This is a genomic window from Variovorax sp. 10N420 (genome assembly GCF_056394705.1).
The window spans coordinates 1-56,638 of the sequence record NZ_JBFTIJ010000017.1 but is presented as its reverse complement, the minus strand read 5'-3'; the positions used below and the strand labels follow the sequence as shown (position 1 = coordinate 56,638).

Below are 56,638 nucleotides of genomic sequence, written 5' to 3'. Positions count from 1 at the left end.
CAATGCGGGGCTGCACACGGGAACCACGTCCTCGTTGAGCAGCACGGTCGATTGCGTACCGGCCCAGTTGGCTGTCTGCGAAGCGGTGCCCGCATAGATCGCCGCATCGAAGGGCGTGTCGTTGAACAGAAAAGGCCGCGTGCGCGTTTCGATATGCACGGTGATGTCGGGATGCTTCGCCGCAAAGTCTGGCAGCCGCGGGATCAACCACCGTGTCGCGAAGGTCGGCACGGCTGCGAGCTGAAGCGAGCCGCCTTGCCCCTGCCGCGCCATGGCATCGAGCGTGTCGCGCTCCATGGTGTCGAGCTGGCGGGCGATCTGGCGCGCATAGTCGGCACCCGCCGGGGTGAGCGCGACGCCATGGCGCGTGCGGCGGAACAGCGCCATCCCGAGGAACTCTTCCAGTGCGGTGATCTGGCGAGACACGGCGCTCTGCGTCAGCGCCAACTCCTGCGCGGCGCGCGTATAGCTTTCGTGGCGGGCGGCGGCCTCGAAGCAGATCAAGGCTTGGGTCGAGGGGATCTTGCGGCGCATGGTATGCGAAGGCTACATAGTTCGAGAGGCGCCGCCGTCACGCGGTCAATGAATCGGCGGCGATGTATTGTGCTTTGAAGTGCGCAAAGCGCATAACTCGGTGTCAAAACGTCGTTTGCGCTCGCGTTGCCCCGCGCTTACGATGGCACCCAACTTCAGCACTTCATCTTCGGAGACACACATGGCCAAGCACGCCGCATTTCACTGGGACGATCCGCTCCTGCTCGATCAACAGCTCACGGACGAAGAGCGCATGGTGCGCGATGCCGCCAATGCTTACTGCCAGGAGCGCCTCGCACCGCGCGTGCTCGAAGGCTTCCGCAACGGGGAAACCGATCCGGCGATCTTCCGCGAGATGGGTGCGCTCGGGCTGCTGGGCCCGACCATTCCCGAGCAGTACGGCGGCCCCGGCCTGAACTATGTCTGCTATGGCCTGATCGCCCGCGAAGTCGAGCGCGTCGACTCTGGCTTCCGGTCGATGGCGAGCGTGCAGAGCTCGCTCGTGATGGTGCCCATCAACGAATTCGGCACCGAAGCGCAAAAGCAGAAATACCTGCCCAAGCTCGCGACCGGCGAGTGGATTGGCTGCTTCGGTCTCACCGAGCCCGACCATGGCTCCGATCCCGGCAGCATGGTCACGCGCGCCAAGAAGGTGCCGGGCGGCTATTCGCTCAGCGGCGCCAAGATGTGGATCAGCAACAGCCCGATCGCCGATGTTTTCGTGGTGTGGGCCAAGGAAGTCAGCGAAAGTGGCGCCGTCGGTCCGATCCGCGGCTTCGTGCTCGAGAAGGGCGCCAAGGGCCTCAGCGCTCCGGCCATCCACGGCAAGGTCGGCCTGCGCGCCTCCATCACCGGCGAAATCGTCATGGACAACGTGTTCTGCCCTGAAGAAAACGCCTTTCCCGAAGTGCAGGGACTGAAGGGGCCTTTCACCTGCCTCAATAGCGCCCGCTATGGCATCTCGTGGGGGGCTCTCGGCGCTGCCGAAGATTGCTGGCATCGCGCGCGCACCTACACGCTCGAACGCAAGCAATTCGGCCGTCCCCTCGCCGCCAACCAGCTCATCCAGAAGAAGCTGGCCGACATGCAGACCGAAATCACGCTGGGTCTGCAAGGCTGCCTGCGCCTCGGTCGCATGAAGGACGAGGGCACCGCGTCCGTGGAGGTCACCTCGCTCCTCAAACGCAATTCGTGCGGCAAGGCGCTCGACATCGCGCGGCTGGCGCGCGACATGATGGGCGGCAACGGCATCAGCGATGAGTTCGGCGTGGCGCGGCATCTGGTGAACCTCGAAGTGGTGAACACCTACGAAGGCACGCACGACATCCACGCGCTGATCCTCGGTCGCGCCCAGACGGGCATCGCAGCTTTCGCGAACTGATGTCAGCCGCCGCTGCCGCGCAAGGCGCCCTCGCGGGCCTCAAGGTCCTGGACCTCTCCCGCGTGCTCGCGGGTCCGTGGTGCACGCAGATCCTCGCGGACCTGGGTGCGGACGTCATCAAGATCGAACGCCCCGGTGTCGGCGACGACACGCGCGCCTGGGGGCCGCCGTTCCTGAAGGACGCTGAAGGCAGGGACACCAACCAGGCGACCTACTTCACCGCCTGCAACCGCAACAAGCGCTCCGTCACCATCGACATGGCGACGCCCGAAGGCCAGGCGCTGCTCAGGCAGATGGCGGCTCAGAGCGACATCGTGGTCGAGAACTTCAAGACCGGCGGGCTCAAGCAATACGGGCTCGACCATGAAAGCCTGCGCGCGGCCAATCCGAGGCTCATCTATTGCAGCGTGACGGGGTTCGGCCACGACGGTCCGCACGCCTCGCGCGCGGGCTACGACCTGATGATCCAGGCGACCAGCGGCATGATGAGCATCACCGGGCGTCCCGACGATGTGCCCGGCGGTGGCCCTTTGCGCGTGGGTGTGGCGCTCACCGATCTCTTCACGGGCGTCTATGCGAGCACGGCGATCCTGGCCGCGCTGGAAGTGCGGCATCGCACCGGCGAGGGCCAGCACATCGACATGGCGCTGCTGGACGTCGGCATGGCGATCCTCGCCAACCAGGCGAGCGCCTTCCTCAACACCGGCGTGGCGCCGCAGCGCCAGGGCAACAGCCATCCGAGCCTGGCGCCCTACCAGGACTTCCGCACCAAAGACGGCTCGATGCTGCTGGCGATCGGCAACAACGGCCAGTTCTCCCGCTTCTGCGAGGCCGCCGGGCACGCCGATTGGGCCAGCGATCCGCGCTTTGCCACCAACACGCTGCGCGTCAAGCATCGCGAAGTGCTGATCCCCCAGATGGAAGCCGTCACGCGCACGCGCACCACGGCCGAATGGATATCGCTGCTCGAAGACAAGGCCGTGCCCTGCGGGCCGATCAACGACATCGCACAGGCTTTCGAAGACGATCAAGTCAAGGCGCGCGGGCTTGCCGTGAGCCTGCCGCGCGATGCGGGCGATGGCATCGACCGCATCGTCGGCGTCGCGAGCCCGCTGCGTCTGCAGCGCACGCCGCCGGTGCTGCGCAATGCGCCGCCCGCATTGGGGCAACACACAGATGAGGTGCTGGCCGAAATGGGCCTCGACGAAGCACGCCGCGCCGCGTTGCGCGAGGCAGGCGTGGTGTGAGCCAGGCGGGCACGGCCGGCACGCAGCGCGCGACGCGCGCGGCTGCCGCGCCCGCACCGGACACGCTGACGCCGGCGGACCGCTATCAGGAGCTCTTCGTGGCGGTCCAGAAGGGCCATGTCTTCGCCGACAGCAAGACCTTCGTCGACTGTGCGCCACGCATGGAGCCGGCGGACATCCTTGCCGCATACCGGGCGCAGTCCCCAAAGGCGGGCTTCGACCTGGTGGCCTTCGTGCATGCGCATTTCGACGTCATCGAGCAGGCGCCGTCCAACTACACCTCCGTGCCGGGGCAGCCCATCGGCGCGCACATCGCAGATCTCTGGCCCGTCCTGACGCGGCACCCGAAGTCGCATCCACCGCGGTCTTCGCTCTTGCAGCTTCCGCATTCCTACATCGTTCCGGGCGGGCGCTTTCGGGAGCTCTACTACTGGGATTCGTATTTCACGCTGCTCGGGCTGAACTGCGAAGGCGACGAGGGCCACGCGCGGCTCATGCGCGACATGCTGGAGAACTTCGCCTATCTGATCGATACCTATGGCCATGTGCCGAACGGCAATCGCATCTACTACCTGAGCCGCTCGCAGCCGCCCGTGTTCGCACTCATGGTCGAACTGGCCCAGCAACGGGGCGCAGCGCGCGCAGTCGACTTCCTGCCGCAGCTTCGCCAGGAACATGCGTTTTGGATGAATGGGAGCGATGGCCTGGCGGGAGGGCAGGTCGCGCGCCGCGTCGTGCGCATGGCGGACGGCGCGATGCTCAACCGCTACTGGGACGAACGCGATACGCCGCGCGAGGAGTCGTGGCTCGAAGACATGACGACCGCGCAGTCGTGCAAGCGCAACCCGGCCGAGCTCTTTCGCGACATTCGCGCCGCCTGCGAGTCGGGTTGGGACTTCAGCACGCGCTGGCTGCGTTCACCGCCGCCAGCGCACGCGAACCCGCAGGGCCGCTTGAACGTGCGTGCGGGCACGTCCGCATCGCTTGCGACCATCTGCACGACCGAGATCCTGCCAGTGGACCTGAACGCCTTTCTCTACAAGCTCGAATCGATGATTGCCGCGTTGTCAGGCGAGGCGGGCGACGCCGCGGCGCAGCAGTCATTCGCCGAGCTTGCCGAAGCGCGCAAGGCGGCGATCAACCACTATTTCTGGGACCCGGCTCAAAAGGCTTATTTCGACTATGACTGGCGCCAGGACGAACGGCGCTCCTGTCTGACCGCAGCTTGCGTCACCCCGTTGTTCGTCGGCGCCGCAGAGCCTGCACAAGGGCAGGCGATGGGCGACACCGTCTCGCGCCGGCTGCTGGCGCGTGGAGGCTTTTCAACGACTGAATGCGCCAGCGACCAGCAATGGGACCAGCCCAATGGCTGGGCCGGGCTGCAATGGATCGCGGTGCAGGGCCTGGCCGCGTACGGCCATGAGGATCTTTCGCGCAGCATTGCCAAGCGCTGGCTTGCGACGGTCGCGGCGCTCTACGAGCGCGAGGGCAAGCTGGTCGAGAAATACGCGCTGCGCCGCGTCGAGCATGAAGACACCAAGGGCGGGCACGGCGGCGAATATCCGCTGCAAGACGGCTTCGGCTGGACCAATGGGGTTACCGCAGCATTGCTTGCCGCGCATCCGCAGCATACGGCGCATGCCTGCGTGTCCTGCTCCACGGCGCCGATGCATCGCTGAGCGGCGAGTGCTTCTGAAGCAGCGCCGGAATCTCGCTGCGGCCGACGCCCAGGTCATGCAACTCGCGCTCCGACATCGAGCGCAACAAACCTCGATCTTGCCTCTCCCGCCGGGCGTTGCGGAGCAGGTCAATGAAGGCGGCGAAGAGGGCGGGCTTTGACTGCGGCATGAGTGGCTCCTTGGATGGAAATGCCATCTTGCGAGTCCATGCAGAATTGTGGAAGTTGAGAATTCCAAGGCCTATGATCAGCTTTCCTGATGAGACAACTCAACCTCGACCAACTCCGCACGCTGGTGTCGATCACCGATCTGGGCACCTTTTCCGCCGCCGCAAAGGCGCTGCATCTGGCGCAGCCGACGGTAAGCCTCCATATCAGCGAGCTCGAAGCGCGCCTTGGTGCACGGCTGGTGGTGCGCGGCAACCGTCGTGTGACCCCCACGCCCGCGGGCGCAGCCCTGGTCGAGCGCGCACGGCGTTTGCTGCGTGACGCAGACGATGCCGTCGATGCGGTACGGCGCCAGGCCGAGGGGCGAACCGGGCGGGTGAGACTGGGCACGTCCACTGGCGTGGTGGTCGATCTGCTCCCGCAGGTACTGGAAGCATTGGAGGCAAGCAATGCCGGGATCGATGTCGAGGTGGTCATCCTCGGTTCGAACGACGCCATGGCGCGCCTTGCCATGGGCACGCTCGACATCGGCCTGGTGGCGGTGCCGCAGCCGCCGGTGCGCGAGCTCGTCGTCACGCGCTGGCGCAGTCAGCCGATGATGGCCTTCGTGCCGCGCAAGTGGGGTCCGCCGAAACGCGCAACGCCAGAGTGGCTTGCACAGCGGCCATTGATCTTCAACGATGCCACCACGCACATGTATCACCTCACGATGCAGTGGTTTGCCGCGGCGGGTGAATCGCCGCGCCCGCGCATCGAGCTGAACTATGACGCGGCCATGCACAGCCTCGTCGCGGCCGGCTACGGCGCTGCGGTGCTGCCGGCCAATCCGAGCGCCGAGGCGAATGCCGATCCGCGGGTGCAGGCGCTTGCATTGAGCCCGAAGCTCACGCGCCACCTGGGCATCGCGCATCGGCAGCGGCCGGCGCTCGATGGTGCAACGGCCACGGTGCTGAAAATCCTCATGCAATTCGCCCAGCGGTAGCTCGGAGCGTCAGACCGCCCGGCCCACCACCGCCAGCGCGATCACGACCACGCCGAGCAGCAGGTTGATACGTACCAGCTTGCGGATGAGGTCGAGCGAAGCCGCTGCCACGGGCCATTCGCGCCCCGCGACCGCGCGCTTCAGTCGAGGATAGGGGGCGAAGCGGATGTGCAGGTAGATCGCCATCATGAAAAGCCCCAGGCCGAACATGAGATGCACGTTCCAGCGGACGTTCGCGAAGCCGCCGGCCCGCCAGATGAGCCCGAGGCCGGACGCGAGCAACACGATGATGGCCGCCCAGACGCCCGCGAAGAAGCGAGCGAGCACGTCCGTCATGAAGGGCAGGCGCAGCGGCGGATCGAGCTTTGCAACAGCCGCTGGCCGCACTGCGAAGTGCATGAGCGCCATGCCGCCCACCCAGAAGGCCACGGCAAGAATGTGGATGAAGAGGAGGAGCGGGGCGAGAAGCGGCATGGACGTGAGCATGCGCCAAGCGTAGACGAGATCGCCCGTGTTGAATACTCAAGCCTTCACGCCGCGTCTGTTCACGAGCACGATCCCCAGCGCCACGCCGGTGAGCGCGAGCACCAGTTGCAGCGTGAGCGGCTCCGAAAGAATCACCACGCCGAAGACCAGCGCAAGCAGCGGCGTGAGAAAAGTGAAGGACGAAATCCGCGTCGCAGGGTAGTGCCGCAACATCCACATCCATGCGAGATAGCTGGCGAATGCGCCGATCACGGTCTGCAGACCGATTGAGAGCCATGCGTAGTTCGAATACGCGAACCCCCAATGTTCGCCCAGCAGCAGAGACAGCACCGGAGAGAGCGCCGCGGTGACGGTGATTTGATAGAAGAGCGTTTTTTCGGCGCTGGCCGTCGACAGCCGGGTTGTCCGGATCGCCAGGGTCGTGAGACCCCACAGGACGCCGGCCAGGAGGGCGAGTGCGTCACCGCGCAACTGACCCGAGGTGCTATGGCCGAAGCTCTCGCTGAAAGCGAACACCACGCCGGCGAATGCAATGGCGAGTCCGATCCACTGCGCGCCGCGCAGCCGCTCGGCGGGCACAAAGCGTGGGAGCAACACCGCGACGACAAATGGCGCGGTGTACAGGAACACCGTGAGCCTCGATGCGCTGGTGAGTTGCAGGCCGAGGTAGATGCAGGTGAATTCGCCTGCGAACAGCGCGCCGGCGAGCAGGCCGCCCGGCAACGTTCCGTCGCGCTCGAACAGCGAAACGCCACGCCATTGGCACCAGAGCCACAGCAGCACGACTGCGCCGGTCATGCGGATCGATGCCTGCCACAGCGGCGGCACTTCGGTCACGGTCGTCTTGATGAGGATCTGCTGCAGTCCCCAGAATGCGCAGCAGGCAAGCAGGAGCGCGGTGGCGCGAGTGTCGAGATGGTCCTTGCGTTCGATCATGGATTCGTTTTTCTTGGTGGGTAAGGTGGCTTGCCGCGGGTGCCGACCATGAGGTCCGGCACCACGGTTTCCACCTCATTGACCTTGCGTGCTGCGCTTTCCAGGCGTTGCGCCATTTCGCGCGTCGGGACACAGCCCTGCAGATAGACCCATCGGCGCTGAACTGTGACCCACACGCTGCTGCGGCGCAGGCCGGGCACTGCGGTCAAGGCCTTGCGCACTTCAGGCGCGATGGCCTTGTCGTAGAGGTAGGCATTGCTGTCCTTGCAGCGGCCCGCGAGCCAGCAGCTTGTGCCTCGCTCGAGCCGGCTGTGCATCTGTTCTCGTGCTTCAGCTGCGGAATAGAGCGGCCCGAGCGGCGCCGGGCAGTCCGCGAGGCCTGATGACACCTGGAAAAAAGGGTCGTCGAAGAAATTGCTGCGCTCCCCGCCATCTGCACCGTGCGCCGCCTGCGCCGCCGCACTCGCGAGTACGACGGCCGCTGTCAGCCAACGTGAGCGGCGGCCCGGATTCAAAGCGGATGCTCGGTGTAGAAGCGCCCACCATGGAACAGCAATGGAGATGCGCCCGGGCTGTGCGCGCAGCGCTCGACCTCGCCGACGAAGATCACATGGTCGCCTTCGTCATAGCGGCTGCGATTGAAGCACTCGAAACTGGCTGCCGCGCCGAGCAACACCGGCGCGCCGCCCACGCCTTCGATGAAGGCAACGTCTGCCCAACGGTCGACATCCTTCGTTGCGAAGCGCTCTGCCAGGATCTTCTGGCTGGACGAGAGGATGTTGATCGCATAGTGCGATCCGGTGCTGAGCGCCGCCATCGAAGCGGCGCTGCGCGCGAGGCTCCACAGCACCAGCGGCGGATCGAGCGACACCGAGTTGAACGAGTTGGCGGTGAGCCCGACCAGCGCTCCTTCGGCAGAGCGCGCGGTGACGATCGTGACACCGGTGGCGAACATGCCGAGCGCGGCGCGAAATTCGTCGGTCGAGAAAGAAGGCGGTTGTGCCTGGGCGGGAGCAGTCACGAAGAAGCGGCAAAGTGGAAGGCTATTCTGGCATCTTGACTCGCCCCCAGGTTGGCTCACTTCGTGTAGCCGCCCACCCCCTACCGGGGGCGCTGCCGGTGGCGCGGCGAAGCCGATTCCACAGCAGCCCACGAAAAAACCGGCGCGAGCATCGGGGGAGGTTGATCAGCCGAAGAACCAGTAGCCGACGCCGATCGCAGCGATGACTCCCGCCAGTTCGGCCAGCAACGCGCAGCCCACCGCATGGCGCGCGCGCTGGATGCCGACCGCGCCGAAGTACACCGCGAGCACGTAGAACGTCGTCTCCGTGCTGCCCTGGATCACGGCGGCAACCCGCGCTGCGAAGCTGTCTACTCCCTGGCTCTTCATTGTCTCGATCAGCATCGCGCGCGCCGCGCTGCCCGAGAAAGGCTTCACGAGCGCGGTCGGCAATGCATCGACGAAGCGCGTGTCCCAACCCGCTCGCGCCACGAGCCAGCGGATGCTCTCCAGCGCGAGGTCGAGTGCGCCCGAGGCACGCAGCGCGCCGATGGCGCAGAGCATGGCAACCAGGTAGGGAAGCAGATTCTTCGCGACGTCGAAGCCCTCCTTTGCGCCTTCGACGAAGCATTCATAGACCTTCACGCGTCGCAACGCACCCGCCAGCAGGAAGGCGACGATCAGCCCGAACAACGTGAGGTTGCCGAGCAGCGAAGAGAGCGAAGCCAGCGCTGCCGAGGACAAGGTCGAAAGCAGCGCCATGAACCCCCCGAGCAGCAATGCGCCAGGAAGCAGGTACGCGAGCACCACGGGATCCCATAGCTTCAGCCGCTGCATGAACGCGACCGACAGCAGTCCTACCAGCGTCGATGCGCTGGTGGCGAGGAGGATCGGCAGAAAGACCAGCGTCGGATCGGCCGACCCCTGTTGGGCCCGGTACATGAAGATGGTGACCGGCAACAGCGTCAGCGATGAAGCGTTGAGGACGAGGAACAGGATCTGCGCATTGCTCGCCGTGGTCGTGCTGGGATTGAGCGCCTGCAATTCGCGCATCGCCTTCAACCCGATCGGCGTGGCCGCGTTATCGAGGCCGAGCGCGTTGGCGGCAAAGTTGAGCGTGATGAGGCCGAGCGCAGGATGCCCCGCCGGCACTTCGGGCATCAGCCTCCGGAAGAGCGGCCCGAGCATCCGCGCGAGCAAATTCACGATGCCGGCCGCTTCAGCAATGCGCAGGAAACCGAGCCACAAGGTCAGTGTGCCGAAGAGAAGCACCATCACCTCGACGGACAGCCGCGCCATCGCGAACAGGCTCTCGACGATTGCTGCGAACACGCCGGCGTCGCCGCCGATCAGCCAGCGACCTAGCGCAGCCACTGCTGCCGTCAAGAAGAATCCAAGCCACAAGCCGTTGAGCACGCGTACCCCTTGCTGCCGATGCGGGCCGATCATAGGGGCCGCGACAATTGCGGCGATGAACATCACTCGGAGGGACCTCAACCGCGCCGCGCTCTGGCTCGCGTTGGGGAAGTGGGCCACACCAGTGCGCGCGGGGCCGAAGACGCCGCGTTGGACATCGAATCCATTCACGCTCGGTGTCGCCAGCGGACAGCCGCGGCCGCACAGCGTGGTGATCTGGACGCGTCTCGTGCCAGCGCCGGAAGATGCAGGCGCCGTCCGCACGCACACAGTGCAGTACGAAATCTTTGCCGACGAGAGCTTGCGGCGGCCGGTGACGCGCGGTGAAGTGACAACGGGCTTGTCGCGCGCGCTGAGTGTTCATGCGGTCGTTCCGGGCTTGCAGCCGCAGCGCGACTATTGGTATCGGTTCACTTGCGGCAACGCGGTGAGCCCGATCGGCCACACGCGCACGGCGCCTGCCGCAGATGCCGATGTCCGCCGAATGCGCTTTGCGCTCGCTTCGTGCCAGCACTACGAGCAGGGGCGCTTCATTGCGCACCGTGAGATCGCCGGACGCGAGCTGGACTTCGTGTTGTTCGTGGGCGACTACATCTACGAAGGCAGCGGCGCCAGCTACGACATCCGCAAGCACGGTACGCGCACGCCGCACTCGCTGGACGAATACCGCGACCGCCATGCGCTCTACAAGGGCGATGCCGATCTGCAAGCCGCGCATGCGGCGCATCCGTGGATCGTGACTTGGGATGATCACGAGGTGGTCAACGACTATGCAGACGATCGCGATCCGGCCTACAGCACCCCAGCGCGCTTCCTGCGGCGTCGCGCGGCTGCCTACCAGGCCTATTTCGAACACATGCCGCTTGAGCTGCCGCCCCAGGGCGCCGCGGTCCGCATTCATGACCACTATGCGTGGGGTCGCTTGGCGGGCCTATGGACACTGGACTGCCGCCAGTTCCGCAGCCACCACGCGTGTCCCGATCCGAAGCGTGATGTGGGTCGCACGTTGATCGAATGCGCCGAACTGGGCGATCCGGCGCGCACCGTGCTGGGCTCCAAGCAGGAGCGTTGGTTGAGCGAAGGTTTGGCGTCTTCGACGCGCAAGTGGAATCTGCTCGGTCAGTCGACCCAGATGAGCGCCACCGGCATCAATACAGCCGAAGGCCGCAAGGTCTGGACGGATGGCTGGGACGGCTACCCCGAAGCGCGCCGCCGTCTTCTTCAAGGCGCGAGCGACGCGGGCGTGCGCAACTTGGTCGTGATGGGTGGCGACGTGCATCGGCATGCGGCCGCGGACCTCCGGGTCCATTCCAACAACCGGGCATCGCCGGTCGTTGCCAGCGAATTCGTCGGCGGTTCGGTAACGTCCCGGGGCGCCAGCGTCGGCGCCATGGCGCGCATGCGCCGCGACAATCCCGACGTCGCGTACGCGCGGGGCGATCAACGCGGCCACGCGCTGTTCGACGTTACGCCCGATCGCATGCAATGCGAGTTTCGGGCGACGCCACATCCCGTGCGGGCCGATTCGGTTTTCGAGACTACGGCCCGCTTCGAGGTAGAAGCGGATGCTGCGGGCGTTCAGCCGTCTTGAAGACGCGTCAGCCGCCCCCGCGAGGCCGCGGCACCTCGATCAGGAGATCGGGCCGAAAGTTCTCCTGCTCGCCCTTCGACATATAGCCCAGCGGGTTGGCGACGACGCGGCAGCCGTCCTTCACATAGTCGAACTGGCAATGCAGATGCCCGTGCAGCCAGAGCTCGGCATAGGGCAGCAGTTCGTCCAGGCTGTTGCAGAAGCCGGCCGTGCCGGGCGTCAGCCCATAACGCGGATCGGCGCTCGCCAGCGTCGGCGCGAAATGCGTGACCGCGACCGTGGTGCCGTCGAAGTTCTCGGCCAAAGCATTTCGCAGCCACGCCTGGCACGTCAGTGAGTGCTCTCTCAGAGGTTCTGCAAGAAAGAGTTCACCAGCGCGGAGCGTGCCTGCCTTCTCGAGATAGAAATTGGCTGCGCGCATCGCCTTGCCGCGTTTCTTGAAAGCCTCGGCCATGCTGTCCGTCGGCTCCACGAGTGCATCGAAATCAGCCCACAGCGTGGTGCCGACAAAGCGGACTTCGTCAATGACGAGGATTTCGCGCTCGAGCCACTGAATATCGAGTCCGTCGCAAGTCTCACGCAAGCGCGTGTGGATCTCGTCGAAGTCGGCGTTGTCGTATTCGTGGTTGCCCGGCACGTACAGGACCGGGACCGGCCATCCGTGGCGAGGCGAAAAGCGGCCCAGTCCGAAGTCCGGTTCCAGCAGCCTCGAACCTGACTGGTAAGAGCCAATGTCGCCGGCAAGTACCAGCAGATCGGCACCGGGGGCCGGCGCAATCTCAAGTTGCGGATGCACCTCGATGTGCAGGTCGGAGAGCAACTGGAGCTTCATGATGAATGCAGTCTAGATGAGGAGGTCATGCGCTGCACGCATAAAGTTCAACTTGAAGCATTGGGGAAAACCCTTAATCTTCAATCCATCGTTACTTCAAGCGCGCGCAAAAGCGGCGCACCATCATGTTCAGCTTGATCGCCCAAGTGGCAAGTTTCTTTTTCTCTTCCAATGCCGTGACCTCCAATCCGGCCACCGCGCTGATGGAATCGGCCGACGTTCGCGCTGGCCTCGATGCGCATCATGCCCAGGAACTGCGCGCTGCGGCCAGCGCCTGGCTCAGCGTCATCCGCTGATCAGCCTCCTACCTTCCTGCTCTCCTGCCCAGCGGCGACCCTTCGAACGCGGCGCTCGCCGACCGCAGCAGCGCCTGCCGTAGCCATTCGTGCGCGTGCGCATGCTGCGCGCGCCGATGCCAGAGCGCATCCACATGCACGTGCGGCTGATCGAATGGCAGATCGCGCAAGACGAGCTGGTCGTCGATTCCCGTGACACGAACGAAATGACGCGGCATGACGGTCAGCAGATCAGAATTCGCGACCACGCGGCCCGCGGTGAAAAACTGGTTGACTGTGACCACGATGCGCCGCTCGCGCCCGAGCGCACCCAGCGTCTGGTCGATGAAGCCGTGCGGGCGTCCGGAAAAACTGACGAGCAGATGACGGGCGGCGCAGTAGCTGTCGAGCGTCAGGGGCGCAGCGGCCAGCGGGTGATCGCGCCGCATCACGCAAACGTATTCGCCCACGTAGAGCCGTTGGGTTTCGAAGGGCGTGCCGTCCCCCGACTGACCACGCGCAGACAAGCTGGCGACCACGGCCGGAAAGTAGCCAATCGCAACGTCGACCTCTTCGCTTTCGAGCATGCGGCGCGGATCGCGCGTGGTGAGAGGCAGCACGCGCAGCGAAACGGCGCGCGCTTCGGTCTCAACGATCTTGATCAGGCCTGGCATGAGTTCGGCTGCCGTCGCATCCGCCATCGCCAGAAGAAAAGTCGTGCTTGCGCCGCTTGCGTCGAACTCGCCAGGGGCAAGAGTGTGCTGAAGCTGCCGCAGCGCATCGCGCACCGTGGGCCAAAGCGCCAAGGCGCGCGGCGTCGGCTCGACGCCGGGGCCTGAGCGTCGCACGAGATCGTCCCCGAGCACCTCGCGCAATCGCCTGAGCGCGTTGCTCACCGCCGGCTGCGTGATGGAGAGGTTTCGCGCCGCGCGCGTGAGATTGCGCTCCGCCATGACTTCGTCGAACACGCGAAGGAGGTTGAGGTCGAGTGTGCGGAAGTTGATGTCCATCATTAGGCTGAATGATAGACATCAGAAAGATAAATTAGATAAACACTAGGGTAACCCCTAATATCAGCGCATCGCCTCCGATTTTGTTCACCTTTGGAGCACCTCATGACCCACTTCGTACACGTAGATACTCCTGCAACCCACCCCGGCGTGCTTCGCGCAGAGGCTGTGATCGAGCGCGTTCGCCGCTCGCGTCTCGGCTTCGACAGTTCGCGCGGCTTGGCCGCTTTGCTCCTGGCCGCCATCGTTTCATCACTGCTGGTGGTTGCCGACAAGCTCATGTCGACCACTGAAGAGGGTGGCCTGCTCGTCGCCTGGGTGGTGCTCTGGGGTGTGGCCTTCGTGGGCATGGCCCTCTTCGCCGGCACGGCCCGTTCGCTGGCGGTCCGTGGGATTGCAGCCGCCCGCAAGGTGGCGCGCCATCGTGCAGCGGCACGCGCCGATGAAGAATTCATGGCGTATGCAAAGTACGACACCCGTATCCTCCGCGACCTCGAAGTGGCTGCCTTGCGCCAGGAACGGCCGCAATTCAGCACCGCGACCGCGGCAGTCGGATCCGAGGACGCCGTGCCGTCGTTCCGGAATGCACTGCGCAGCGTCGGCTACTACTGATCTGGTCGAACCGCGCTCATGCAAAAAGCCGCCGAAAGGCGGCTTTTTCTTTGGCCGAACGCGAAGGCTCAGGCAGCGAGACGCTGCTCGATGGCGGCCTTCGTTGCCGGCAACTCCTTCGGAAGATGATGGTCCAGTTGCTGGAAAAGCTCTGCGTGGAGCTTCAATTCAGCTTGCCACGCCGCCTTGTCGATACTGGTGACGGTGTTGAACTGTTCGGCGCTGAAGTCCAGGCCCGTCCAGTTGAGGTCTTCATAGCGCGGGCTCACGCCAAAGACGTGCTCGGTGCCTTCGGCCTTTTGGTCGATGCGATCGATCATCCACTTCAGCACCCGCATGTTCTCGCCGTAGCCTGGCCACACGAACTTGCCGTCAGCGCCCTTGCGGAACCAGTTCGTGGTGTAGATCTTTGGCAGACGTGCGCCGGAAGCTTCGAGCTTCTTGCCGAGATCGAGCCAATGCTGGAAATAGTCGCTCATGTTGTAGCCGGCAAACGGCAGCATCGCGAACGGATCGCGCCGGACGACGCCTTGCTGGCCGGCAGCTGCGGCGGTCGTTTCGGAGCCCATGGTCGCTGCCATGTAGACGCCTTCCACCCAGTTGCGGGCTTCGGTCACGAGCGGAACGGTCGTCGAACGGCGGCCGCCGAAGATGAAGGCGTCGATTGCCACGCCCTTCGGATCGTCCCAGGCTTCGTCGAGCGCCGGGTTGTTGATGGCGGACACCGTGAAGCGCGCATTCGGATGCGCCGCCTTTGCACCCGTTTCCTTGGCGATGGCCGGGGTCCAGTCCTTGCCTTGCCAATCGATCGCGTGGGCGGGGGGCTCGCTCATGCCTTCCCACCAGACGTCGCCGTCGTCGGTCAAGGCGACGTTGGTGAAGATCACGTCATGGTCCAGGCTCGCCATGCAATTCGGATTGGTCTGCATGTTCGTGCCCGGCGCCACGCCGAAGTAGCCCGCTTCGGGGTTGATGGCATAGAGCTTGCCGTCGGCGCCGGGCTTGATCCAGGCGATGTCGTCGCCGATGGTGGTGACCTTCCAGCCTCCGAAGCCCGCTGGCGGGATGAGCATCGCAAAGTTGGTCTTGCCGCAGGCGCTGGGGAATGCGGCCGCCACATGGCGCTTCTTGCCTTCGGGGCTCGTGACGCCCAGGATCAGCATGTGCTCGGCGAGCCAGCCTTCGTCGCGGCCCATGTTCGATGCGATGCGCAGCGCAAAGCACTTCTTGCCCAGCAACGCGTTGCCGCCGTAGCCCGAGCCGTAGCTCCAGATTTCGCGCGTCTCAGGGTAGTGGACGATGTACTTCGTCTTGTTGCAGGGCCAGGAGACGTCCTTTTGCCCGGCTTCGAGCGGCGCGCCGACCGTGTGCACGCAAGGCACGAAGTCGCCTTCGGCGCCCAGCACGTCGTACACGGCCTTGCCCATGCGGGTCATGATCTTCATGTTGACTGCCACATACGGGCTGTCGGACAACTCGATGCCGATGTGCGCGATGGGCGAGCCCAAGGGGCCCATGCTGAAGGGCACGACGTACATGGTGCGGCCCTTCATGCAGCCGTCGAACAGCGGCTGGAGCGTTGCGCGCATCTCGTCAGGGGCCATCCAGTTGTTGGTGGGGCCGGCGTCTTCCTTTTTCGCGGAGCAGATGAAGGTGCGGTCTTCCACTCGCGCGACGTCGCTCGGGTCGGAAGTTGCCAGAAAGGAGTTCGGCCGCTTGGCGGGATTCAGCTTCTTGAAAGTGCCGGCATCGACCATGAGTTGGCAGAGACGGTCATATTCCTCGGCGCTGCCGTTGCACCAGTGGACGGCGGCCGGCTTGCACAACGCGGCCATTTCTGCCACCCAGGCGATCAGCCTGGCGTGCTTGACATAAGAGGGGGCCTGAATGGCGAGTCCCTTCAGCGGTGCGTTCATCGAAATCTCCTAAGTTGAAAATCGTCTTTTCGAAGGGGACTCGGCGCCGAGGACGGCGAGATCCATTTGAAAAAACGTTTCAGTCTCTGAAGAGTGGGGCCGGGTGTCAGCCAGCACGGACCGCAAGATGGGGCCGGACGATGCCGACCCCTGATTCGGCCAGAGGCGAATCAAGCCATGTAGATGGCGATGGATGCCAAAAGGAGCATCAGCACTCCGCCGACGATCGGCAGGACGAGGGGCATCAGATGAACGATCGACTCGACCGCGTCTTTTTCGACGGCGGCCGCATGGCCGGGTTCAATGGGAGTTGTTGGGTTGGTCATCAGGATTCCTCGGGTTCTCAGGACTGAGGTCATTTTAGAGGCGGCCCGGCGGGTCGCAGTCTAGGGGGTTGCCAGAGCCTCAGTGCTGCTCCATAGCTTCGAATCCGGCAGCTCTCAGCGCAATGAGAACGCTCGAAAGATGTTCCCGCCCGCGTGTCTGGAGCACCAGTTCGATGTCCACGTTCTGGGCCGCAAGCATGGTGAACGCGCGTTGATGGTGCACTTCGTCGATGTTGGCGCCCGCTTGCGCCACAGTGGCCGTGATATGGGCAAGGGAGCCCGGTATGTCGCGCGCACTGACGCGCACGCGCGCCAGCCGTCCAGCCCGCACCATCCCGCGCTCGATGATCGCTGCTAGCAGCAGCGGATCGATGTTCCCGCCCGAGAGCACCAGCCCGACCCGCTTGCCCTTGAAGCGGGCCGGATGCCTGATCAGTGCCGCGAGACCCGCGGCACCAGCCCCTTCGACCAGCGTCTTCTCGATTTCGAGAAGCATCAGCACCGCTTGCTCGATGTCGCCCTCGTCGACCAGCACAAGGTCGTCGACCAGCCGGCCGATGATCTCTTGCGTCAATGCTCCCGGCGTTCCGACCGCGATGCCTTCGGCGATGGTGTTGGTGCCCTGCGGGTGCGCGGTGCCCTTCACGGCATTGACCATGGCTGGAAAGCGCGTGGTCTGCACGCCGACGATTTCGATGTCCGGTCTGCGTGCGCGTGCGGCAACCGCCATGCCGGCAATCAATCCGCCGCCGCCGACGGACACCACGAGCGTGTCGAGATCCGGAACCGCATCGAGCATTTCGAGCGCGACCGTGCCTTGTCCCGCAATGATTGCGTTGTCGTCATACGGGTGAACGAAAGCCAGGCCTTCCTGTTCGGCCAACTCCAGGGCGTGCGCGCGTGCGCTGTCGAGGGTGTCGCCGTGGAGCACGATCTCGGCACCGAAACCGCGAGTCCGCTCGATCTTCACGCCGGGCGTGAACCGCGGCATGACGATCAATGCCCGCAAGCCCAGGCGCTGCGCGTGGTAAGCCACGCCTTGGGCGTGGTTTCCGGCCGACATCGCGATCACGCCACGCGTGCCGCCCTCTGAAAGGTCGACGAGCTTGTTACATGCGCCGCGTTCCTTGAAGGACGCCGAGAACTGGAGGTTTTCGAATTTCAGGAAAACTTGCGCACCGACGATTTCAGAGAGCGTGCGTGATTCCACGCACGGTGTTTCGAGTATTTGTCCTCTCAGGCGTGCTGCCGCACGTTCGATGTCTTTGATTTCCACCATTGCGAGCATTGTGGACGGATTCGCAACATCCGGGTTTTTACCCGCTTGCAGGCTTCCCGAAGCCAAAACTCTGCGCTATGGTCGCTCCCAGATTGGTTTCTCCCGGTAGGAGGTTGGTGAATGGTCAAGCGTTCTGGCGTCGATGTAGTGGCTGCGGCTTCCCGCGGCCATGCATTGCCATCGCCCGGACTCAAGGAAGCGCCGGTGCTTGAACTCATGTGTTCGCATTTCGTGCTGACGCTGGCGGCCAAGCAGGGCCCGCGGTTCAACGTTCGCCGCGACCTCAATGGTCTCCTGTCGCTCACCGGTCGGCATCTGGTCTGGCCGACGCCGGTGCTGTTGCGGCTGCGGGAGTTCCTGAGCCGCCGCTGCGCCGGCAACGAGGTCTGGAAAGACGTCGAGAACTTCGATGGCCGGACGCTGCTGGAGCGGCACGGCGTCTGGCGTGGTCCCTATGAGGAGGGCACGCTGTTCTTCTACCTCGACGAATACGCCAAGGACCAGCCCAAGGACTTGCTGGCGGTGCTGTCGGTGACGCGCGACTGGCTCACACACGCATTGCGCAAGCAATCGACGCTGGTCGAGAAGAACATCGACGCACTTGCCGGACTGCTGCAACTCAACAAGGCCGAGCGCGCGCTGCTGCTGTACGGCACCTTGGCGCGTTACCAGCGCGACCTACGATCGTTGCTCGTCGAGTTCAAGGTCAACAACGCGCCCGAAGCCTATGCGGCCATCGCCGAAGTGGCCGGCGTCAACGCGAGCGATGTCGGCGAAGCACTGCGCGCAGGCTCCCGGCTCGAACGCATCGGCCTGGTCGAAAACCTGATCTCGGAACACAACATCACCGACCTCGCCGACCTGATGAAGGTCAGCGAAAAGCTCCCGCCCGTGCTGATGCGCGAATACCGCGATCGCAACGAGTTGATGGCGGTGTTCACGCGGCCGTCCGCCAAGAGCGCGTTGACTGTCCAGGATTTCTCTTTCGTCGACGACGATGCACAGATGCTGGTCACGCTGCTGCGCGCCGCGGTCGCGCGCAAGGAGCCGGGCGTCAATGTTCTGCTCTATGGCCCGCCCGGAACCGGCAAGACCGAACTCGCCAAGGTGGTGGCGCGAGCAGCGGGGCTCGAGCTTTTCGAAGTCGAATACGCAGATCGCGACGGCAATTCGCTGTCGGGCCGTGATCGCTACCGTTCGCTGCAGATCGCGCAAGTGTTCCTGAAGGGCAGCGAGCAGGCTGCGTTGCTGTTCGACGAAGTGGAAGACGTGTTTCCGCCCATCAGCACCGAGGCCGCGCAACTCATGGCGCGCGCCGAGCAGATTCCTTCGCCGACCAGCGGAAGCGTCAGCGGCAAGGCGTGGGTGAATCAGATTCTCGAATCGAATGCCGTGCCCACGCTATGGGTCACCAATCGCATCGAACAGATCGATCCGGCTTTTCGGCGCCGCTTTGCCTATCACCTCGAACTCAAGTCACCGCCGCCGGGCGCGCGCGAGCAATTGGTGCGCAAGACGCTCGAGGGTGTTTCGGTGTCAGACACCTTCACGGCAAAGCTCGCGGCGCGCAAGGGCCTGACGCCTGCGCAGATCCGGACGGCCGTGCGTTTTGCCGAGCTGGCGATGACCGAAGGCGACTCGATCGAGCGCCTCATCGAGCGCCAGTTGAAGAACGCCGACCTCGCGCTCGGTACGCTCGACGGGCTGGGTGCGCGACGCAGCGTCACGACCTATGACCTCGACATGTTGAACGTCGAGACCCGTTTCGAGATCCCGCGCATCGTCGAAGCGCTCAAGGTGCGTGGACACGGAACGCTCTGCTTCTACGGAGCGCCCGGCACCGGCAAGACCGCCTTGGCGGAACACCTTGCGAAAGCGATTGGCCGGCCGCTCATCATCAAGCAGGCCAGCGATTTGATGAGCAAGTACGTCGGCGAGACCGAGCAGAACATGGCCGCGATGTTCAAGGAAGCCGAAGCCGAAAAGGCCATCCTGCTGCTCGACGAGGCCGACAGCTTCCTGCAGGACCGCCGGGGCGCCCAGCGCACTTACGAAGTGACCGAAGTGAACGAAATGCTGCAGGGCATGGAGCGCTTCGATGGCATCTTCGTGTGCACCACCAACCTGCTGGAGCGACTCGATCAGGCGGCCTTGCGGCGCTTCACCTTCAAGATCAAGTTCATGCCGCTGACCAGCGAACAGCGCGAGCAGATGTTCATCACCGAAGCGCTCGCTGGAGACGCCATGCTCATGACGAGCGAAATCAGGACGCGCCTTGCGAAGCTTCAGCAACTCTGCCCGGGCGATTTCGCGGCCGTGAAACGTCAGACGGATATCCTTGCCGTCGAATTTTCAGCGACCGAGTTTCTCGACCAGCTCGACGCTGAGCATCGGATCAAGCCCGAAGTGCGTGAATCGCGCGGCATGGGCTTCGTTCAGTAAACCAAACAGAAAGACTGCAGCGGGATTCGCCGCGCGGGAGGGCGAACGATGAAGAGTGTCCGTACGTTGGCTGCAGTGCGCTGCGCCACACCCATCGCCGTGTTGGCTGTCGTGGCCATGGTCACCGCGTGCGGGGGCGGCGGGAGCAGCGGGGGCGGAGTCGCGTTGCCGATAGCCTCGGCGCCCGTTGCGACGCCGAGCCAGCCAGTCGTGGCGTCATCCAGCGTCGCCGGACAGTGCGCCGCGCCGCGAATGGGCGTCGACCCCGACACCGGCGCCGCCTTTCCCGATCGCCCCGGGACTGCCGCCACCGAGAAAAGCTGGGTCCGCGCCTGGATCGATGAGACCTACCTGTGGTTTGACGAAGTGCCCACCACGCTCGCGGCGGCCGACTACGCAACGCCGATCGCGTATTTCGGCGCGCTCAAGACGCCGAAGCTGACGGCGAGCGGCCACGCCAAGGACCGCTTCCACTTCACCGAAGACACCGCGGACTTTCTCGCTTCGTCGCAGAACGGCATCCAGATCGGCTATGGACTCGAACTGGCGTTCTTGAGCGCTGCACCGCCGCGCGACCTTCGCGTGGCCTTCACGGAACCGGGCTCGCCGGCGGACCAGTCGGCGATCGCCCGCGGCGCGAAGGTCGTTGCCATCGACGGCATCGACGTTGCCAACGGCGCGGACGTTGCCGGACTCAATGCCGGCCTCAGCCCCGTGCACGAAGGCGAGGCGCACAGCTTCACGCTGCGTACGGCAGACGGCAGCGACCACACAGTGACGCTGACTTCAACGCGAGTCACCCGCACGCCCGTGCAGCATGTGAGCACGATCGCGACGGCCAGCGGCCCGGTCGGCTACATGCTCTTCAATGACCACATGGCGACGGCCGAAGCGGAGCTGATCGCGGCCGTCAACCAATTGAAGGGCGCGGGCATTGCCGATCTCGTGATCGACATGCGCTACAACGGCGGGGGCCTGCTCGATGTCGCGAGCGAACTGGCCTACATGGTCGGCCCCGCCGCGGCGACAGCCGGCACCGTGTTCGAGCGCCTTCAGTTCAACAGCAAGAACCCCTTCGCGCTCACACCCGCACAGGCTACGTTGCCGTTTCATTCGACCACGCGGGGCTTCTCGACCACGGCGGGGCAGCCGCTGCCGAAGCTCGGCCTGTCGCGCGTCACCGTGCTGACGGGGCCGGACACCTGCTCTGCAAGCGAGTCGGTGGTCAACAGCCTGCGGGGCGTCGGCGTCACCGTCAATCTGATTGGCGGCACGACCTGCGGCAAGCCCTACGGCTTCTTTCCGCAGGACAACTGCGGCACCACCTACTTCGCCATTCAGTTCCAGGGCGTCAACCAGAAGGGCTTCGGCGACTATGGCGATGGCTTTGCGCCGACTTGCGCAGTGGCGGACGACTTCGACCACGCACTCGGAGATCCGGCGGAAGCCCGTCTTGCTGCGGCCTTGAGCTTTCGCAGCAATGGAGCTTGCCCTGCAGTGGTCGCCAGCAAGATCGATGCTGCGCGCAACAAGGCGGAGGTGGGCGGCACGCCTTATCTGATCCGCTCGCCATCGCGAGAAAACCGGATCGTGAGGCCGAGCGCTGCGAACCCCGGCTAGAACGCCGCGCAGACGCGGAGCACATCCGCGCCGTAGGCTTCGAGCTTCTTGCTGCCGATCCCGCTGATGCCCTGGAGGTCCTCGTGCGTGGCGGGGGCGCGTTCTGCAATGGCTGCGAGCGTCGCGTCGTGAAAGATCACATAGGCCGGCAGGTTGTGCTCGCGCGCCACTTCGCCGCGCCAGGCCTTGAGGGCGGCGAAGCGGGTCTGGGCCTGCGTATCGAGCGTGGCAGCGGCTGGCGATGGGGCGCCGCGAACCGTCTTCTCGCGCCGCGATTTCCGCTCCGCGGGCTGCGACACGGACTCGCGGAGCATGACTTTGATCTCGCCCTTGAGGACAGCGCGTGAGCCGTCGGTGAGTTGCAAGGTGTTGTAGGCCTGCGCATCGACCGAGAGCGCGCCGGTCGCGATCAATTGCCGCAGCACGCCGCGCAATTGCGGCTCCGAGAACTCGTTCCCGATGCCGAAAGTGCTCACGCGTTCGTGCCCGAACTGCTTGACCTTCTCCGTCGCCTTGCCGCGCAGGATGTCCATGATGTGACCGGCGCCGAAGCTGATGCCGCTTTGCTGTTGCACACGGTAGATGGTGGAGAGCAGCTTGCGAGCCGCATCCGTGCCGTCCCACACCTGCGGTGGCGCGATGCAGTTGTCGCAATTCAGGCAGGCGATGCTCTTCTCGCCGAAGTAGCCCAAGAGACGCACACGCCGGCAGTCGCTGGCCTCTGCGAGCGACAGCAACGCATCGAGCTTGCCCCGCATCACCTGCTTGAAGTCTTCGCCCGCGGGGCTTTCGTCGATCATGCGGCGCTGGTTCACCACATCCTGCAAGCCGTAGGCCATCCAGGCGTCGGCCGGTTCGCCGTCGCGCCCTGCGCGGCCGGTCTCCTGGTAGTAGCCCTCGATGTTCTTCGGCATGTCAAGATGTGCGACGAAGCGCACGTCCGGCTTGTCGATGCCCATGCCGAAGGCGATGGTCGCGACCATCACGATGCCTTCGTCGCGCAGAAAGCGGTCCTGGTGCTTCTGGCGGACTGCCGCATCCAGACCCGCGTGATAGGGCAGCGCGTTGATGCCTGCATCGCTCAGAGTCTGGGCCACATCCTCGACGCGCTTGCGGGACTGGCAATAGACGACGCCCGCATCGCCCTCATGCTCGCGCTCGATGAAGCGCAGCAACTGGGTGGTCGCGTCCTTCTTCTCGACGATCGTGTAGCGGATGTTTGGCCGGTCGAAGCTCGATACGAACTGGCGCGCTTCTTCGAGTTGAAGGCGCTCGACAATGTCCGCCCGTGTCAGTGCATCGGCCGTCGCAGTGAGCGCGATGCGCGGCACGCCGGCATAGCGTTCATGCAGCACAGTCAGCGCGCGGTATTCGGGCCGGAAGTCATGGCCCCACTGGCTGACGCAATGCGCCTCGTCGATGGCGAACAGCGAGAGCTTGCCGCGCTCATGCAGCGAATCGAGCTGGGACAGGAAGCGCGGCGTCGTCACGCGCTCGGGCGCAGCGTAGAGCAGAGTGATTTCGCCCCGCAGCATGCGGCGCTCGACGTCCTGGGTCTGCTCCCAATCCAAGGTGGAATTGAGAAACGCCGCATCGACCCCTGCTTCGTGCAGCGCACCGACCTGATCGTGCATGAGCGCGATGAGCGGCGACACCACGACCGCAACGCCATGGCCGCAGCGTTGGCGCGCAATAGCCGGGATCTGGTAGCAGAGCGACTTTCCGCCGCCCGTTGGCATCAGCACGAGGGCGTCGCCGCCGTCGGTGACGTGATGCACGATCTCCTGCTGAGGTCCGCGAAACTGCGCGTAGCCGAAGACCTCGTGAAGGATCAGTTCCGGTGCGGTGGCGGTTGCAGGGGATTCGGAGGGTGGAGCGGACAAGGCGGCTTTGATTCTGGTGGGTGCTGGAACGAGCACGCGCACCTCCCGTGCGCGTGAACGCCATTGTCTCCGATGGCCTTCCGCAGGCTGGCACAGGCTTTGCAAACCACCATCTTGTTCGTTGCTTTGTGACCTGTCTAGACAGCTTTTGGTGCGCCGAAATGTATCTGTTGCATTGCAAAGGGGCAGACGGCTCTTGATCTGGGTCGCAGTCTCGGGTTAACCTGTATATACAGGTGCATCGCAGCGAAAGAAACTCGGCCTCCTGCTGGGATCGGCACCTATGGCGTTCCAGCGAGCCGAACTTTTTTGAAACGCAACAGGAGAACCTTGATGGTCAAGTCGGTCGGAAAAATCGCCTCGCTGGTCGCGGCAATGGCGTGCATCGCAGGCATGGCGGCGAATGCCAGCGCGGAGGAAACCAAGATCGTGCTCGGCATGTCCGGCTGGACCGGCTTCGCGCCGCTCACGCTGGCAGACAAGGCAGGCATCTTCAAGAAGAATGGGCTGGACGTCGAACTGCGCATGATTCCGCAGAAGGACCGCCACCTGGCGGTGGCTTCGGGCGCCGTGCAGTGCGCCGCCACCACGGTCGAGACGCATGTGGCATGGAACGCCAACGGCGTGCCGATCGTGCAGATCTTCCAGATGGACAAGTCCTATGGCGCCGACGGCATCGCCGTGCGCAACGACGTCAAGACCTTTGCGGACCTGAAGGGCAAGGCAGTCGGCGTCAGCGCGCCGGGCACCTCGCCTTACTTCGGTCTGGCCTGGATGCTCAACAAGAACGGCATGACCATGAAGGATGTGAAGCTGGTCTCGCTGGAGCCGCAACCTGCCGCGCAGGCCTTCGTCTCCGGTCAGAACGACGCCGCGATGACCTACGAGCCGTATCTCTCGACAGTGCGCTCCAATCCGGCCGCCGGCAAGATCCTGGCGACGACGCTCGACTACCCCATGGTGATGGACACGGTCGGCTGCACGCCGACCTGGCTCAAGTCCAACGCCAAGGCTGCGCAGGCGCTGACCAATTCTTACTTCGAAGCGCTGGAGATGATCAAGAACGATCCGGCCAAATCGAACGAGATCATGGGCGCCGCGGTCAAGCAGTCGGGCGAACAGTTCGCGAAATCATCTGCCTACCTGCGCTGGTCCGACAAGGCGGCCAACCAGAAATTCTTTGCGAACGACATCGTGCCCTTCATGAAAGATGCGCAGGTGATCCTGCTGGAGTCCGGCGTGATCCGCAAGGCGCCTGACGACCTGAACGCCATCGTCGACACCAGCTTCATCAAGTAAGAGCGACACCATGGACGCGACGCCTGTCATGAACTCATCCAAGCCGGTGATGCCCGCAGGAGCGGTCGCGTCGGTGGCGCCTCGCCGGCGCCGCGCACTGGCCCCGCTCGAACCCGTCAGCGCGCGCGCCCGATGGCTCCTTGGGCTGGGCTTTTTCGTGGTCTTCGTGGTGGTCTGGAGCTTCTTCACGCTCGGCGGATTCGTCTCGCCGACCTTCCTCGCGAGCCCCATCACGATGCTCAAGGAGGGCGTGCAGCTCTTCACCCAATACGACTTCAGCCACGACATCGCGATGACGGTGTGGCGCGTGCTCGGCGGCTTCGTGCTGGCTTCGATCGTCGCGGTGCCGCTCGGCATCGCGATGGGCACCTGGAAGAGTGTCGAAGCCTTCTTCGAGCCCTTCGTGTCCTTTTGCCGCTACCTGCCGGCCTCTGCGTTCATTCCGCTGCTGATTCTCTGGGCGGGCATCGGCGAAGCGCAGAAGCTGCTGGTGATCTTCATCGGCTCGGTGTTCCAGGTCACGCTGATGGTGGCCGTCACGGTGGGCAGCGCACGGCGCGATCTGGTCGAGGCGGCGTACACGCTGGGCGCCAACAGCCGCGGCATCGTGCTGCGGGTGCTCATCCCGGGCGCGGCGCCGGGCATTGCAGAGACGCTGCGCCTCGTGCTGGGCTGGGCCTGGACCTACGTGATCGTCGCGGAACTGATCGGTTCGTCTTCAGGCATCGGCCACATGATCACGGACAGCCAGGCGCTGCTGAACACCGGGCAGATCATCTTCGGGATCATCGTCATTGGCGTGATCGGGTTGATTTCCGACCTGGCCTTCAAGGCGCTGAACCGTCGCCTCTTCGCATGGAGCACCCTGTGATGAACCAGCTTTCCATTCGTGGTGTTTCGCGCACCTTCACCGGCACGCGCGGCCAGAAGACGCAGGCCCTGCTGCCGATCGACTTCGAAGTGCGCGAGAACGATTTCGTCACCATTCTCGGCCCGTCGGGCTGCGGCAAATCGACGCTGCTGCGCATCGTCGCGGGCCTCGACTATCCGACCGAAGGCCGAGTGCTGCTGGACGGACAGACCATCGAAGGACCGGGCGCCGATCGCGGCGTGGTGTTCCAGAGTTACACGCTCTTTCCGTGGCTGACGATTGCGCAGAACATCCGCTTCGGCCTTCGCGAACGGGGCATGAGTGAGGCCGATCAAAAGGAGCGCAGCGACTTCTTCATCGCCAAGGTCGGCCTGCGCGGCTTCGAGAACCACTTTCCGAAGCAACTGTCGGGCGGCATGCAGCAACGCACCGCCATCGCGCGTGCGCTCGCCAACGATCCGAAGATGCTGCTGCTCGACGAGCCTTTCGGCGCGCTGGACAACCAGACCCGTGTGCTCATGCAGGAACTGCTGCTCGGCATCTGGGAGTCGGCGCGCAAGACAGTGCTCTTCGTCACGCACGACATCGATGAGGCGATCTTCATGGCCAACCGCGTGGCGGTGTTCAGCGCGCGGCCCGGGCGCATCAAGACCGAGATCGCCGTCGACTTTCCGCATCCTCGCCACTACACCGTCAAGACCTCGCCCGAGTTCATGGAGATCAAGGCGCGCCTCACCGAAGAGATTCGCGCGGAATCCATGGCTGCAGCAGCATCATGAACCACCTCCTGGCTTCGCGCACTTCGTGTCGCTTCTCCCACCCCCTTGCAGGGGGCAACACCAGCGGCCCGGCGAAGCCGGTTCCGCGGTGTTTCGCGGAGGCGCTATGACGGCTGCCGCGCTTCGCAAATCCGGTTCGCCCGGCCCGGCGCTGCCTGCAATGGCACTCTACGAGCAGGTCAAGGCGTTCATCACGCACAAGATTCAGGACGGCTCCTGGGCTGCGGGGCACCGCCTGCCATCTGAAAGCGAACTCGTCGCGCAGTTCGGCGTAGCCCGCATGACGGTCAATCGCGCGCTGCGCGAATTGGTGGAGCAGGGCCGGATCGTGCGCGTTGCCGGTGTGGGAAGCTTTGTCGCGGAGAACAAGCCCCAGTCGACGCTGCTGCAGATCGCCAACATTGCCAGCGAGATCCGCGCGCGCGGCCACGACTACCGCTGCGAGTTCCTGGTGGCGGAGCGCATTGCTGCGTCGCCTGACGCCGCAGTGTGGCTCGACCTGCGCCCCGGCGAATCGGTTTTTCACACCGTGTGCCTGCATCTCGAAAACGACATTCCGGTCCAGCTCGAGGATCGCTACGTCAATCCGCGCGTGGTTCCCAACTTTCTCGAGCAGGATTTCGGCGCGATCCCGCCGAGCGAATTCCTGGTGCGCAACGTGCCGTTCGACCAGATCGAGCATGTCGTCGACGCCGTGCTGCCGACGCCGGAGCAAGCCGAGCGGCTGGCCATGGCAGGCACCGACCCATGCCTGTTGCTCACACGGCGTACCTGGACCCGCACGACGCCCGTGACCTTGGTCCGCTGCCTGCACCCGGCTTCACGCTACCGCCTCGGCAGCCGCTTTCGCGCCGACGGCAATCCGAGCATCGGCTAGGTCGCGTCCGTTCGCCTCACATCTTTTGACGCCCCTACTTGTATAGACAGGATCCTTCATGGACAACGCTTCTCTCACCCCAGCGCCGCTCATGCTCACGCCCGGCGAGGTCGATCTCGCCACGCTGCGCCGCGTGTACGCCGGTGGCGAACGACTGGCGCTGCATTCGTCGGCCCGCGCGGGATTGGTGGCCGCACAAGCCACGGTGCGCAAAATCGTCGAATCCGGGGACGTGGTCTACGGCATCAACACCGGCTTCGGCAAGCTGGCGCAAACCATCATCCCCACCGAGCGGCTCGCGGAGTTGCAGCGCAATCTGGTGCTTTCGCACAGTGCCGGCACGGGCGATCCGCTGCCCGCGGGCGTGGTTCGGCTTGTGCTCGCAACCAAAGCCGTGAGCCTGGCGCGCGGCCATTCGGGCGTGCGGCCTGAAATCGTGAATGCGCTGCTCGGCCTGTGCAATGCGGGCCTGCTGCCGCGCATTCCCTCGAAGGGCTCGGTTGGCGCATCGGGCGACCTCGCGCCGCTCGCGCACCTCGCCTGCGTGCTCATCGGCGAGGGGGAAGTCACGACGCCTGAAGGCGATGTGATCGGCGGCGCCGATGCGCTCGGCCGCATCGGCATTGCACCCTTCGTGCTTGGACCCAAGGAAGGGCTCGCGCTGCTCAACGGCACGCAGGTTTCGACCGCGCTCGCATTGGCTGGCCTCTTCGGTGCCGAGGACGTCTTTGCCGCCGGCCTGATGGCGGGCGCGCTTTCGCTCGAAGCCATTCAAGGCTCGATCAAGCCGTTCGATGCGCGCATTCACGCGGCACGCGGCCAGCCCGGGCAGATCGCGGTGGCCGGTGCGATGCGTGCACTGCTCGACGGCAGTGAGATCGTGCCTTCGCACGCGGACTGCGGTCGCGTGCAGGATCCGTATTCGATTCGCTGCGTGCCGCAGGTCATGGGTGCGTGCCTCGATAACCTGGCGCACGCTGCGCGCGTGCTGCGCATCGAAGCCAATGCGGCATCCGACAACCCGCTGGTCTTTGACAACGGCGACGTGATCTCCGGAGGCAACTTTCACGCGGAACCTGTCGCTTTCGCGGCCGACATCATTGCGCTCGCGGTGAGCGAAATCGGCGCGATCTCGGAGCGCCGCATGGCGCTGCTGCTCGACAGCGGCCTGTCGGGCCTGCCGCCGTTCCTGGTGCGCGATGGCGGCGTCAACTCCGGCTTCATGATTGCGCAGGTCACCGCCGCTGCGCTCGCGTCGGAGAACAAGTCGCTCGCGCATCCGGCCAGCGTCGACAGCCTGCCGACCTCGGCCAATCAGGAGGACCATGTGTCGATGGCCACGTTCGCGGGCCGTCGCCTTGCAGAGATGGTCGAGAACACGGCGGTCGTGGTGGGCATCGAGGCCATGGCCGCCGCCCAAGGCATCGAACTCAAGCGTGGCTCTAAGAGCTCACCGCTCCTCGAAGCCGAGTTCGCCGCCATCCGCGAGCGCGTCGCCTTCATCGACCAGGACCGTTTCCTCGCCCCTTCCATCGAAGCGATGCGTATCTGGGCGCGACAGGGCCAGTGGCCCGAGGCAGTGCAGTCCATCCTGCCAAGCCAGCAATGAAGCTCACCCCCAGCCTCGCCCACTTCGTGTGGCTCGGGCACCCCCTCTCCGGGGGCAACCCCAGCCGCCCGGCAAAGCCGGTTCTGCGGGGTTTCTGAGCTGCCAGATTTAACGATTCCGTTCCGACACCTAAAGGACACTTCGCCATGAACGCACCCGACAAATTCCTCGCTGCCAAGACCGATCCGCGCCACGATGCGAGCCGCGTGATTCGCGCGCCGCGCGGCAGCACGCTCAGCTGCAAGAGCTGGCTCACTGAGGCGCCGTTTCGCATGCTGCAGAACAACCTCGACCCGGAGGTGGCGGAGCGCCCGCAGGACCTCGTGGTGTATGGCGGCATCGGCCGCGCGGCGCGCGACTGGGCCTGCTTCGACCAGATCCTTGCGTCGCTCAAGGAACTGAACGACGACGAGACGCTGCTCATCCAGTCGGGCAAGCCCGTGGGCGTCTTCAAGACGCACGAGAACGCACCGCGGGTGCTGCTCGCCAATTCGAACCTGGTGCCGAAGTGGGCGACGTGGGAGCACTTCAGCGAGCTCGATCGCAAGGGCCTGATGATGTACGGCCAGATGACTGCCGGCAGCTGGATCTACATCGGCAGCCAGGGCATCGTGCAAGGCACCTTCGAGACCTTTGTCGAAGCGGGCCGCCAGCATTACGACAACGACCTCACCGGCAAGTGGATTCTCACGGCCGGCCTCGGCGGCATGGGCGGCGCGCAGCCTCTGGCCGCGACGCTTGCGGGTGCGGTCTCTCTCAACATCGAGTGCCAGCAATCGAGCATCGACTTCCGCCTGCGCACGCGCTATCTCGACAAGCAGGCAAAGGACATCGACGACGCCCTGGCGCTCATCAAGCAGCACACCGAAGCCGGCGAAGCCGTGTCGATCGGCCTGCTAGGCAATGCAGCCGATGTGCTCCCGGAGCTGGTGAAGCGCGCCAAGGCAGGCGGAATCAAGCCCGACCTCGTGACCGACCAGACGTCCGCGCACGACCTCGCCAGCGGCTACCTGCCGATGGGTTGGACGCTCGCGCAATGGGAGGCTGCCAAGGCCGATCCGACGCAGCATCCGGCGTTGCGCAAGGCCGCCGCCAAGTCCTGCGCGGTGCACGTGCAGGCGATGCTCGACTTCCAGGCGATGGGCATTCCGACGGTCGACTACGGCAACAACATCCGCCAGGTCGCCTTCGATGAAGGCGTGAAGAACGCTTTCGACTTTCCTGGCTTCGTGCCGGCGTACATCCGGCCGCTGTTCTGCGAAGGCAAGGGCCCGTTCCGCTGGGTGGCGCTCTCGGGCGACCCCGAGGACATCTACAAGACCGACGCCAAGATCAAGGAGCTGTTCCCCGACAACAAGCACACGCATCGCTGGCTGGACATGGCGCGCGACCGCATTGCCTTCCAGGGCCTGCCGGCGCGCATCTGCTGGCTGGGACTGGGCGAGCGCCACAAGGCGGGTTTGGCGTTCAACGAGATGGTGAAGAGCGGCGAGCTCAAGGGCCCTGTCGTGATCGGCCGTGACCACCTCGACACCGGCTCCGTTGCCAGCCCCAACCGCGAAACGGAATCGATGAAGGACGGCACCGATGCCGTGTCCGACTGGCCGCTGCTCAACGCGCTGCTGAACACCGCCGGCGGCGCGACCTGGGTCAGCCTGCATCACGGCGGCGGTGTCGGCATGGGCTATTCGCAGCACTCGGGCGTGGTCATCGTCTGCGACGGGACCGACGCGGCTGCCAAGCGTATCGAACGCGTGCTCTTCAACGACCCGGCCACCGGCGTGATGCGCCATGCCGATGCGGGCTACGACATCGCCGTCGCGACAGCGAAGAAGCAGGGGCTGAACCTGCCGATGATCAAGTAGGCGCAGCAGTCGGTCGCAACGTGGCACTGCACAGATTCGACATGGGCTCGCTGCCCGCAATGCTGTGGAAGAACGGCGGCGGGGTGACGCGAGAGATCGCGTGCTCGCCGCCGGGCGCCGGAATCGAAGGTTTCGACTGGCGAGTGAGCATCGCAACTATCGACAAGACCGGGCCGTTCTCGGCGTTCGCCGATGTGGACCGCGTGATCATGCTGCTGGACGGTGCTGGAGTGCGCCTTCGCTCGGTGGGCGGCCGCATCGACCATCGGCTCGACGTGCCGCACGCGCCATTCGCTTTTGCCGGAGACGCGGTGCTGGATTGCGAATTGCTCGGAGGAAGCTCCACCGACTTCAACGTGATGACGCGTCGCGGCAAGCTGCGGGCGGACGTCCGCGTGCTGCACGGGAGCGGCGGCATCGCGCTTGCGGAACGAGGGCTGCTGCTGGTGCTGCGCGGGAATTGGCGATTGAACGAAATCGATTGCGCGGCCGGCACCGGGTTCTGGTGGGACGGTGATGCGCATGAATGGCGAGCGGCCTCAGGCGACGCTGACGCCGCGCTGGTCGCGGTGCGCATCGGGCCGACAAACACAAGCTCAAGCGAATAAACACCATGAACCACCTCGAACTCCCTTCGGCCGATGGCGTCTGGCACCGCCTCCGCATCGCGCCGGGCGCGCTCGCTGATGACAGCTCGATCGATGGTGAAGCGGCCATCGTGGTAGCCGCTGGAAACATCGCCTGGATCGGCCGCCCGCGCGATTTGCCGCACGCATACGTTGGCTTGCCGCGCTTTGATGGGCACGACGCGCTGGTCACGCCCGGACTCATCGACTGCCATACGCATCTCGTCTACGGCGGACAGCGCGCGAACGAGTTCGCGATGCGTCTGGCCGGCGCCACCTATGAAGAAGTCGCGAAGGCCGGCGGCGGCATCGTCTCCTCCGTTCGCGCCACGCGTGACGCGGACGAAGACACGCTCTATGCCCAAGCGGCGCCGCGTCTTGAGCAACTGCTCGCCGATGGTGTCTGCGCGATCGAGATCAAGTCCGGCTATGGCCTCGCGACCGAACACGAGCGCAAGCAACTGCGGGTCGCGCGGCGCCTCGGCGAGGCATACGGCGTCACCGTGCGCACCACCTTTCTCGGCGCGCACGCACTACCGCCGGAGTACGAAGGGCGCAGCGCCGATTACGTCGAACTCGTCTGCAATGAGATGCTGCCTGCGTTGGCTGCGAAAGGGCTTGTCGATGCGGTGGATGTGTTCTGCGAGCGCATCGCCTTTTCGCTGGTGGAGACCGAGCGCGTGTTCAAGGCGGCCAAGGCGCTGGGGCTGCCGGTCAAGCTGCATGCGGAGCAACTGTCCGACATGGGCGGCGCCGCGTTGGCAGCCCGCTATGGCGCGCTCTCCTGCGATCACATCGAACATCTCTCCGCCGAAGGCATCGCGGCGATGCGAGAGGCGGGCACCGTGGCCGTGCTGCTCCCCGGCGCCTTCTACACCTTGCGCGATACGCATCTGCCGCCGATCGATGCGCTGCGCGCAGCGGGCGTGCCGATGGCGGTGTCCACCGATCACAACCCGGGCACATCGCCTGCGCTCAGTCTGCTGCTGATGGTGAACATGGCCTGCACGCTTTTTCGCCTGACCGTACCCGAGGCGATCGCAGGCGTGACCCGGCATGCGGCGCGTGCGCTGGGCCTGCAAGACACGCATGGTGCGTTGGCCGTTGGCCGACCGGCCAACTTCGTTTTGTGGCGGCTTCGCGAGAGCGCCGAACTGGCTTACTGGTTCGGCCAGCAGCCCGCTCGCACCATCGTGCGCCAAGGGCGAATTGCGTCCGGACATTCACGCTGAAGGGCCAAGGATGCCATCCCTCTTTGCATCCGATGCGTTGCTGCCGAGCGGTTGGGCGCGCAACGTTCTGCTCGAATGGAATGCCGATGGCGTGCTGTCCGCCGTCACGCGCGATCACACGCCAGCCGGCAATTTGCCGCGCGCTGCCGGACCGGTGCTGCCCGGCATGCCCAATCTTCATTCGCACGCATTCCAGCGCGCCTTCGGTGGGCTGACCGAGTTTCGCGGCGCGGCGCAGGACAGCTTCTGGAGTTGGCGGACGCTGATGTACCGCTTCGCGGCAAGGATCTCGCCGGACCAGGTCGAGGCGATCGCCACCTGGCTCTACATCGAGATGCTCGAAGCCGGCTACACGTCGGTGTGCGAGTTCCACTACCTGCATCACCATCTGGATGGCAAACCGTACGCTGACGATGCGACCCTGGCATTGGCGCTGCTCAGGGCGGCGGCACGTGCGGGCATCGGCATGACGCTGCTGCCCGTGCTGTATCAGACCAGTGGCTTCGGCGCTCTGCCGCCGAGCGAGGAACAGCGGCGCTTCATTCGCTCAACGGATTCAATGCTGAGGCTGCTGGAGCGACTGCGCCCACTGTGCGAGGTTCAGGGTGCACGGCTCGGCCTTGCGCCGCATTCGCTGCGCGCGGTGCCGCCGGACAGCTTGCGAAATGTGCTCGAGGGGCTGGATGCGATCGATGCCACGGCGCCCATCCACATTCACATTGCCGAACAGACGGGCGAAGTCGACGCGAGCATTGCATGGAGCCGCCAACGCCCGGTGGCATGGCTGCTCGACCACGCGAAGGTCGATGCGCGCTGGTGCCTGGTGCATGCAACGCATATGGATGCGGATGAATACCGCCGCGCTGCCGCCAGCGGGGCTGTGGCGGGCCTGTGCCCCACCACCGAGGCCAACCTGGGCGACGGCATCTTCGATCTCGAGGCATGGCGCGCGGGCGGCGGCCGCTGGGGCGTGGGCTCCGACAGCCATGCCTGCGTCAATGCGGCGGAGGAACTGTTGATGCTGGAGTACGGGCAACGGCTCGCCACGCGGCAACGCAATGTAGGTGCCGACGCGGCGCACCGCGACGTCGCAACCGCCCTGACGCTTGCGGCCGTACAGGGCGGGGCGCAGGCATCGGCCCGCGCCATCGGCGGACTCGCTCCGGGTCAGCAGGCTGACTTCATCGTGCTCGACTCATCGCACATCGCACTGCAAGGGCTTTCCGCGCAGGACATGCTCTCCGCGCACGTGTTCGCGAGCCATCGCACCTCTGCGATCGGCAGTGTCCAAGTTGCCGGCAAGACCCGGACAAGCGCCGGCCGCCATGTTGCTCACGACGAAGCCGCAGCCGCGTTCGTGGCAGCGCGCAGCCAACTTCTCGCCAAGGATTGAACGAAATGCCTTTCACGACGACCGAGCCTCCTTTTCGCTTCCGCCGCGGCACGCGCCCGCTGTTGATTTCCATGCCGCACGTGGGCACGCACGTGCCGCCGTCCATCGCTGCGCGCCTGAGCGATGAGGCACGCCATGTGCCCGACACCGACTGGCATCTGGAGCGCCTCTATGACTTCGCCGACGAACTCGGCGCCTCGGTGCTCGTGGCAACGCACTCGCGCTACGTCGTCGACCTCAACCGTCCCCCGGATGGCGCCAGCCTCTATCCCGGGCAGAGCGTCACCGGCCTGTGCCCCGTGGACACCTTCGACGACACCGCGCTTTATCCGGCGGGCGATGTTCCTGATGCCGCGGAGATCGCCGAACGGCGCGATGCCATCTGGCAGCCCTACCACCGACAGCTCGCCGACGAACTCATGCGCATCAAGGCGGAGCACGGCATTGCCATGCTGTGGGACGCGCACTCGATCCGATCGGTGCTTCCGCGCTTCTTCGAGGGCAAGCTGCCCGATCTCAATCTGGGCACCGCGCAGGGCGCAAGCTGCGATCGCGCCGTGGCCGAAGCGCTGCTGGGCATCGCCAAGCAGGCACCCGGCTTTACCAGCGTGCTCAATGGCCGCTTCACCGGCGGCTACATCACGCGGCATCACGGGCGACCGTCGCAAGGCGTGCATGCCGTGCAGCTCGAAATGACCCAGTGCAGCTATATGCAGGAATCACTTCCGTTCGACTATTTGCCGGAACGCGCCGCGCTCGTGAAGCCGCACCTGCAGCGCATGCTGGCCGCCATGCTCGACTTCGCCGCGTCGCGTCAAGGTTGAGGTAATCACTATGAACGCATCCGTCATCCGCGAGCTCGTGCGCCCCGAGGTGCCCACGCTGCCACCTTACAACGCCGGCTTGTCGTCCGAGGCCGTGCGCTCGCGTTACGGCGTCGATCGCATCGCACGCCTTGCCAGCAACGAGAACCCGTTTGGCGCGAGCCCGGCGGTTGCGCGCGCACTCGCCGACCTGGCGCTGCGGGTGGGCACGTACCCCGATGCAAACTGCACGGCATTGCGCACGGCCATCGCCGAGGGCACGGGCGCGCGTGCCGAAGAGATCGTGATCGGCAATGGTTCCGAATCGATCTTGCAGATGCTCTGCCAGGCCTTTCTGTCGCCCGGCGATCGCGTCCTCACGCAGCGTCCCGCGTTCGGCCTGCACGAGATCTATCCGCGCATGATGGGTGCGCAGGTCGAACTGCTGGCGCTCACGCCATCGCTTGAATACGACCTGGACGCATGGTGCGAAGCTCTCACGCGCGGACCGAAGATCGCGATGATCGCCAACCCGTCGAACCCGGTCGGCTGCATGTTCGACGGGCGTGCCTTCGCGCAACTGCTGTCCGCCACGCCTGCCGGTACGCTGCTGGTGATCGACGAGGCCTACTATGAGTACGCACGGCTCGCTGACGGCTTTCCCGACGCGCTGGCCGCGCTGCGGGCGCAACAACGTCCGTGGATCGTGCTGCGCACCTTCTCCAAGGCCTGGGGGCTTGCGGGGCTGCGCGTGGGCTATGGCATCGCATCCGATGCTTCGCTCATCCAGTGGCTCGACCGCGTGCGCACGCCGTTCAATGTCAACGAGGCGGCACAGGCCGCCGCGCTGGCCGCATGGAGCGACGAATCTTTCATGGCGAAAGCCGTCGAAGAAACCGTGAGGCAGCGCGAGTTGCTGGTGCAGCAACTGCATGCGATGAACGTGCCTGGACTGCGCATCGCGCCGTCCGCAGCCAACTTCCTGTTCATTGACCTGGCGCGGCCGAACGGCCCTGTGAACGAGGGGCTGCTGCAACGCGGCGTCATCGTCAAGCCATGGAAGGACGCCGGCTTCGAAAACTACATTCGCGTTTCGATCGGCTCGGACGTCGACAACGCGCACTTTCTCCAGGCGCTCGGCGAGATCGTCGACGGATAGACAGCCGCCAAGACCCGCCGCCGGAGAGGGAGGAATGACGCTTCCTACAATCGGCCCCATGAAGCCCATCGCCTACACCCGCGCGCAGCAACTGCCGGAGATCCTGAGCCAACGCATCGCCATCCTCGATGGTGCAATGGGCACGATGATCCAGCGCTTCAAGCTGACGGAAGAACAGTACCGGGGCGAACGCTTCAAGGACTTTCCGCGCGACGTGAAGGGCAACAACGAACTGCTCTCGCTGACTCGCCCCGATGTGATCCGCGACATCCACGAAGGCTATCTGGCGGCCGGCGCCGACCTGATCGAGACCAACACCTTCGGCGCGACCCGCATCGCGCAGGAGGACTACAAGATGGCCGATCTCGCGCGCGAGATGAACTTCGAGTCCGCCAAGCTCGCGCGCGCTGCCTGCGACAAGTTCAGCACGCCGGACAAGCCACGCTTCGTCGCCGGCGCCCTCGGCCCGACGCCCAAGACCGCCAGCATCAGTCCCGACGTGAACGATCCCGGCGCGCGCAACGTGAGCTTCGAAGAGCTGCGCCAGTCCTATTACGAGCAGGTCGAGGCGCTGGTGCAGGGTGGTGCCGACGTGCTGCTGGTCGAGACGATCTTCGACACGCTCAACGCGAAGGCCGCGCTGTTCGCGATTGACGAGTACTTCGAGGCCAGCGGCGAGCGGCTTCCACTGATCATCAGCGGCACGGTGACCGACGCTTCAGGCCGCATCCTCAGCGGCCAGACGGTCACTGCCTTCTGGCACAGCGTGCGCCATGCGCGGCCGCTGGCCATCGGCCTGAACTGCGCGCTGGGCGCAGCGCTGATGCGGCCCTACATCCAGGAACTGGCCCGCGTGGCGGACGACACCTTCATCAGCTGCTATCCCAACGCGGGATTGCCCAATCCGATGAGCGAGACCGGCTTCGACGAAACACCCGACGTCACCTCGCGCCTGCTTCACGAATTCGCGGCCGAGGGGCTGGTGAACATCGTCGGCGGCTGCTGCGGCACCACGCCCGAGCACATCGCGGCCATCGGGCAGGCGGTTGCACCCATTGCAGGCCGCGCGCTGCATCGCGCCGACTATCGCGAAGCGGCTTGAGTGCATCGCACCTGGCCGCTTGTGAAGCCGAGGTGAAGAAGCTCTCCAAACGTGGACGCGGTGCACGGCAGCGCGCGATTTGCCGTTGTGTGTTGACTGGACGTCGCGATGGCCGATTGACATCGTCTTTGCGGCGCAACTAACCTGTCTGGCAGAAGAAAAGGAACTCCCTACATGCAGAAAACGACTTGGCGATGGGTCGGCATCGGCACCATTGCCTTGGCGCTTCCGCTGGCTGCAGCCGCGCAAGACGCCTTTACGCGGGGGGCCGTCAATCTCCGCGCGGGACCTTCGAGCTCGTATCCGCTGGTCGCCACCCTGGCGCCGGGCCAGTCCGTCCAGGTGATGGGCTGCACCAGCGGCTACGGTTGGTGCGACGTGGTGTTGCCAGACGGACTTCGGGGATGGGCCTACGCGGGCAGCCTCGACTATGCCTATCAGGAGCAACGTGTGCCGCTCGCCGGTTATGGCGCAGTGATCGGCGTGCCGATCGTGACCTTTGCGATCGGCAGCTACTGGAACAACTACTACCGCGACCGCCCCTGGTACAACCAGCCGCGCTGGTGGGGCGGCCGGCCGCCACCGCCGCCAGTGCCCGGTTGGCGCCCGCCGCCGCCGCCGGTGCCGGGATGGCACCCCAATCCATGGCCGGGCGGGGCTCACCCTGGATATCGACCGCCCCACGGAATCCGTCCGCCCCCGCCTGCCGTCCGACCATTGCCGGCGGCAGGGGTCCGCCCACCGCATAGTCCGGGCTACAGGCCCCCGGGGCCGCCGCCCGGCAACGGATTCCAGCCACATGGTGGCCGTCCGCCGGGGCAGCCGCATGGGAATGGGCAGGGCGGCCACGGGCAGGGCCGCGGGGGAGACCGCAATCACAACGGCAATGGTGGCAACCAAGGTCACGGCCACGGCCATGGCGACCGGTGAATGGGGGTTAATGGGGTGAATGGGCCTTGCGGCTCAACGCTTCATCAGCTCGACGAAACGCTGGGCGCCAAGCCCCAAGGGCCGCTCACGCGACCAGACGACGTCCACCCACAAGTCCAGCCCGTTCGATAGATTGACGAAGGGGATCTCCACCAATGCGCCGGCCGCCACGTGCGGCCGGGCAAAGTTGCGCGGCAGCCAACCCCATCCGAGCCCGGCGGTGATCAGGCTCAGCGCGGCCAATGCGTTGTCGGTCCGCCAGACATGCCGGGCGAAGACAAAGCGTGGATCCTTGGTCGCGAGATCGCGGCCGGCGACCACAATCTGGCGGGTTGTCGTCAAGTGCTCTGCGCTCAGCCGCCCGCCGGCGCCGATCAGTACCGGATGGTCGGGCGCCATGACGGCCACCATCGTGTCGCTCGCCACTTCCTGAAAGCCTTCGCGGCCGTCGAGGCTTGGCCGCTCGAAGACCAGCGCGAGCTGCGCTCGCCCGCTGTGCAGGAGGCTGAGCGCATCCTCCTGCGGGGCGGCAAGCACTTCCACTTCGAGCAGCGGGAACTCATTCGCCAGGGCTGCAAGGGGCGCGCTCCACGGCGCCGCCAGCAGCTCCGGCGCGATCGCCAGCGTCAGGCGGCTCTCCAGGCCCTGCGTCAACGCCAGGGCCTGCACCTGGAGCTGCTTGAGTTGCGACGCGAGCAAACGCGCTTGCGGTTCGAGCGAACGCGCAGCGTCCGTGGGCTGGGGTTCGCGGCCGCTGCGGTCGAAAAGCTGGAGATCGAGCTCGGCTTCCAGGTTCGATATGCCCATGCTCACTGCCGAGGGGACGCGCCCCAGTGCGCGGGCAGCGGCCGAAAACGAGCCGTGATCGAGCACGGCGAGAAACACCCCTACGTTGTCGCTGGAAAAGCTCACGGTGCGCCCGATCTATCAATAGAACTGAAGGAAGATGACTTTATATGTCAGTTGAAGGCACATAAAGTCCTCCCTATTCCAGTACCCATTCCGGTACCACAGCAACCAACGGGATCGATTTCATGCAAGGGTTCAAGCGTCGCGTCGTCTACATCACGCTCTACGAAGGCATCGCCATCGTCGCGGCAAGCGCCGGGCTGGCCGTGATGTCGGGGCAGGGGCTCGGTCACTCCGGTGTCCTTGCCGTCATCGCCTCAGCAATCGCCGTGCTGTGGAACCTGAGCTTCAATGCACTGTTCGAGCGCTGGGAATCGGGCCAGGTTGTCCGCGGCCGCAGCGTGAAGCGGCGAATCGCCCACGCGCTGGGATTCGAGGGCGGATTGATCGCCTTCCTTGTGCCGGTGTTCGCGTGGTGGCTGGACCTCAGCCTGTGGGATGCGCTGGTGATGGACCTGGGCTTGGTCGTCTTCTTCCTCGTCTACACCTTCGTCTTCAACTGGGCATTCGACGCCATCTTCGGCCTGCCCGCATCGGCGGCCACTTCCGCTCAGCCGGCGTAAAATCCGCCGCTCCCAAGGAGCGTTGCAGCGCAGCCGTCTTCCATCGAGGCGGCCGCGCCAGGCTTGGGCTATCTCTCCTCTTGCTCCGTGCGCCGCGCCGACCAGAGATGCCGCAGAACTGGCTTTGCCAGGCTGCCGGCATCGCCCCCGGAAGGGGGTAGGCGAAGCGACACGAAGTGCGCGAAGCCTGGGGGTGAGCAATGTCACAACGACGCTCGCCTGATCCGAAGTTAAGCAGGTGAGCCCATGTCCTCCGATTCTTCTCCAGTCCTCGTCCCCCCGATGAAACTGTCCGGCCTCGAGCCGGTGCAGATCGGCGAGGGTGCCTTGTTCGTCAACATCGGCGAGCGCACCAACGTCACGGGCTCCAAGGCATTCGCGCGAATGATCCTGAACGGCCAGTTCGAAGACGCCCTGGCCGTCGCGCGCCAACAGGTCGAGAACGGCGCCCAGGTCATCGACATCAATATGGACGAGGCCATGCTCGATAGCAAGGCCGCCATGGTGCGCTTCCTGAACCTGATCGCCAGCGAGCCGGACATCGCGCGCGTGCCGATCATGGTCGACAGTTCGAAGTGGGAAGTCATCGAGGCCGGCCTGCGCTGCATCCAGGGCAAGGGCATTGTGAACTCGATCAGCATGAAAGAGGGCGAGGATCAGTTCCGCCACCATGCGCGCCTGCTGCGGCGATACGGCGCGGCCGCGGTCGTCATGGCCTTCGACGAGAAGGGCCAGGCCGACACCTACCAGCGCAAGATCGAGATCTGCGAACGTGCCTATCGCATCCTGGTCGACGAGATCGATTTCCCGGCCGAGGACATCATCTTCGACCCAAATATCTTCGCGATCGCCACGGGCATCGAGGAGCACAACAACTACGCTGTCGATTTCATCAACGCCACGCGCTGGATCAAGGAAAACCTGCCCGGCGCGAAGGTGTCGGGCGGTGTCTCCAACGTGAGCTTCAGCTTCCGCGGCAACGACCCGGTGCGCGAAGCCATCCACACCGTGTTTCTGTATCACGCGATCAAGGCGGGCATGGACATGGGCATCGTCAATGCCGGCATGGTGGGCGTCTACGACGACCTGGAGCCCGAACTCCGCGACCGTGTCGAGGACGTCGTCCTGAACCGCCGGTCCGATGCCGGCGAGCGCCTCGTCGAAGTCGCGGAGACCGCAAAGAGCGGCGCCAAGGACGAGAGCAAGAAGCTCGAATGGCGCGGCACGCCGGAGCACCCCGTGCATGTCAACCAGAGGCTGTCGCACGCCATGGTGCACGGCATCACCGACTTCATCGTCGAAGACACCGAAGAGGCCTACCAGCAGATCCTTGCCAAGGGCGGCCGGCCACTGCACGTGATCGAAGGCCCGCTGATGGACGGCATGAACATCGTCGGCGACCTGTTCGGCCAGGGCAAGATGTTCCTGCCGCAGGTGGTGAAGTCCGCGCGCGTGATGAAGTCGGCCGTCGCTCACCTCATCCCCTACATCGAGGAAGAAAAGCGCCAGGACGAGGCGGCCGGCCGCGATGTGCGGACCAAGGGCAAGATCGTCATCGCCACCGTAAAGGGTGACGTGCACGACATCGGCAAGAACATCGTCACGGTCGTGCTCCAGTGCAACAACTTCGAGGTGGTGAACATGGGCGTGATGGTCCCGTGCCACGAGATCCTGGCGCGCGCAAAGGTCGAAGGCGCCGACATCGTCGGGCTGTCGGGCCTCATCACGCCGAGCCTTGAAGAGATGCAGTACGTTGCCGGCGAGATGCAGAAGGACGAGCATTTCCGCATCCGCAAGATCCCGCTGCTGATCGGCGGTGCGACCACCAGCCGCGTGCACACGGCGGTCAAGATCGCACCGCACTATGAAGGCCCGGTCGTCTATGTGCCTGACGCGTCGCGCAGCGTGAGCGTGGCCCAGTCGCTGCTGTCCGAGCAGGCGGCGAACTACATCGACGAGATCAATGCCGACTACGACAAGGTGCGGCAACTGCACGCCAACAAGAAGCAGGTGCCGCTATGGCCGCTTGCGAAGGCACGCGCCAACAAGACGCCGATCGACTGGTCGGGCTATGTGCCGCCGGTGCCGAAGTTCATCGGCCGGCGCGTGTTCCGCAACTTCGATCTCACGGAGCTTGCCAAGTACATCGACTGGGGACCGTTCTTCCAGACCTGGGACCTGGCGGGTCCTTTTCCCGCGATCCTGAAGGACGAAATCGTCGGCACCGAAGCCGTGCGCGTGTATGCCGATGGCCAGCGCATGCTCAAGCGACTCATCGAAGGCCGCTGGCTCACGGCGAGCGGCGTGATCGGCTTCTGGCCGGCCAATACGGTGAACGACGATGACATCGTGCTCTACACCGACGAGTCCCGCACCGAGGCGGCGCTCACCTGGTACGGGATGCGCCAGCAGACGGAAAAGCACGTGATCGACGGAGTGACTCGTCCCAGCCGGTGCCTCGCGGACTTCGTCGCACCGCGCGAGAGCGGGCTTGCCGACTACGTGGGCATGTTCGCGGTGACGGCCGGCCTTGGCGTGGAGAAGAAGGAAAAGTATTTCATCGACGACCTGGACGACTACTCGGCCATCATGCTCAAGGCACTGGCCGACCGGCTGGCCGAAGCCTTCGCCGAGGCGCTGCACCATCGCGTGCGCACCGACCTCTGGGGCTACGCGCCCGATGAGGGACTGTCCAACGAAGACATGATCGCGGAGAAATACCGCGGCATCCGGCCCGCGCCTGGCTATCCGGCTTGCCCCGACCACAGCGTCAAGCGGCCGATGTTCGATCTCCTGAATTGCGCGGAAGTCGGCATGACGCTCACGGACAGCCTTGCCATGATGCCGGCCGCCAGCGTCAGCGGCTTCTACCTGAGCCATCCCGATTCGACTTACTTCAATGTCGGCAAGATCGGGCACGACCAACTGCAGGACCAGGCAGCGCGACGCCAGGAAAGCGAAGCACATCTCGAGCGGCTGTTGGCGCCGAACCTTTGACACGGCCAGCCGGCATGAAAGACCGGCACTGGGAGGACCTATTCAAAAGCTGATGTTTGCGGCCGCGCACTATGCGGCTCTGGCGGTCTTTGTCGCTGCCTGCTGGGGATTCGGAAGAGCGCTCCTGGTGCGCCTGGGTGCGCCGCCGCGGCGGGATGTCTGGCTCGAGGCGGCGATCGCCGTCGCGGCCGGGATCGGCATCTTCATTTGCATCTTTCAGGCATTTGCCATTGCGCACCAGCTCACGGCGGGCGTGGTGGTCGCGGCGGTGGTTGTCGGTGTGGTCACTGCGATCCCTCAGGTGCCCGGCTGGCTGCGCCAGGTGAAAGCACGCGAGGTCTCGCCGCAGCTTTCCTGGCTGGAAAAGCTCGGCTTGATCGTCGTGGCAGTGGTCGCCGTGCCGACGCTGGTGGCGCCCCTTGCGCCGCCCGCGGTCTTCGACGAGCTGATGTACCACCTCCCCTATGCGCGAGAAGTCGCTGAGAGCGGGTCGCTGGGCATCTACGAGTGGCTGCGCTATCCCTGGTTTCCGTACAACTTCAACTTGCTGTTTGCGGGCGCGCTGCTCGTCCGGGGCGACGTGTTCCCGCACTTCCTGAGTGCGCTCGCGGGCTGGGTTTCGGTGCTGATCGTCTATCGCCTTGGCGTGATGCACATCAACCGCGTGGTTGCCTGCATCGGCGCGGCGATCTGGCTGGGGATCGGCGACTACACCAGCGCGCTCATCGACATGAGCGTGGCGCTTTTCGTGCTCGCGGCCTGCGCATGCCTGTGGTGGTGGCGCGAGACGCCGGCGCCGCGGCCCGCACGCTGGCTCTTGCTGTCGGCATTCTTCCTAGGCGTTGCCGTCGGCTCCAAGTACCAGGCGCTGACGGTGATGCCGCTGCTCGGGATCTTCGTGCTCTGGCATGAGCGCCGCCCGCGCGTCATCGCGCTGGCGCTGCTGTGCTTTCTGGTCCCGTGCGTGTACTGGTATGCGCGCAATGCCATCCAGACGGGCGACCCGTTCAATCCCATCGGCGCGCGCATCTTCGGCTTTACCAACTGGAATGCCCAGGACTACAAGCTTCAACTGCAGGATGTGCGCGACCATTCGTCATTGCCGAATGGCTTCATCTGGGCCGTTCTGGCGGTTCCGTTCAGTGCCTACTGGAAGCGCTCTCCGGCCTTGCGTGCGGCGCTGGTTTTCTGCGCGTATTCGCTCTTTGTCTGGAGCCTGACTTCACGTTACCCGCGCTACCTGACGGCGTCCTTTCCGTTGCTCGCGCTGACGGCTGCCGTGGGGTGGCAAGCCATCTTCAGTGCTATCTCCGCGCGCCTGCGCCGAGCCATGCCCGCTCTCGACCGCAGTGGCGGACTCGATCGCGCGGGCCGGTGGTTTGCGGTGATCCTGCTGGCGGCGGGTGTCGGCGTGATCCTTCACCTGACGCGCATCAAGGCCGCGACGGTGGCGGCCACACCCCTGCAACGCGAAGCCTTCCTGCGCTCTCGCGTGCCCGGCTATGAAGTCATGAAATATCTGCGGGAACACGCGACCGGCCGCGTCTACCAGGTCGCCCTCAGCGAGGCGACATACTACGGACCGAGTCCGGTATGGGGCGATGCGCTCGGCCCTTGGCGGTATGCGGACTTCATCGCGCTTCCGCCGGCGGAGTACGCCCGCAAACTTGCCGACCTGGGATTCGAGGCCATGGCCGTGTCTGCCGCGACCGTGCCGGTCCTGGAAGCGCAGCCGGGTTTCCATGATCATTTCGCGGTGATGTACGAAAAGGACAATGCCAAGGCCTACCGGATCCTCGACGACAAGAATGACCGCAAACCCTGAACCACGCGCCCTGCGCATCGCCGCCGTGATCCCCTGCTTCAACGAGGCATTGGCGATCGCGCAAGTCATCGAGGAATTCCGCGCGGCATTGCCGGAAGCCGAGATCCACGTCTTCGACAACAACTCCACCGACGACACGGCCGAGGTGGCCGCCGCCCATGGTGCGTGGGTGACGCATGTCGCGCTTCGGGGCAAAGGCAACGTGGCGCGGCGCATGTTCGCGGACGTCGAGGCGGATGTCTACGTGATGGCCGATGGCGACGCCACCTATGACGTCGGCGAGGTACGGCGGCTCATCGGCATGCTGGTGGATGGCAATCTGGACATGGTGGTCGGTTCGCGGGTCGATGACGGCGCGGACGTGCAGACCTACCGGCGCGGCCACCGCTTTGGCAATCGCTTGCTGACCGGTGCTGTTGCGGCCCTCTTCGGCGGGCACCTGACCGACATGCTGTCGGGTTATCGCGTGTTTTCCCGACGCTATGCCAAGTCGTTTCCGGCGGTGTCGAAGGGCTTCGAGATCGAGACCGAACTCACCGTCCACGCGCTGGAGCTGCGCATGCCCTTTGCGGAAGTGCCCGTTCTCTATCGCTCGCGGCCGGAGGGATCGGAGAGCAAGCTCTCGACCTACCGTGACGGCTGGCGAATCCTGAAAACGATCTGCAAGCTCTTCGTGAGCGAACGGCCGCTGCTGTTCTTCAGCGCGTTCGCGGCTGTGCTGGCCCTGTTGTCGATCGTGCTGGCGGAGCCGCTGGTCGTCACGTATTTCGAGACGGGGCTGGTTCCTCGTTTGCCGACAGCCGTCCTGGTGACCGGCACCATGCTGGTCGCGATGTTGTCCTTTGTGTGCGGCGTCGTGCTGCACACCGTGACCATCGGCCGGCAGGAGGCCAAGCGGCTGCGCTACCTCGCGATTCCGGGCGTGCGGCATCGCTCGGCCCCATGAAGGCCGGCAAGGAATTCCTGTCGTTCGCACTGGTCGGCGTGATTGGCTTCGGCGTCGACGTCGGAGTGCTGTACCTGCTGGCGCCGTACGCCGGCTGGTATGGCGCGCGGGTGGTCTCCTTCATCGCCGCGGCCACGGTGACCTGGCTGCTCAACCGGCATTTCACCTTCAAGGAACGGCGCTCAGGCGCATCGGTCCTTCGCGAATACACGCACTACCTGCTGACCATGGTCGGCGGCGCGCTGGTCAACTATGCGGCCTACGTGCTGACCCTGCATTGGATCGGCGGGCCACTCGCGCCCGCGCTAGGCGTTGCGATCGGAAGCTGCGCGGGCCTCGCCGTGAACTTCCTGTCGGCCCGTCATCTGGTCTTCAAGTAAACCCGGCCAAGCCGGACCCCTTCCAGAAACACCGCGGAACCGGCTTTGCCGGGCCGCCGGTGTTGCCCCCGGYAGGGGGTRGGCGMAGCGACACGAAGTGCGCGAGCCTGGGGGCGAGCAACAGGAACACCGCGGAACCGGCTTTGCCGGGCCGCCGGTGTTGCCCCCGGTAGGGGGTGGAGAGCGACACGAAGTGCGCGAGCCTGGGGGCGAGCAACAGGACTCACCGCGGAACCGGCTTTGCCGGGCCGCTGGTGTTGCCCCCAGCAGGGGGTGGGCGCAGCGACACGAAGTGCGCGAGCCTGGGGGCGAGCTAAATGACCACCGGAACCTCGGTGGCTGGTGGCGTGTTACGGCTGCGCCCGCAGCGCACGATGCCGTCGATCATCACCATGCCCACGCCCGGTATGTCGCCGAGCTGAACGCTTTCGAGCAGCGTCTTGCCGGCGGTGTGCTGCGCGCGGTCCATGAAGACGAAATCTGCGGCGCGGCCGACTTCGATCAAACCGCAGTTGAGCTTGCGAATGCGCGCCGTGTTCCCCGTCGCAAAGCAGAACACCAGTTCGGCCGGGATGTTCGCGAGCGATGACAACAGCGAGATCATGCGCAGGATGCCCAGCGGCTGGACCCCTGACCCGGCCGGCCCGTCAGTGCCGAGGATGATGCGGTGCGGACACTTGAGATCGAGCGCCGCCTTTGCCGCGGCGATGGCGATGCGCTCGTTGCCGTTGTGCACGATCTCGATCGCGCGCGACGACTTCTCGCACAGCTCGCAGACGTGCGCCTCGGGCAGCGCCGTGTGCCCGCCGTTGATGTGCCCGATGACGTCGGCATCGGCTTCGAGCACCACGTCCTTGTCGATCAGGCCCGAGCCCGGGATGGACGGGCCGCCCGTGTGGATCGTGCTCTGGATGCCGTACTTGCGTGCCCAGGCGACCATCTCCTTCGCCTCGTAGCCGGCCTTGACCGAACCCAGGCCGACTTCGCCGAGCAGCCCGACGCCGGCTTCGGCCATCTCTTTGAAGTCGCTCTCGACCATTCCTTTTTCGATCACCGGCGCGCCCGCGAGCACCTTCACGCCGCCAGGGCGGAAGTTGTCGAAAGCACGCTGAGCGGTGATGGCCAGCGCCTTCACGCCGACGATGTCCTTGGGGCGGCCGGGGAGATGCACTTCGCCGGCGGAAATCATGGTGGTCACGCCGCCGTTCATGGTCGAGTCGATCCAGCCGATCTGGCCCTGGCGCGGGGTCCAGTCGCCGAAGACCGGATGTACGTGGCTGTCGATGAGGCCCGGCGCGACGCAGGTTTTCTTCGCGTCGATCGTGGTGTGCGCGCCTTCGAGATCGCAGTCCTTTTCCTTGCCGAACGCGACGATCAGGCCATCGTTCACGACGATGGTGTCGGCGTCGAGGATGGGCTGGTCGATGTCGCCCGAAAGCAGCAGACCTATGTTCCGGATGACGACTTTGCCCGACTTTGCGGCGGTTGCGACTTCTGCCATGTCTTTACCTCTGGTGGGGATGTGGATTCTTCATCGGGACCTCCGACATCGACGGCGCGCAGCACCGTTTCGATGACGAAGTTCTCCCAGTGCGTGACCGCTTCGGCACTCTCCAGCGGCTCGCCGAGGAAGGCGGTCAGCGTGTGCCGGTTCGACGTGTAGAAATAACCCGTCGATGCAATCAGAAGGTACAGATCGCGTGCGGCAACGTCGTCACGGAACAAGCCTTGCGCGACACCGCTTTCGACGATCTCCTGGATGATCGAAATGGCGCGCGACGAATACTCGCGCGCTCGCAGCGACTTCGCGATGTGCCGCCCCTTGTGCAGGTTCTCGGTGTTGAGCAGCGTCACGAAATCAGGATTGCGGCGGTAGTAGCCGAGCACGAAGCGGATCACCGCCGTGAGCGATTCCACCGGCCGCGTCGCATCGAGATCGAGCGCTGCCTCGGCATCGTCCATGCGCCGATAGATGCCTTCGAGCACCGCGATGAACAGGCCTTCCTTGCTGCCGAAGTAGTAGTAGATCATCCGGTCGTACGACTTGGCCGCTTTCGAGATCTTCTCGACACTGCCGCCTTCGTAGCCGTATTTGGCGAACACCTTGGTGGCGGCACGCAGGATGCTCTCGCGCGTGGCCTGCGCCGCCGCCTCGCGCACGCCGGTGCGGCGCTGGGGCTTTCCTGCGGCCGGCTTGCGTTCGCTCATCGGCGTCTTGCGGCGTTTTCCAGGCGGTCCGGCATCACTTTTCAGCGAAGGCGCGCTCGACCACGAAGTCACCGGGCGTGGATGTATTGCCTTCCTTGAACCCGCGGCCTTCGAGGATGTGCTTCAAGTCGACGAGCAGCCCGGGGCTGCCGCACAGCATGACGCGGTCTTCCGCTGCATTGAGCGGCGGCAGGCCGAGATCGTCGGTCAGCTTGTTGGTCTCGATCAGGTCCGTGATGCGACCCATGTTGCGGAATTCCTCGCGCGTCACGGTCGGGTAGTAGAGCAACTGCTTCTCGATCATCTCGCCCAGGATTTCATGCTTGGGAAGGTGATCGGTCACGAGGTCGTGATAGGCGAGTTCGTCAATTTGCCGCACGCCGTGCACCAGGATGACCTGCTCGAACTTCTCGTAGGTGTCCGGGTCCCGGATGATGCTCATGAAGGGTGCCAGGCCGGTGCCGGTGCCGAACAGATACAGCCGCTTGCCGGGCAGGGTGTAGTCGATCAGCAGTGTGCCGGTGGGCTTGCGGCCGACGATGATGGTGTCGCCCACCTGGATGTGCTGGAGCTTCGAGGTGAGAGGGCCTTCCTCCACCTTGATGCTGAGGAACTCCAGATGTTCCTCGTAGTTCGGGCTCACGATGCTGTAGGCGCGCAGCAGAGGCTTGTTGTTGACCTTCAGCCCAATCATCGTGAAATGGCCATTGGAGAAACGCAAGGCCGGATCGCGCGTGGTGGTGAAGGTGAACAGGCGGTCGGTCCAGTGGTGGACGCTCAACACACGTTCTTCGCTGAATGCACTCATAAGGGTCAGGAATGGTTATGAACGAAAAAGGGATGCCCTATTGTCGATCACGGGCGCCCACGAAAACACCATTGCAAGCTTCGGACCTGTTTGCTACATTGATTCTCGTCAATGTAGTGATTGCCACATGAAAGTGTAGGGAATGCTACACAAACGGCACGCCCGGCACAAGCGGGCTCCCGGCACAGATGTTGCAAACCTCGCGAGACCTACGAACCGATTGCCTGCGATGACTGAACACACCAAGACAGACGGATTGCCCGGCATGGACGTGCCCGTGTTGCCCATGACGCCCGAGCCCCTGGGCCGATCGCCGCTGCGCAACGAGCGCATGAGCACCAGCAAGGTGGAGTGCAATGCGTGCCCCGTGCTCTGCCAGATCTCCGACGGCCGCACGGGCGCGTGCGACCGCTATGCCAACAAGGACGGCATTCTGGTGCGGGTCGATCCGGTGGTGCTGCTCAGGCGCGAGCTTGCCGGCGAATCGCCTGCGCTCGTGCCGTTCGCCCGCGACGCCGCCGCAGCGGACGCCCCCGAAGCCGTTGAAAGGAACGATCCCGACTGGAACGGCGATCTCCTCCTTGCCGACGAGGTTTTCGTGACTGGCGTCGGCTCGTCGACCACCTATCCCGACTACAAGCCCGCGCCCTTCATCGTCGCGTCGAAGGCGCAGGGCGTGGACATGGTCACGGTAGTGACTGAAGGCATCTTCAGCTACTGCAGCTTCAAGGTGAAGATCGACACCGACCGCTTCCTGGGCGCGGAGCAGGCCAACGTGCGGTATCGCGGCGAAGTCATCGGCCACGTCACCACCGCGGAATACGGCTCGCAGATGCTGTCGCTCGGAGGCGTGCACCACCTCACGGGTGGCAGCAAGAAGGAAGGCCGCATGACGATGGAGCTGATGCAGTTGCTCGGCAACAAGAAGGCGGTCGAATGCGTGATCGACGGCGGCGCCAGCATGGTGATTCAGGCGGGCAAGGCGCCCATCGTCAACGGCGTCGAAGAACAGCGGATGCGCGTCGGCTGTGGCTCGGCGGCCATCGGCATCTTTGCGCGTCAGCTTTTCGGGCACGCGGATGAAGTGGTGGTCGTCGACGATCACATCACCGGCGTGCTGACCGAACACCAGGCCGGCCGCTGCCTGGACATGCCCGCTTCGGGCATCCAGATGCGCGGACGTAAATCGACGCCGGGGCGCTATTTCCAGGTGGCGAATCCCGGCAATGGCTGGGGCGGCACCGACATCGACGATCCGCTGTCGATCATCGAAGGTTGGGAAGAGGGTGTGGCGCGTCCCGGGCTGCGTCTGCTGATGACGTCGACCACGGGCGAGCATGCGCAGTGGTACGTGCTGGACGATGATCTGCGGCCTGTCGAGCAGCAGATGCCTGCCGAGGTGCGGCGCATCGTCGAGCGCATCGGCGAGAACTGCGAGCCTTCGCTGTGCAGCGTGCTCTTCCTCGGCGGCGCGGGCGGCAGTTTGCGCGCGGGCGTGACTGAGAACCCGGTCCTGCTGACCCGCGCCATCAAGCGCGCGCTGGTCAACGTGACGTGCGGTGGCGCGCCGGCCTACGTGTGGCCGGGTGGTGGCATCACTGTGATGGCCGATGTGCTTCGCATGCCCGACAACAGCTTCGGAACCGTGCCCACGCCGGCCATTGTTGCGCCCATCGAATTCAGCATGCGCCGCGAGGACTACGCCGCGCTGGGCGGTCACATGGAGCATGTGTTCACCCTGCAGCAGGCGCTCGCCCGCGGTGCCTGGCAGGACGACGGTGCACCGCTGTCGCGCCGCTGGCTGCCCATGGATGCGGCCAACCCCTGGCCGCTCGGCCAGCCACCCATGCTCGGGTAGCATGTTGGCCCGCCGGCTTGCCACTGCGTGTGCTTCGCCACCCCCCGAGGGGGAGGCGCGGCTCGCCTTGGGGCGGCCCGGCGGCGGCCGCCTTTTTGCCGCAGGAAAGGTTTGGGCATGACTGCCGAACGCACATTGCTCGATGGGGGGCGCTGGCACCTCCATCACGGGCCGATCGACATCGTGGCGGAGGCGCATGGCGATCCGGTCGAGGTTGCCGTGGCGCATGAGCTCGCGTGGCGGCGCTTTGGCGGTGTGCTCGACGAGTTGGTGGGCGAGCTGCCCTTGCTGCGTCAACCCGTAGGCGCGGATTGCGATCTGCGTGGCGTGATTGCGCGGCGCATGTGGCAGGCGTGTGCGCCGTTCCGCGAAGCCTTCATTACGCCGATGGCTGCGGTGGCGGGTTCGGTGGCGCAGGAGCTCATCGGCTGCTATCAACGGTCGGGCATCGAGCGCGCCTGGATCAACAACGGCGGCGACATCGCGTTGCATCTCGCAGATGGCCATTCCGTGCGCGTGGGGCTCTTCGCAGATCTCGCCCGCTTCGAGCTGCGCGATGCGGGCCCGCTCGCAACCGATGGCCAGTTCGAAGTCACCGCCGACATGCCGGTGCGCGGTGTCGCCACCAGCGGTTGGCGCGGACGAAGCTTCTCGCTCGGGATTGCCGACAGCGTGACAGTGCTCGCTGCGACAGCCGCCCAGGCCGACGCGGCGGCGACGGTGATCGCAAACGCCGTCAACGTCGAAGACCCAGGCATTCATCGCAACCCGGCGAGCGCGTGCAAGGACGACAGCGACCTCGGCGACATCCCGGTCACGACCGAAGTCGAGACCTTGCCGCCCGCGCAGGTGCGCCGCGCACTCGCCGCCGGCGAGGCGCGCGCCGAGGCGCTGCAGCGGGCAGGCCTGGTGAGTTCGGTCGTGCTCGTTTGCCAGGGGCAGTGGCGGGTGATTCAACCTTTAAGCTCGCAGGCTCCGCTCACTGCATCGCAAATCGATGCAAGCGTCGCGGCCGATGCAGTTGGTTCAGTATTTGCTTAACGAAAAGCAGGACTTCTGTTCATGATCGATATACGTCGTGTCTTCACCCAGGTCGAGCACATCCATCACGAGTTCGGGCCGCGCGCCGCGACCCCGCTGGTGCGTGGCGCGATAGCCGCGGTGCTGACCAATCCTTTTGCCGGCCGCTACGAGCCGGACATCCTTCCGATGATGAAGCTGCTCGACCCAGTAGGTCTCGAGATGGCGCATCGACTGCGCGCGGCAATGGACGTGCCGGTGGAGCGCATCGCCACCTATGGCAAAGGCGCCATCGTTGGCGCTGCCGGCGAACTGGAGCACGGCGCGCTCTGGCACGTGCCGGGCGGCTACGCCATGCGAGAGCTGCTCGGATGGAAGGGCGACCGCGATGCATATCGCCAAGGCAAGGCCGAGGAGAAATCAGGCCAGCCCGGCAATGCGCTTTCGATCGTGCCGTCGACCAAGAAAGTCGGGCCGCCAGGCGCGGCGCTGGACGTGCCGCTCACCAACATCAACGCCAGCTACGTGCGCGGTCAGTTCGATGCCATCGAAGTGCGCGTGCCTGGTGCGCCGGCTGCCGACGAGATCGTGTTCATCCTCGCGATGAGCACGGGTTATCGCGTTCATGAACGCGTAGGCGGCCTCCGGGCCGAAGACATCAGCAAGTGGGATGGGTTGAGATGACCCCCCAGTCTTCGCGCACTTCGCGTCGCTGCGCCAACCCCCCTGAAAGGGGGGCAACACCAGCGGCCCGGCAAAGCCGGTTCCGCGGTGTTTCTTGAATGAAGACAGAAATTACGAAGGACAGGATATGACCGCAAGTATTCGAAAAATCGTTATCCAGGTCGACGAGACTCGCAAGGAAATGGGCAAGACCATCGAGCCGCCGACTCGTCGTGCTGTGGCTATGGCCGTTATCGACAACCCGTATGCCGGTCGGTACAGCGAGTCGCTGGACGAACTGATCGCCATCGGAGAAGAACTCGGCGCGTTATTGGGCCAGAAGGCCGTTGCAGCACTGGGCATCGAGCCTGGTCAGGCACAGAGCTACGGCAAGGCCGCGATCGTCGGCGAAGCCGGCGAACTGGAGCATGCCGCGGCCATCCTCCATCCGAAGCTTGGAGCGCCGCTGCGCGCGGCGGTCGAGAAGGGCGCTGCGCTCGTGCCTTCGGCCAAGAAGCGCGGCACGCTCGGCACTGCCATCGATGTGCCGCTCGGGCACAAGGATGCCGCCTTCGTCCGAAGCCACTTCGATGCCATCGAAGCGCGTGTGTCGGATGCACCGCGCGCCAACGAGATCGTCGTCGCCGTCGCGGTGACCGACAGCGGGCGACCGCTGCCGCGCATTGGCGGATTGCAGGTTTCTGAAATCAAGGGTGAAGACGGTCTCCGTTGAATCGCTTCGTCACTCTCGTATCTCTCTCGCCACTTCGTCCCTTTTCTTTTCGTTCTCAAGGAGCTCTCGATGAATCAACTGCGCTTTGCCTTCACTGCAGCGGCGCTGGCCTCGCTGATCACCACGCTCGTTCCCGCGCATGCGCAGGACGTGATCAAGATCGGCGAGATCAACAGCTACAAGGCACAGCCCGCCTTCCTCGAGCCCTACAAGAAGGGAATGGAGCTGGCGGTCGACGAGATCAACGCGGCGGGCGGCGTCAACGGCAAGAAGATCGAGCTCATCAGCCGCGATGACAACGCCAATCCCGGCGATGCCGTGCGTGTTGCCGAAGAACTGGTGTCGCGCGACAAGGTCGACCTGATCGCCGGCACCTTCCTGTCGAACACCGGCCTGGCAGTGGCCGACTTCGCCAAGCAGAAAAAGGTCTTCTTCCTGGCTGGCGAACCGCTCACCGACAAGCTCACCTGGCAAGGCGGCAATCAATACACCGTGCGACTGCGCCCCGGCACCTACATGCAGGCCGCGATGCTGGTGCCCGAAGCCGCCAAGCTCAAGAAGAAGCGCTGGGCGGTGGTGTACCCCAACTACGAGTACGGCCAGTCCGCGGTGGCCGCCTTCAAGCAGTTGCTGAAGGCTGCACAGCCTGACGTGGAGTTCGTCGCCGAGCAGGCCACGCCACTGGGCAAGGTCGACGCCGGCAGCGTTGTGCAGGCGCTCGCCGACGCCAAGCCGGACGCGATCTTCAACGTGCTGTTTGCGGCCGACCTGTCGAAGTTCGTGCGCGAAGGCAATACGCGCGGCCTGTTCAAGGGCCGCGAAGTGGTGAGCGTGCTGACCGGCGAGCCCGAGTACATGGATGCGCTGAAGGACGAGGCGCCCAACGGCTGGATCGTCACCGGTTACCCCTGGTACGGCATCACCACGCCGGCACACAAGGCCTTCGAACAGGCTTACCAGGCCAAGTACAAGGACTATCCGCGCCTCGGCTCGGTGGTCGGCTACAGCATGATCAAGTCGGCGGCCGCGGGCATCGCCAAGGCCAAGAGCACCGACACCGAGAAGCTGGTCGCGGCCTTCAAGGGCCTGCCGGTCGATACGCCGTTCGGAAAGATCACCTACCGCGCGGAAGACAACCAGTCGACGATGGGCGCCTTCGTGGGCCGCACCAAGAACGAAGGCGGCAAGGGCGTGATGGTGGATTACGTGTATCTGGACGGCGGTGATCCGAAGTACCAGCCTTCGGCTGCTGAGATCAAGAAGTCAAGAACTGATTAGTTGCTCGCCCAGATTCACTGTTGCTCGCCCCCAGGCTGCGCGCACTTCGTGTCGCTTCGCCTACCCCCTGCCGGGGGCGAGCCGGCCGCTTCGGGCGGCCGGGCGCGGCGGCCCTCTGGCGAAGAGTCCGTGGGCGCTTTTGGGGGTCGCTGGCGGAGTACTTGGGCATCTGTAGTTGAGCGTTTAACGGGATGTTGAATGAGCTTTTCGGGATTCATTGTTCAGTTGCTGAATGGGCTGGCTAGCGCGTCGTCGCTGTTTCTGGTGGCGGCGGGGCTGTCGCTGATTTTTGGCGTCACGCGGATCGTGAATTTCGCGCATGGCTCGTTTTTCATGGTGGGCATCTATATCGCCTACACGCTCGTCGACCGGCTGGGCACGGGCGTGGGGTTCTGGCCGGCGCTGGTTCTTGCGGCGTTGGCGGTCGGGGTGCTGGGCGCGTTGATCGAAGTGGTGCTGCTGCGGCGCATCTACAAGGCGCCCGAACTCTTTCAGCTGCTGGCGACCTTTGCGCTGGTGCTGGTGATCAAGGACGCGGTGCTGTACCTGTGGGGGCCCGACGAGTTGCTGGGACCTCGCGCGCCCGGGCTCTCCGGGTCGATCGAGATTCTTGGGCGGCAATTTCCCACTTATGACCTTTTCCTGATCGTTGTCGGCCCGCTCGTGCTCGGGCTTGTCTGGATGCTGCTCACGCGCACACGATTCGGCACGCTGGTGCGCGCCGCGACGCAGGACCGGGAGATGGTCAGCGCGCTCGGGGTCAACCAGGCGTGGCTCTTTACGGCGGTGTTTGCGCTGGGGGCGCTGCTGGCGGGCCTCGGGGGCGCTCTGCAGTTGCCGCGTGAACCCGCGACCCTGGAGATGGACCTGAACACCATCGGCGCGGCGTTCGTGGTCGTGGTGGTGGGTGGCATGGGCTCGATCCCTGGGGCCTATGCGGCTGCACTGCTGATTGCGGAGATCAAGGCGATCTGCATCTGGCTTGGCGTCGTCGATGTTTTCGGGCTCAGCATCTCGTTCTCCAAGCTCACGCTGGTCGTCGACTTTCTGGTGATGGCTGTCGTGCTGGTGTGGCGGCCATGGGGCTTGTTCGGCAAGCCTCAAGCGCCGAGCCGCTATGTCGGCATGCAAGAGGAGCCTTTGCGGCGGCCTGGGAAGGCCTATCTCACGGCGGCTGCCGTGTTCGGCCTCGTGCTGGCGGCGGTTCCGTTCTTCACGGCTGATTCGCCTTACACGACCGTGCTGATGATCGATCTGCTGATTGCAGCGCTGTTCGCGACCAGCCTGCACTTCATCATGGGACCGGCGGGCATGCATTCATTCGGCCATGCGGCGTATTTCGGGCTCGGCGCCTACGGTGCGGCTTTGCTGGTTCGCAGCAGCGGAATGCCGATGGAGTTGGCATTGATCCTCGCGCCGCTCGTTGCTGCAGTGGGGGCGTTCGTCTATGGGTGGTTTGCGGTCCGCTTGTCAGGCGTCTATCTGGCGATGCTCACGTTGGCATTTGCGCAGATCACTTGGGCGATCACTTATCAGTGGGACAGCTTTACTGGTGGAAGCAATGGGCTCACCGGCGTTTGGCCTTCCGCATGGCTTGCCAACAAGAACGCGTATTACTGGGTGACGCTGCTGCTGGTGGGGCTGGGTGTGCTGTGGCTGCGGCGCGTGCTGTTCTCGCCGTTCGGGTATGCGCTGCGGGCGGGGCGCGATTCGGCTTTGCGGGCTGACGCGATCGGGATCGATGTGAAGCGGATGCAGTGGGCGGCGTTTGTGATTGCTGGAGGGGCGGCGGGGTTGGCTGGGGCGCTCTATGCGTTTTCCAAAGGGAGTATTTCTCCGGAGTCGCTGAGTGTCGGGAAGTCTGTGGATGGGTTGGTGATGGTGCTGTTGGGGGGGATTCAGACGTTGGCTGGGCCTGTGGTGGGGGCTGTTACTTTTACTTGGCTGCATGACACGGTGGCGCGGAATACGGATTACTGGCGGGCCATGCTTGGCGGGATTATTTTGCTGTTGGTGTTGTTGTTTCCTCAGGGGATTGCTGGGTTTGCCAAGCAGGTGTTTGAGCGGAAGCGGAGGCCTTTTGGGGGGAAGGGGTTGGAGCGGGAGGCTGAGGCGTGATCGTGATTGGGTGTTCTTTTTTGGGGGCTGTTGGCCGGGACTCGCCCCGGCGGGCGACTTACTTTTCTTTGGGTCGCCAAAGAAAAGTAAGCAAAAGAAAGGCGACCCCACTGTGCGCGTCCCTGCGCTTCGCTTCGGGCAACCTGCGGTGCTCGCTTCAGGCGGGGTCCGCG

50 protein-coding genes (1 of these 50 cut by a window edge) are annotated in these 56,638 nt (G+C 64.8%); 33 read left to right on the top strand and 17 right to left on the bottom strand.

What is annotated here, in order from left to right:
- Positions 1 to 534: the 5' portion of a LysR substrate-binding domain-containing protein gene (locus tag AC1DEK_RS27400; protein WP_478128466.1), read on the bottom strand. The gene continues 396 nt to the left of window position 1, outside the view; only the first 534 of its 930 coding nucleotides appear in the window; the start codon lies at positions 532 to 534; its stop codon lies off the left edge, out of view.
- A 181-nt stretch (positions 535 to 715) separates the two neighbouring features.
- Between AC1DEK_RS27400 and AC1DEK_RS27395 the strand changes: the two genes are divergently transcribed.
- Genes AC1DEK_RS27395 through treF form a run of 3 tightly spaced genes read left to right on the top strand, consistent with a single transcriptional unit; the run spans position 716 to position 4,841 of the window.
- Positions 716 to 1,915 carry an acyl-CoA dehydrogenase gene (locus AC1DEK_RS27395; RefSeq protein WP_478128465.1) on the top strand — a complete coding sequence of 400 codons (1,200 nt, stop codon included), beginning with the start codon at positions 716 to 718 and terminating at the stop codon, positions 1,913 to 1,915.
- A complete protein-coding gene (locus AC1DEK_RS27390; protein WP_478128464.1) occupies positions 1,915 to 3,162 on the top strand; it encodes a CaiB/BaiF CoA transferase family protein in 1,248 nt (415 codons plus the stop codon). The genes AC1DEK_RS27395 and AC1DEK_RS27390 overlap by 1 nt, the downstream gene beginning before the upstream one ends.
- Positions 3,159 to 4,841 carry an alpha,alpha-trehalase TreF gene (treF, locus tag AC1DEK_RS27385; RefSeq protein WP_478128463.1) on the top strand — a complete coding sequence of 561 codons (1,683 nt, stop codon included), beginning with the start codon at positions 3,159 to 3,161 and terminating at the stop codon, positions 4,839 to 4,841. The genes AC1DEK_RS27390 and treF overlap by 4 nt, the downstream gene beginning before the upstream one ends.
- On the opposite strand, the gene AC1DEK_RS27380 is transcribed toward treF, so the two are convergent.
- Positions 4,759 to 5,010 (bottom strand): YjiS-like domain-containing protein, encoded by a 252-nt coding sequence (locus AC1DEK_RS27380; RefSeq protein WP_478128462.1) that lies wholly within the window; start codon positions 5,008 to 5,010, stop codon positions 4,759 to 4,761. The genes treF and AC1DEK_RS27380 overlap by 83 nt on opposite strands.
- Before the next feature lie 89 nt (positions 5,011 to 5,099).
- Between AC1DEK_RS27380 and AC1DEK_RS27375 the strand changes: the two genes are divergently transcribed.
- On the top strand, positions 5,100 to 5,990 hold the full coding sequence (locus tag AC1DEK_RS27375; protein ID WP_478128461.1) for a LysR family transcriptional regulator: 891 nt from the start codon (positions 5,100 to 5,102) through the stop codon (positions 5,988 to 5,990).
- Positions 5,991 to 5,999: 9 nt separating this feature from the next.
- On the opposite strand, the gene AC1DEK_RS27370 is transcribed toward AC1DEK_RS27375, so the two are convergent.
- The 5 genes from AC1DEK_RS27370 to AC1DEK_RS27350 form a co-directional block, all read right to left on the bottom strand.
- Positions 6,000 to 6,464 carry a CopD family protein gene (locus AC1DEK_RS27370; protein WP_478128460.1) on the bottom strand — a complete coding sequence of 155 codons (465 nt, stop codon included), beginning with the start codon at positions 6,462 to 6,464 and terminating at the stop codon, positions 6,000 to 6,002.
- A gap of 48 nt (positions 6,465 to 6,512) precedes the next feature.
- On the bottom strand, positions 6,513 to 7,412 hold the full coding sequence (locus AC1DEK_RS27365) for a DMT family transporter (RefSeq protein ID WP_478128459.1): 900 nt from the start codon (positions 7,410 to 7,412) through the stop codon (positions 6,513 to 6,515).
- Positions 7,409 to 7,927, bottom strand: coding sequence for a BON domain-containing protein (locus AC1DEK_RS27360; protein ID WP_478128458.1), 519 nt, complete (start codon positions 7,925 to 7,927; stop codon positions 7,409 to 7,411). The genes AC1DEK_RS27365 and AC1DEK_RS27360 overlap by 4 nt, the downstream gene beginning before the upstream one ends.
- Entirely contained in the window at positions 7,924 to 8,367 is a 444-nt protein-coding gene (locus AC1DEK_RS27355) for a flavin reductase family protein (protein WP_478128501.1), read from the bottom strand. The genes AC1DEK_RS27360 and AC1DEK_RS27355 overlap by 4 nt, the downstream gene beginning before the upstream one ends.
- Positions 8,368 to 8,598: 231 nt before the next feature.
- Positions 8,599 to 9,828, bottom strand: coding sequence for a nucleoside recognition domain-containing protein (locus tag AC1DEK_RS27350; RefSeq protein ID WP_478128500.1), 1,230 nt, complete (start codon positions 9,826 to 9,828; stop codon positions 8,599 to 8,601).
- A 55-nt stretch (positions 9,829 to 9,883) separates the two neighbouring features.
- Between AC1DEK_RS27350 and AC1DEK_RS27345 the strand changes: the two genes are divergently transcribed.
- Positions 9,884 to 11,419: an alkaline phosphatase D family protein gene (locus tag AC1DEK_RS27345; protein WP_478128457.1), complete on the top strand. Its 1,536-nt coding sequence runs from the start codon at positions 9,884 to 9,886 to the stop codon at positions 11,417 to 11,419.
- 7 nt (positions 11,420 to 11,426) lie between these two features.
- Here the strand turns inward: AC1DEK_RS27345 and AC1DEK_RS27340 are convergent, their stop codons facing one another.
- Positions 11,427 to 12,251, bottom strand: coding sequence for a metallophosphoesterase (locus AC1DEK_RS27340; protein WP_478128456.1), 825 nt, complete (start codon positions 12,249 to 12,251; stop codon positions 11,427 to 11,429).
- Between the two features lie 125 nt (positions 12,252 to 12,376).
- On the opposite strand from AC1DEK_RS27340, the gene AC1DEK_RS27335 reads away from it, so the two are divergent.
- Positions 12,377 to 12,547 (top strand): hypothetical protein, encoded by a 171-nt coding sequence (locus AC1DEK_RS27335; RefSeq protein WP_478128455.1) that lies wholly within the window; start codon positions 12,377 to 12,379, stop codon positions 12,545 to 12,547.
- 8 nt (positions 12,548 to 12,555) lie between these two features.
- Here AC1DEK_RS27335 and AC1DEK_RS27330 read toward each other — a convergent pair whose 3' ends face one another.
- On the bottom strand, positions 12,556 to 13,536 hold the full coding sequence (locus tag AC1DEK_RS27330) for a LysR family transcriptional regulator (protein WP_478128454.1): 981 nt from the start codon (positions 13,534 to 13,536) through the stop codon (positions 12,556 to 12,558).
- A 105-nt stretch (positions 13,537 to 13,641) separates the two neighbouring features.
- Here AC1DEK_RS27330 and AC1DEK_RS27325 point away from each other — a divergent pair, with 105 nt between their 5' ends.
- The gene (locus AC1DEK_RS27325) at positions 13,642 to 14,148 is read left to right on the top strand and encodes a hypothetical protein (RefSeq protein ID WP_478128453.1); all 507 of its coding nucleotides are present in this window, start codon (positions 13,642 to 13,644) and stop codon (positions 14,146 to 14,148) included.
- Positions 14,149 to 14,216: 68 nt separating this feature from the next.
- Here the strand turns inward: AC1DEK_RS27325 and AC1DEK_RS27320 are convergent, their stop codons facing one another.
- From AC1DEK_RS27320 to AC1DEK_RS27310, 3 genes are all read right to left on the bottom strand, one after another.
- Positions 14,217 to 16,064: a phosphoenolpyruvate carboxykinase (GTP) gene (locus AC1DEK_RS27320; RefSeq protein ID WP_478128452.1), complete on the bottom strand. Its 1,848-nt coding sequence runs from the start codon at positions 16,062 to 16,064 to the stop codon at positions 14,217 to 14,219.
- A gap of 170 nt (positions 16,065 to 16,234) precedes the next feature.
- On the bottom strand, positions 16,235 to 16,390 hold the full coding sequence (locus AC1DEK_RS27315) for a hypothetical protein (RefSeq protein ID WP_478128451.1): 156 nt from the start codon (positions 16,388 to 16,390) through the stop codon (positions 16,235 to 16,237).
- Between the two features lie 79 nt (positions 16,391 to 16,469).
- Positions 16,470 to 17,669 (bottom strand): threonine ammonia-lyase, encoded by a 1,200-nt coding sequence (locus AC1DEK_RS27310; RefSeq protein WP_478128450.1) that lies wholly within the window; start codon positions 17,667 to 17,669, stop codon positions 16,470 to 16,472.
- A gap of 120 nt (positions 17,670 to 17,789) precedes the next feature.
- Between AC1DEK_RS27310 and AC1DEK_RS27305 the strand changes: the two genes are divergently transcribed.
- Positions 17,790 to 20,111 (top strand): ATP-binding protein, encoded by a 2,322-nt coding sequence (locus AC1DEK_RS27305; protein ID WP_478128449.1) that lies wholly within the window; start codon positions 17,790 to 17,792, stop codon positions 20,109 to 20,111.
- Positions 20,112 to 20,159: 48 nt separating this feature from the next.
- Positions 20,160 to 21,731, top strand: a complete 1,572-nt coding sequence (locus AC1DEK_RS27300) for a S41 family peptidase (RefSeq protein WP_478128448.1) — start codon at positions 20,160 to 20,162, stop codon at positions 21,729 to 21,731.
- Here AC1DEK_RS27300 and recQ read toward each other — a convergent pair.
- Positions 21,728 to 23,614 carry a DNA helicase RecQ gene (gene recQ / locus AC1DEK_RS27295; RefSeq protein WP_478128447.1) on the bottom strand — a complete coding sequence of 629 codons (1,887 nt, stop codon included), beginning with the start codon at positions 23,612 to 23,614 and terminating at the stop codon, positions 21,728 to 21,730. The two genes, AC1DEK_RS27300 and recQ, sit on opposite strands and share 4 nt — an antisense overlap.
- 333 nt (positions 23,615 to 23,947) lie before the next feature.
- Here recQ and AC1DEK_RS27290 point away from each other — a divergent pair, with 333 nt between their 5' ends.
- The 13 genes from AC1DEK_RS27290 to AC1DEK_RS27230 all read left to right on the top strand — a co-directional run bounded on the left by AC1DEK_RS27290 (position 23,948) and on the right by AC1DEK_RS27230 (position 38,159).
- Positions 23,948 to 24,913: an ABC transporter substrate-binding protein gene (locus AC1DEK_RS27290; protein WP_478128446.1), complete on the top strand. Its 966-nt coding sequence runs from the start codon at positions 23,948 to 23,950 to the stop codon at positions 24,911 to 24,913.
- Between the two features lie 28 nt (positions 24,914 to 24,941).
- Complete coding sequence (locus AC1DEK_RS27285) at positions 24,942 to 25,784, top strand: ABC transporter permease (protein ID WP_478128499.1); 843 nt, start codon at positions 24,942 to 24,944, stop codon at positions 25,782 to 25,784.
- On the top strand, positions 25,784 to 26,563 hold the full coding sequence (locus AC1DEK_RS27280) for an ABC transporter ATP-binding protein (RefSeq protein ID WP_478128445.1): 780 nt from the start codon (positions 25,784 to 25,786) through the stop codon (positions 26,561 to 26,563). The genes AC1DEK_RS27285 and AC1DEK_RS27280 overlap by 1 nt, the downstream gene beginning before the upstream one ends.
- Positions 26,564 to 26,669: 106 nt before the next feature.
- Complete coding sequence (gene hutC / locus AC1DEK_RS27275; RefSeq protein WP_478128444.1) at positions 26,670 to 27,440, top strand: histidine utilization repressor; 771 nt, start codon at positions 26,670 to 26,672, stop codon at positions 27,438 to 27,440.
- A gap of 58 nt (positions 27,441 to 27,498) precedes the next feature.
- On the top strand, positions 27,499 to 29,049 hold the full coding sequence (gene hutH / locus AC1DEK_RS27270) for a histidine ammonia-lyase (protein WP_478128443.1): 1,551 nt from the start codon (positions 27,499 to 27,501) through the stop codon (positions 29,047 to 29,049).
- Between the two features lie 146 nt (positions 29,050 to 29,195).
- Positions 29,196 to 30,914 carry a urocanate hydratase gene (gene hutU / locus AC1DEK_RS27265; protein ID WP_478128442.1) on the top strand — a complete coding sequence of 573 codons (1,719 nt, stop codon included), beginning with the start codon at positions 29,196 to 29,198 and terminating at the stop codon, positions 30,912 to 30,914.
- 20 nt (positions 30,915 to 30,934) lie between these two features.
- On the top strand, positions 30,935 to 31,522 hold the full coding sequence (locus AC1DEK_RS27260) for a HutD/Ves family protein (RefSeq protein ID WP_478128441.1): 588 nt from the start codon (positions 30,935 to 30,937) through the stop codon (positions 31,520 to 31,522).
- A 5-nt stretch (positions 31,523 to 31,527) separates the two neighbouring features.
- A complete protein-coding gene (hutI, locus tag AC1DEK_RS27255; protein ID WP_478128440.1) occupies positions 31,528 to 32,772 on the top strand; it encodes an imidazolonepropionase in 1,245 nt (414 codons plus the stop codon).
- Between the two features lie 10 nt (positions 32,773 to 32,782).
- On the top strand, positions 32,783 to 34,165 hold the full coding sequence (locus tag AC1DEK_RS27250; protein WP_478128439.1) for a formimidoylglutamate deiminase: 1,383 nt from the start codon (positions 32,783 to 32,785) through the stop codon (positions 34,163 to 34,165).
- Between the two features lie 5 nt (positions 34,166 to 34,170).
- A complete protein-coding gene (hutG, locus tag AC1DEK_RS27245; RefSeq protein WP_478128438.1) occupies positions 34,171 to 34,989 on the top strand; it encodes an N-formylglutamate deformylase in 819 nt (272 codons plus the stop codon).
- 10 nt (positions 34,990 to 34,999) lie between these two features.
- A complete protein-coding gene (locus tag AC1DEK_RS27240) occupies positions 35,000 to 36,127 on the top strand; it encodes a histidinol-phosphate transaminase (protein WP_478128437.1) in 1,128 nt (375 codons plus the stop codon).
- 58 nt (positions 36,128 to 36,185) lie between these two features.
- On the top strand, positions 36,186 to 37,229 hold the full coding sequence (locus AC1DEK_RS27235) for a homocysteine S-methyltransferase family protein (protein WP_478128498.1): 1,044 nt from the start codon (positions 36,186 to 36,188) through the stop codon (positions 37,227 to 37,229).
- Positions 37,230 to 37,403: 174 nt separating this feature from the next.
- Entirely contained in the window at positions 37,404 to 38,159 is a 756-nt protein-coding gene (locus AC1DEK_RS27230; protein ID WP_478128436.1) for an SH3 domain-containing protein, read from the top strand.
- A gap of 33 nt (positions 38,160 to 38,192) precedes the next feature.
- Here the strand turns inward: AC1DEK_RS27230 and AC1DEK_RS27225 are convergent, their stop codons facing one another.
- Entirely contained in the window at positions 38,193 to 39,071 is an 879-nt protein-coding gene (locus tag AC1DEK_RS27225; protein ID WP_478128435.1) for a LysR family transcriptional regulator, read from the bottom strand.
- A gap of 122 nt (positions 39,072 to 39,193) precedes the next feature.
- On the opposite strand from AC1DEK_RS27225, the gene AC1DEK_RS27220 reads away from it, so the two are divergent.
- The 5 genes from AC1DEK_RS27220 (at position 39,194) to AC1DEK_RS27200 (ending at position 45,779) form a co-directional block, all read left to right on the top strand.
- Positions 39,194 to 39,631, top strand: a complete 438-nt coding sequence (locus tag AC1DEK_RS27220) for a PACE efflux transporter (RefSeq protein ID WP_478128434.1) — start codon at positions 39,194 to 39,196, stop codon at positions 39,629 to 39,631.
- Between the two features lie 246 nt (positions 39,632 to 39,877).
- Positions 39,878 to 42,628 carry a methionine synthase gene (gene metH / locus AC1DEK_RS27215; protein WP_478128433.1) on the top strand — a complete coding sequence of 917 codons (2,751 nt, stop codon included), beginning with the start codon at positions 39,878 to 39,880 and terminating at the stop codon, positions 42,626 to 42,628.
- Between the two features lie 52 nt (positions 42,629 to 42,680).
- Positions 42,681 to 44,453, top strand: a complete 1,773-nt coding sequence (locus AC1DEK_RS27210) for an ArnT family glycosyltransferase (RefSeq protein WP_478128432.1) — start codon at positions 42,681 to 42,683, stop codon at positions 44,451 to 44,453.
- Positions 44,437 to 45,399, top strand: a complete 963-nt coding sequence (locus AC1DEK_RS27205) for a glycosyltransferase family 2 protein (protein WP_478128431.1) — start codon at positions 44,437 to 44,439, stop codon at positions 45,397 to 45,399. Before AC1DEK_RS27210 ends, AC1DEK_RS27205 begins: the two co-directional genes overlap by 17 nt.
- The gene (locus AC1DEK_RS27200) at positions 45,396 to 45,779 is read left to right on the top strand and encodes a GtrA family protein (protein WP_478128430.1); all 384 of its coding nucleotides are present in this window, start codon (positions 45,396 to 45,398) and stop codon (positions 45,777 to 45,779) included. Before AC1DEK_RS27205 ends, AC1DEK_RS27200 begins: the two co-directional genes overlap by 4 nt.
- A 313-nt stretch (positions 45,780 to 46,092) precedes the next feature.
- Here AC1DEK_RS27200 and AC1DEK_RS27195 read toward each other — a convergent pair whose 3' ends face one another.
- From AC1DEK_RS27195 to AC1DEK_RS27185, 3 genes are read right to left on the bottom strand one after another with little or no spacing between them, the layout of a single operon-like run.
- Entirely contained in the window at positions 46,093 to 47,280 is a 1,188-nt protein-coding gene (locus AC1DEK_RS27195) for an amidohydrolase family protein (RefSeq protein WP_478128429.1), read from the bottom strand.
- Positions 47,226 to 47,987: a TetR/AcrR family transcriptional regulator gene (locus AC1DEK_RS27190; RefSeq protein WP_478128428.1), complete on the bottom strand. Its 762-nt coding sequence runs from the start codon at positions 47,985 to 47,987 to the stop codon at positions 47,226 to 47,228. The genes AC1DEK_RS27195 and AC1DEK_RS27190 overlap by 55 nt, the downstream gene beginning before the upstream one ends.
- A 34-nt stretch (positions 47,988 to 48,021) precedes the next feature.
- Complete coding sequence (locus tag AC1DEK_RS27185) at positions 48,022 to 48,795, bottom strand: ferredoxin--NADP reductase (protein ID WP_478128427.1); 774 nt, start codon at positions 48,793 to 48,795, stop codon at positions 48,022 to 48,024.
- 229 nt (positions 48,796 to 49,024) lie between these two features.
- Here AC1DEK_RS27185 and AC1DEK_RS27180 point away from each other — a divergent pair, with 229 nt between their 5' ends.
- From AC1DEK_RS27180 to AC1DEK_RS27155, 6 genes are all read left to right on the top strand, one after another.
- A complete protein-coding gene (locus tag AC1DEK_RS27180; RefSeq protein WP_478128426.1) occupies positions 49,025 to 50,653 on the top strand; it encodes a 6-hydroxynicotinate reductase in 1,629 nt (542 codons plus the stop codon).
- A 117-nt stretch (positions 50,654 to 50,770) separates the two neighbouring features.
- Positions 50,771 to 51,694, top strand: a complete 924-nt coding sequence (locus AC1DEK_RS27175; RefSeq protein WP_478128425.1) for a UPF0280 family protein — start codon at positions 50,771 to 50,773, stop codon at positions 51,692 to 51,694.
- 21 nt (positions 51,695 to 51,715) lie between these two features.
- A complete protein-coding gene (locus AC1DEK_RS27170) occupies positions 51,716 to 52,357 on the top strand; it encodes an amino acid synthesis family protein (RefSeq protein WP_478128424.1) in 642 nt (213 codons plus the stop codon).
- A gap of 127 nt (positions 52,358 to 52,484) precedes the next feature.
- Positions 52,485 to 53,069 (top strand): amino acid synthesis family protein, encoded by a 585-nt coding sequence (locus AC1DEK_RS27165; RefSeq protein WP_478128423.1) that lies wholly within the window; start codon positions 52,485 to 52,487, stop codon positions 53,067 to 53,069.
- A gap of 69 nt (positions 53,070 to 53,138) precedes the next feature.
- On the top strand, positions 53,139 to 54,347 hold the full coding sequence (locus AC1DEK_RS27160; RefSeq protein ID WP_478128422.1) for an ABC transporter substrate-binding protein: 1,209 nt from the start codon (positions 53,139 to 53,141) through the stop codon (positions 54,345 to 54,347).
- 198 nt (positions 54,348 to 54,545) lie between these two features.
- Positions 54,546 to 56,465: an ABC transporter permease gene (locus tag AC1DEK_RS27155; RefSeq protein WP_478128421.1), complete on the top strand. Its 1,920-nt coding sequence runs from the start codon at positions 54,546 to 54,548 to the stop codon at positions 56,463 to 56,465.
- Positions 56,466 to 56,638: the final 173 nt, after the last annotated feature.

What these genes read in the sequence shown, in the direction of transcription:
- AC1DEK_RS27395 (WP_478128465.1), top strand. Translation starts at nt 716, where the DNA reads ATGGCCAAGCACGCCGCATTTCACTGGGACGATCCGCTCCTGCTCGAT.
- AC1DEK_RS27390 (WP_478128464.1), top strand. Translation starts at nt 1,915, where the DNA reads ATGTCAGCCGCCGCTGCCGCGCAAGGCGCCCTCGCGGGCCTCAAGGTC.
- AC1DEK_RS27380 (WP_478128462.1), bottom strand. Translation starts at nt 5,010, where the DNA reads ATGCCGCAGTCAAAGCCCGCCCTCTTCGCCGCCTTCATTGACCTGCTC.
- AC1DEK_RS27375 (WP_478128461.1), top strand. Translation starts at nt 5,100, where the DNA reads ATGAGACAACTCAACCTCGACCAACTCCGCACGCTGGTGTCGATCACC.
- AC1DEK_RS27370 (WP_478128460.1), bottom strand. Translation starts at nt 6,464, where the DNA reads ATGCCGCTTCTCGCCCCGCTCCTCCTCTTCATCCACATTCTTGCCGTG.
- AC1DEK_RS27365 (WP_478128459.1), bottom strand. Translation starts at nt 7,412, where the DNA reads ATGATCGAACGCAAGGACCATCTCGACACTCGCGCCACCGCGCTCCTG.
- AC1DEK_RS27355 (WP_478128501.1), bottom strand. Translation starts at nt 8,367, where the DNA reads ATGTTCGCCACCGGTGTCACGATCGTCACCGCGCGCTCTGCCGAAGGA.
- AC1DEK_RS27345 (WP_478128457.1), top strand. Translation starts at nt 9,884, where the DNA reads ATGAACATCACTCGGAGGGACCTCAACCGCGCCGCGCTCTGGCTCGCG.
- AC1DEK_RS27340 (WP_478128456.1), bottom strand. Translation starts at nt 12,251, where the DNA reads ATGAAGCTCCAGTTGCTCTCCGACCTGCACATCGAGGTGCATCCGCAA.
- AC1DEK_RS27335 (WP_478128455.1), top strand. Translation starts at nt 12,377, where the DNA reads ATGTTCAGCTTGATCGCCCAAGTGGCAAGTTTCTTTTTCTCTTCCAAT.
- AC1DEK_RS27330 (WP_478128454.1), bottom strand. Translation starts at nt 13,536, where the DNA reads ATGGACATCAACTTCCGCACACTCGACCTCAACCTCCTTCGCGTGTTC.
- AC1DEK_RS27325 (WP_478128453.1), top strand. Translation starts at nt 13,642, where the DNA reads ATGACCCACTTCGTACACGTAGATACTCCTGCAACCCACCCCGGCGTG.
- AC1DEK_RS27320 (WP_478128452.1), bottom strand. Translation starts at nt 16,064, where the DNA reads ATGAACGCACCGCTGAAGGGACTCGCCATTCAGGCCCCCTCTTATGTC.
- AC1DEK_RS27315 (WP_478128451.1), bottom strand. Translation starts at nt 16,390, where the DNA reads ATGACCAACCCAACAACTCCCATTGAACCCGGCCATGCGGCCGCCGTC.
- AC1DEK_RS27310 (WP_478128450.1), bottom strand. Translation starts at nt 17,669, where the DNA reads ATGGTGGAAATCAAAGACATCGAACGTGCGGCAGCACGCCTGAGAGGA.
- AC1DEK_RS27305 (WP_478128449.1), top strand. Translation starts at nt 17,790, where the DNA reads ATGGTCAAGCGTTCTGGCGTCGATGTAGTGGCTGCGGCTTCCCGCGGC.
- AC1DEK_RS27300 (WP_478128448.1), top strand. Translation starts at nt 20,160, where the DNA reads ATGAAGAGTGTCCGTACGTTGGCTGCAGTGCGCTGCGCCACACCCATC.
- AC1DEK_RS27290 (WP_478128446.1), top strand. Translation starts at nt 23,948, where the DNA reads ATGGTCAAGTCGGTCGGAAAAATCGCCTCGCTGGTCGCGGCAATGGCG.
- AC1DEK_RS27285 (WP_478128499.1), top strand. Translation starts at nt 24,942, where the DNA reads ATGAACTCATCCAAGCCGGTGATGCCCGCAGGAGCGGTCGCGTCGGTG.
- AC1DEK_RS27280 (WP_478128445.1), top strand. Translation starts at nt 25,784, where the DNA reads ATGAACCAGCTTTCCATTCGTGGTGTTTCGCGCACCTTCACCGGCACG.
- hutC (WP_478128444.1), top strand. Translation starts at nt 26,670, where the DNA reads ATGACGGCTGCCGCGCTTCGCAAATCCGGTTCGCCCGGCCCGGCGCTG.
- hutH (WP_478128443.1), top strand. Translation starts at nt 27,499, where the DNA reads ATGGACAACGCTTCTCTCACCCCAGCGCCGCTCATGCTCACGCCCGGC.
- hutU (WP_478128442.1), top strand. Translation starts at nt 29,196, where the DNA reads ATGAACGCACCCGACAAATTCCTCGCTGCCAAGACCGATCCGCGCCAC.
- hutI (WP_478128440.1), top strand. Translation starts at nt 31,528, where the DNA reads ATGAACCACCTCGAACTCCCTTCGGCCGATGGCGTCTGGCACCGCCTC.
- AC1DEK_RS27250 (WP_478128439.1), top strand. Translation starts at nt 32,783, where the DNA reads ATGCCATCCCTCTTTGCATCCGATGCGTTGCTGCCGAGCGGTTGGGCG.
- hutG (WP_478128438.1), top strand. Translation starts at nt 34,171, where the DNA reads ATGCCTTTCACGACGACCGAGCCTCCTTTTCGCTTCCGCCGCGGCACG.
- AC1DEK_RS27240 (WP_478128437.1), top strand. Translation starts at nt 35,000, where the DNA reads ATGAACGCATCCGTCATCCGCGAGCTCGTGCGCCCCGAGGTGCCCACG.
- AC1DEK_RS27235 (WP_478128498.1), top strand. Translation starts at nt 36,186, where the DNA reads ATGAAGCCCATCGCCTACACCCGCGCGCAGCAACTGCCGGAGATCCTG.
- AC1DEK_RS27230 (WP_478128436.1), top strand. Translation starts at nt 37,404, where the DNA reads ATGCAGAAAACGACTTGGCGATGGGTCGGCATCGGCACCATTGCCTTG.
- AC1DEK_RS27220 (WP_478128434.1), top strand. Translation starts at nt 39,194, where the DNA reads ATGCAAGGGTTCAAGCGTCGCGTCGTCTACATCACGCTCTACGAAGGC.
- metH (WP_478128433.1), top strand. Translation starts at nt 39,878, where the DNA reads ATGTCCTCCGATTCTTCTCCAGTCCTCGTCCCCCCGATGAAACTGTCC.
- AC1DEK_RS27210 (WP_478128432.1), top strand. Translation starts at nt 42,681, where the DNA reads ATGTTTGCGGCCGCGCACTATGCGGCTCTGGCGGTCTTTGTCGCTGCC.
- AC1DEK_RS27205 (WP_478128431.1), top strand. Translation starts at nt 44,437, where the DNA reads ATGACCGCAAACCCTGAACCACGCGCCCTGCGCATCGCCGCCGTGATC.
- AC1DEK_RS27200 (WP_478128430.1), top strand. Translation starts at nt 45,396, where the DNA reads ATGAAGGCCGGCAAGGAATTCCTGTCGTTCGCACTGGTCGGCGTGATT.
- AC1DEK_RS27195 (WP_478128429.1), bottom strand. Translation starts at nt 47,280, where the DNA reads ATGGCAGAAGTCGCAACCGCCGCAAAGTCGGGCAAAGTCGTCATCCGG.
- AC1DEK_RS27190 (WP_478128428.1), bottom strand. Translation starts at nt 47,987, where the DNA reads ATGAGCGAACGCAAGCCGGCCGCAGGAAAGCCCCAGCGCCGCACCGGC.
- AC1DEK_RS27185 (WP_478128427.1), bottom strand. Translation starts at nt 48,795, where the DNA reads ATGAGTGCATTCAGCGAAGAACGTGTGTTGAGCGTCCACCACTGGACC.
- AC1DEK_RS27180 (WP_478128426.1), top strand. Translation starts at nt 49,025, where the DNA reads ATGACTGAACACACCAAGACAGACGGATTGCCCGGCATGGACGTGCCC.
- AC1DEK_RS27175 (WP_478128425.1), top strand. Translation starts at nt 50,771, where the DNA reads ATGACTGCCGAACGCACATTGCTCGATGGGGGGCGCTGGCACCTCCAT.
- AC1DEK_RS27170 (WP_478128424.1), top strand. Translation starts at nt 51,716, where the DNA reads ATGATCGATATACGTCGTGTCTTCACCCAGGTCGAGCACATCCATCAC.
- AC1DEK_RS27165 (WP_478128423.1), top strand. Translation starts at nt 52,485, where the DNA reads ATGACCGCAAGTATTCGAAAAATCGTTATCCAGGTCGACGAGACTCGC.
- AC1DEK_RS27160 (WP_478128422.1), top strand. Translation starts at nt 53,139, where the DNA reads ATGAATCAACTGCGCTTTGCCTTCACTGCAGCGGCGCTGGCCTCGCTG.
- AC1DEK_RS27155 (WP_478128421.1), top strand. Translation starts at nt 54,546, where the DNA reads ATGAGCTTTTCGGGATTCATTGTTCAGTTGCTGAATGGGCTGGCTAGC.